The sequence below is a fragment of the Paenibacillus dendritiformis genome (genome assembly GCF_945605565.1).
Taxonomy (GTDB): Bacteria; Bacillota; Bacilli; order Paenibacillales; family Paenibacillaceae; genus Paenibacillus_B; species Paenibacillus_B dendritiformis_A.
On record NZ_OX216966.1, the window covers coordinates 115,344 to 173,014 of the forward strand.

Annotated in this window: 52 protein-coding genes and 1 riboswitch (2 of these 53 cut by a window edge); of the genes, 2 read left to right on the forward strand and 50 right to left on the reverse strand. The window is 54.2% G+C overall.

Going from position 1 to position 57,671, the window contains the following annotated elements; translation table 11 throughout:
* The 18 genes from metK to spoIID form a co-directional block, all read right to left on the reverse strand.
* Positions 1–630, reverse strand: partial view of a methionine adenosyltransferase gene (metK, locus tag NNL35_RS00455; protein WP_040729594.1) — the 5' portion only. 573 nt of this gene lie to the left of the window's left edge; 630 of the gene's 1,203 nt are visible here — the first part of the coding sequence; its start codon is at positions 628–630; its stop codon lies off the left edge, out of view.
* Between the two features lie 160 nt (positions 631–790).
* Entirely contained in the window at positions 791–1,054 is a 264-nt protein-coding gene (locus NNL35_RS00460) for an alpha/beta-type small acid-soluble spore protein (protein ID WP_006674806.1), read from the reverse strand.
* Between the two features lie 131 nt (positions 1,055–1,185).
* Positions 1,186–3,759 (reverse strand): hypothetical protein, encoded by a 2,574-nt coding sequence (locus tag NNL35_RS00465; protein ID WP_006674807.1) that lies wholly within the window; start codon positions 3,757–3,759, stop codon positions 1,186–1,188.
* Between the two features lie 149 nt (positions 3,760–3,908).
* Entirely contained in the window at positions 3,909–6,962 is a 3,054-nt protein-coding gene (locus NNL35_RS00470; RefSeq protein WP_254552826.1) for an S-layer homology domain-containing protein, read from the reverse strand.
* Positions 6,963–7,566: 604 nt separating this feature from the next.
* Positions 7,567–11,196 (reverse strand): S-layer homology domain-containing protein, encoded by a 3,630-nt coding sequence (locus NNL35_RS00475; RefSeq protein WP_006674809.1) that lies wholly within the window; start codon positions 11,194–11,196, stop codon positions 7,567–7,569.
* 198 nt (positions 11,197–11,394) lie between these two features.
* Positions 11,395–12,522 (reverse strand): glycosyltransferase family 4 protein, encoded by a 1,128-nt coding sequence (locus tag NNL35_RS00480; protein WP_040729597.1) that lies wholly within the window; start codon positions 12,520–12,522, stop codon positions 11,395–11,397.
* 114 nt (positions 12,523–12,636) lie between these two features.
* Positions 12,637–13,404, reverse strand: coding sequence for a WecB/TagA/CpsF family glycosyltransferase (locus tag NNL35_RS00485; RefSeq protein ID WP_006674811.1), 768 nt, complete (start codon positions 13,402–13,404; stop codon positions 12,637–12,639).
* A gap of 15 nt (positions 13,405–13,419) precedes the next feature.
* Positions 13,420–14,628, reverse strand: coding sequence for a polysaccharide pyruvyl transferase CsaB (csaB, locus tag NNL35_RS00490; protein ID WP_006674812.1), 1,209 nt, complete (start codon positions 14,626–14,628; stop codon positions 13,420–13,422).
* A complete protein-coding gene (locus NNL35_RS00495) occupies positions 14,604–16,604 on the reverse strand; it encodes a DUF5693 family protein (RefSeq protein ID WP_254552828.1) in 2,001 nt (666 codons plus the stop codon). Before NNL35_RS00495 ends, csaB begins: the two co-directional genes overlap by 25 nt.
* Positions 16,605–16,790: 186 nt before the next feature.
* Positions 16,791–17,222 (reverse strand): 3-hydroxyacyl-ACP dehydratase FabZ, encoded by a 432-nt coding sequence (gene fabZ, locus NNL35_RS00500; RefSeq protein ID WP_006674814.1) that lies wholly within the window; start codon positions 17,220–17,222, stop codon positions 16,791–16,793.
* 284 nt (positions 17,223–17,506) lie between these two features.
* Positions 17,507–18,022 carry a CDP-alcohol phosphatidyltransferase family protein gene (locus NNL35_RS00505; RefSeq protein WP_006674815.1) on the reverse strand — a complete coding sequence of 172 codons (516 nt, stop codon included), beginning with the start codon at positions 18,020–18,022 and terminating at the stop codon, positions 17,507–17,509.
* A gap of 169 nt (positions 18,023–18,191) precedes the next feature.
* Positions 18,192–18,596, reverse strand: a complete 405-nt coding sequence (locus tag NNL35_RS00510) for a DNA-directed RNA polymerase subunit beta (protein WP_006674816.1) — start codon at positions 18,594–18,596, stop codon at positions 18,192–18,194.
* An 18-nt stretch (positions 18,597–18,614) separates the two neighbouring features.
* Positions 18,615–19,442 (reverse strand): flagellar hook-basal body protein, encoded by an 828-nt coding sequence (locus NNL35_RS00515; RefSeq protein WP_006674817.1) that lies wholly within the window; start codon positions 19,440–19,442, stop codon positions 18,615–18,617.
* 21 nt (positions 19,443–19,463) lie between these two features.
* On the reverse strand, positions 19,464–20,330 hold the full coding sequence (locus tag NNL35_RS00520) for a flagellar hook-basal body protein (RefSeq protein ID WP_040729605.1): 867 nt from the start codon (positions 20,328–20,330) through the stop codon (positions 19,464–19,466).
* Positions 20,331–20,375: 45 nt separating this feature from the next.
* The gene (gene mreB, locus NNL35_RS00525; protein ID WP_006674819.1) at positions 20,376–21,383 is read right to left on the reverse strand and encodes a rod shape-determining protein; all 1,008 of its coding nucleotides are present in this window, start codon (positions 21,381–21,383) and stop codon (positions 20,376–20,378) included.
* A gap of 201 nt (positions 21,384–21,584) precedes the next feature.
* Entirely contained in the window at positions 21,585–21,872 is a 288-nt protein-coding gene (gene spoIIID / locus NNL35_RS00530) for a sporulation transcriptional regulator SpoIIID (protein WP_006674820.1), read from the reverse strand.
* Between the two features lie 349 nt (positions 21,873–22,221).
* Complete coding sequence (locus tag NNL35_RS00535) at positions 22,222–23,004, reverse strand: M23 family metallopeptidase (RefSeq protein WP_040729609.1); 783 nt, start codon at positions 23,002–23,004, stop codon at positions 22,222–22,224.
* An 84-nt stretch (positions 23,005–23,088) separates the two neighbouring features.
* Positions 23,089–24,252 carry a stage II sporulation protein D gene (gene spoIID, locus NNL35_RS00540; RefSeq protein ID WP_006674822.1) on the reverse strand — a complete coding sequence of 388 codons (1,164 nt, stop codon included), beginning with the start codon at positions 24,250–24,252 and terminating at the stop codon, positions 23,089–23,091.
* Between the two features lie 140 nt (positions 24,253–24,392).
* Here spoIID and NNL35_RS00545 point away from each other — a divergent pair, with 140 nt between their 5' ends.
* Both NNL35_RS00545 and NNL35_RS00550 read left to right on the forward strand, forming a co-directional pair.
* Positions 24,393–24,650, forward strand: a complete 258-nt coding sequence (locus NNL35_RS00545; protein WP_254552830.1) for a hypothetical protein — start codon at positions 24,393–24,395, stop codon at positions 24,648–24,650.
* A complete protein-coding gene (locus NNL35_RS00550; protein WP_006674823.1) occupies positions 24,647–25,105 on the forward strand; it encodes a hypothetical protein in 459 nt (152 codons plus the stop codon). Before NNL35_RS00545 ends, NNL35_RS00550 begins: the two co-directional genes overlap by 4 nt.
* 905 nt (positions 25,106–26,010) lie before the next feature.
* Here NNL35_RS00550 and murA read toward each other — a convergent pair.
* The 32 genes from murA to NNL35_RS00710 form a co-directional block, all read right to left on the reverse strand.
* Entirely contained in the window at positions 26,011–27,339 is a 1,329-nt protein-coding gene (gene murA, locus NNL35_RS00555; protein WP_006680134.1) for a UDP-N-acetylglucosamine 1-carboxyvinyltransferase, read from the reverse strand.
* Positions 27,340–27,637: 298 nt separating this feature from the next.
* The gene (locus NNL35_RS00560) at positions 27,638–27,898 is read right to left on the reverse strand and encodes a DUF1146 family protein (protein ID WP_006680135.1); all 261 of its coding nucleotides are present in this window, start codon (positions 27,896–27,898) and stop codon (positions 27,638–27,640) included.
* A gap of 124 nt (positions 27,899–28,022) precedes the next feature.
* On the reverse strand, positions 28,023–30,887 hold the full coding sequence (locus NNL35_RS00565) for a S8 family serine peptidase (protein WP_006680136.1): 2,865 nt from the start codon (positions 30,885–30,887) through the stop codon (positions 28,023–28,025).
* 489 nt (positions 30,888–31,376) lie between these two features.
* Positions 31,377–32,921 carry an NADH-quinone oxidoreductase subunit N gene (locus NNL35_RS00570; protein ID WP_006680137.1) on the reverse strand — a complete coding sequence of 515 codons (1,545 nt, stop codon included), beginning with the start codon at positions 32,919–32,921 and terminating at the stop codon, positions 31,377–31,379.
* Positions 32,922–32,925: 4 nt separating this feature from the next.
* A complete protein-coding gene (locus NNL35_RS00575) occupies positions 32,926–34,539 on the reverse strand; it encodes a complex I subunit 4 family protein (RefSeq protein WP_006680138.1) in 1,614 nt (537 codons plus the stop codon).
* The gene (gene nuoL / locus NNL35_RS00580) at positions 34,540–36,435 is read right to left on the reverse strand and encodes an NADH-quinone oxidoreductase subunit L (protein ID WP_006680139.1); all 1,896 of its coding nucleotides are present in this window, start codon (positions 36,433–36,435) and stop codon (positions 34,540–34,542) included. It lies immediately after the preceding gene.
* Between the two features lie 19 nt (positions 36,436–36,454).
* Positions 36,455–36,766, reverse strand: a complete 312-nt coding sequence (nuoK, locus tag NNL35_RS00585; RefSeq protein WP_006680140.1) for an NADH-quinone oxidoreductase subunit NuoK — start codon at positions 36,764–36,766, stop codon at positions 36,455–36,457.
* On the reverse strand, positions 36,767–37,288 hold the full coding sequence (locus NNL35_RS00590; RefSeq protein WP_006680141.1) for an NADH-quinone oxidoreductase subunit J: 522 nt from the start codon (positions 37,286–37,288) through the stop codon (positions 36,767–36,769).
* The gene (nuoI, locus tag NNL35_RS00595; RefSeq protein ID WP_006680142.1) at positions 37,281–37,733 is read right to left on the reverse strand and encodes an NADH-quinone oxidoreductase subunit NuoI; all 453 of its coding nucleotides are present in this window, start codon (positions 37,731–37,733) and stop codon (positions 37,281–37,283) included. Before nuoI ends, NNL35_RS00590 begins: the two co-directional genes overlap by 8 nt.
* A gap of 16 nt (positions 37,734–37,749) precedes the next feature.
* The gene (gene nuoH, locus NNL35_RS00600; RefSeq protein WP_006680143.1) at positions 37,750–38,760 is read right to left on the reverse strand and encodes an NADH-quinone oxidoreductase subunit NuoH; all 1,011 of its coding nucleotides are present in this window, start codon (positions 38,758–38,760) and stop codon (positions 37,750–37,752) included.
* Positions 38,760–39,860 (reverse strand): NADH-quinone oxidoreductase subunit D, encoded by a 1,101-nt coding sequence (locus NNL35_RS00605; RefSeq protein ID WP_006680144.1) that lies wholly within the window; start codon positions 39,858–39,860, stop codon positions 38,760–38,762. Before NNL35_RS00605 ends, nuoH begins: the two co-directional genes overlap by 1 nt.
* Before the next feature lie 6 nt (positions 39,861–39,866).
* Positions 39,867–41,021, reverse strand: coding sequence for an NADH-quinone oxidoreductase subunit C (locus tag NNL35_RS00610; RefSeq protein WP_006680145.1), 1,155 nt, complete (start codon positions 41,019–41,021; stop codon positions 39,867–39,869).
* Complete coding sequence (locus NNL35_RS00615) at positions 41,018–41,536, reverse strand: NuoB/complex I 20 kDa subunit family protein (protein ID WP_006680146.1); 519 nt, start codon at positions 41,534–41,536, stop codon at positions 41,018–41,020. The genes NNL35_RS00610 and NNL35_RS00615 overlap by 4 nt, the downstream gene beginning before the upstream one ends.
* Complete coding sequence (locus tag NNL35_RS00620; protein WP_040734613.1) at positions 41,521–41,895, reverse strand: NADH-quinone oxidoreductase subunit A; 375 nt, start codon at positions 41,893–41,895, stop codon at positions 41,521–41,523. The genes NNL35_RS00615 and NNL35_RS00620 overlap by 16 nt, the downstream gene beginning before the upstream one ends.
* A 460-nt stretch (positions 41,896–42,355) precedes the next feature.
* Positions 42,356–42,778: a F0F1 ATP synthase subunit epsilon gene (locus tag NNL35_RS00625; RefSeq protein ID WP_006680148.1), complete on the reverse strand. Its 423-nt coding sequence runs from the start codon at positions 42,776–42,778 to the stop codon at positions 42,356–42,358.
* Positions 42,779–42,845: 67 nt separating this feature from the next.
* Positions 42,846–44,252 carry a F0F1 ATP synthase subunit beta gene (gene atpD / locus NNL35_RS00630; protein WP_006680149.1) on the reverse strand — a complete coding sequence of 469 codons (1,407 nt, stop codon included), beginning with the start codon at positions 44,250–44,252 and terminating at the stop codon, positions 42,846–42,848.
* A 43-nt stretch (positions 44,253–44,295) separates the two neighbouring features.
* A complete protein-coding gene (gene atpG / locus NNL35_RS00635; protein WP_040734615.1) occupies positions 44,296–45,156 on the reverse strand; it encodes an ATP synthase F1 subunit gamma in 861 nt (286 codons plus the stop codon).
* A 103-nt stretch (positions 45,157–45,259) separates the two neighbouring features.
* A complete protein-coding gene (atpA, locus tag NNL35_RS00640) occupies positions 45,260–46,774 on the reverse strand; it encodes a F0F1 ATP synthase subunit alpha (protein WP_006680151.1) in 1,515 nt (504 codons plus the stop codon).
* A 34-nt stretch (positions 46,775–46,808) separates the two neighbouring features.
* Positions 46,809–47,351, reverse strand: a complete 543-nt coding sequence (locus tag NNL35_RS00645; protein ID WP_006680152.1) for a F0F1 ATP synthase subunit delta — start codon at positions 47,349–47,351, stop codon at positions 46,809–46,811.
* Positions 47,348–47,833: a F0F1 ATP synthase subunit B gene (gene atpF / locus NNL35_RS00650; protein WP_006680153.1), complete on the reverse strand. Its 486-nt coding sequence runs from the start codon at positions 47,831–47,833 to the stop codon at positions 47,348–47,350. The genes NNL35_RS00645 and atpF overlap by 4 nt, the downstream gene beginning before the upstream one ends.
* Before the next feature lie 92 nt (positions 47,834–47,925).
* Positions 47,926–48,138 carry a F0F1 ATP synthase subunit C gene (gene atpE / locus NNL35_RS00655; protein WP_005544835.1) on the reverse strand — a complete coding sequence of 71 codons (213 nt, stop codon included), beginning with the start codon at positions 48,136–48,138 and terminating at the stop codon, positions 47,926–47,928.
* A gap of 98 nt (positions 48,139–48,236) precedes the next feature.
* On the reverse strand, positions 48,237–49,022 hold the full coding sequence (atpB, locus tag NNL35_RS00660) for a F0F1 ATP synthase subunit A (RefSeq protein WP_040734618.1): 786 nt from the start codon (positions 49,020–49,022) through the stop codon (positions 48,237–48,239).
* Between the two features lie 30 nt (positions 49,023–49,052).
* Entirely contained in the window at positions 49,053–49,430 is a 378-nt protein-coding gene (locus NNL35_RS00665; RefSeq protein WP_006680155.1) for an ATP synthase subunit I, read from the reverse strand.
* Complete coding sequence (locus NNL35_RS00670) at positions 49,423–49,656, reverse strand: AtpZ/AtpI family protein (protein ID WP_006680156.1); 234 nt, start codon at positions 49,654–49,656, stop codon at positions 49,423–49,425. The genes NNL35_RS00665 and NNL35_RS00670 overlap by 8 nt, the downstream gene beginning before the upstream one ends.
* Positions 49,657–49,832: 176 nt before the next feature.
* Positions 49,833–50,987 carry a non-hydrolyzing UDP-N-acetylglucosamine 2-epimerase gene (gene wecB, locus NNL35_RS00675; RefSeq protein ID WP_006680157.1) on the reverse strand — a complete coding sequence of 385 codons (1,155 nt, stop codon included), beginning with the start codon at positions 50,985–50,987 and terminating at the stop codon, positions 49,833–49,835.
* An 86-nt stretch (positions 50,988–51,073) separates the two neighbouring features.
* Positions 51,074–51,703 carry a uracil phosphoribosyltransferase gene (upp, locus tag NNL35_RS00680; RefSeq protein WP_006680158.1) on the reverse strand — a complete coding sequence of 210 codons (630 nt, stop codon included), beginning with the start codon at positions 51,701–51,703 and terminating at the stop codon, positions 51,074–51,076.
* Between the two features lie 661 nt (positions 51,704–52,364).
* A complete protein-coding gene (gene glyA / locus NNL35_RS00685; RefSeq protein ID WP_006680159.1) occupies positions 52,365–53,615 on the reverse strand; it encodes a serine hydroxymethyltransferase in 1,251 nt (416 codons plus the stop codon).
* Between the two features lie 72 nt (positions 53,616–53,687).
* Positions 53,688–54,257, reverse strand: coding sequence for a TIGR01440 family protein (locus NNL35_RS00690; RefSeq protein ID WP_006680160.1), 570 nt, complete (start codon positions 54,255–54,257; stop codon positions 53,688–53,690).
* A 23-nt stretch (positions 54,258–54,280) separates the two neighbouring features.
* A complete protein-coding gene (rpiB, locus tag NNL35_RS00695) occupies positions 54,281–54,739 on the reverse strand; it encodes a ribose 5-phosphate isomerase B (protein ID WP_006680161.1) in 459 nt (152 codons plus the stop codon).
* A gap of 258 nt (positions 54,740–54,997) precedes the next feature.
* A riboswitch (ZMP/ZTP riboswitch) is annotated at positions 54,998–55,081 on the reverse strand.
* A 44-nt stretch (positions 55,082–55,125) separates the two neighbouring features.
* The gene (locus tag NNL35_RS00700; RefSeq protein ID WP_006680163.1) at positions 55,126–55,719 is read right to left on the reverse strand and encodes a low molecular weight protein arginine phosphatase; all 594 of its coding nucleotides are present in this window, start codon (positions 55,717–55,719) and stop codon (positions 55,126–55,128) included.
* A 206-nt stretch (positions 55,720–55,925) separates the two neighbouring features.
* The gene (locus tag NNL35_RS00705) at positions 55,926–56,489 is read right to left on the reverse strand and encodes a manganese efflux pump MntP (protein WP_040734620.1); all 564 of its coding nucleotides are present in this window, start codon (positions 56,487–56,489) and stop codon (positions 55,926–55,928) included.
* Between the two features lie 109 nt (positions 56,490–56,598).
* Positions 56,599–57,671, reverse strand: the 3' portion of a protein-coding gene (locus tag NNL35_RS00710; protein ID WP_006680165.1) for an L-threonylcarbamoyladenylate synthase. 100 nt of this gene lie beyond the right edge of the window; only the last 1,073 of its 1,173 coding nucleotides appear in the window; its start codon lies off the right edge, out of view — the gene reads right to left on this strand; it ends in the stop codon at positions 56,599–56,601.

Consider the following 57,671-nt stretch of genomic DNA (forward strand, 5'->3'; position numbering starts at 1 on the left):
CGTCGCTTCTTCCGCATGCTGCGTCGAGACGACAATCGTATCAACACGAACTGGCTTGCCATCCATATATTCAATCGTCACTTGTGTTTTACCATCAGGACGAAGGTAAGGCAGTGTTCCATCTTTGCGTACCTCGGACAGACGACGTGCAATCCGGTGGGACAGTGCAATCGGCAGTGGCATTAATTCCGGTGTCTCATTGGAAGCGAAGCCGAACATCAAGCCTTGGTCTCCCGCTCCGATATTGGCTGTCTCTTGCTGCATTTCGCTTTCGTTACGAGTTTCAATCGCTGCATTCACCCCTTGGGCGATATCAGGGGATTGCTCATTGAGCGAGGTCAACACGGCACACGTATTATAATCGAAGCCATACTTGGCACGTGTATATCCGATTTCCTTAATGGTATTCCGGACAATGGATGGAATATCCACATAGTCAGCCTTGGTGCTGATTTCACCGATTACAAGTACCAATCCCGTCGCAACGGATACTTCGCATGCAACCCGAGCGTTCGGATCATTAGCCAAAAAGGCGTCCAACACCGCATCGGAAATCTGGTCGCATATTTTATCCGGATGTCCTTCGGTTACGGACTCGGATGTAAACAGATGGCGTCCTTTCAATGACATAGGACTCGACCTCCTAACCCTTAATATGGCTCCCTTTTGAGCAGCCTAAACAAAAAACGAACCTTTTCCTTAATGGAAAAGGTTGTTATACCAGCCTTCGAAAAATCATAATACTGCATTTGTCGGGTCCTGTCAATGAATGAACAAAAAGTTCTTCTTCCTATTTTTGCCGCAAGGCATGGGTAACGAGACGCTTCGTAATTTCGCCGCCAACGGAACCTGCATCACGGGAAGTCAGATGCCCCCAATCATCGCGGTGGGCCGCCGGTTGGGCGGGCATGCTGCCCAGTTCAGATGCAAATTCCGTATCCATCCCCAAGTACGCGCCTTGATGAGACACAGGCAAGCCGAATTCAGCAGCTATCTCATACTTCATTTGATAAAGTGCATTTTTACTGTCAGGAACCAGCTTTTTTCTCGCCACGGAATGATTCCTCCTTCAGGTATCGTTGTACCTATTATGCTCATGATGAGCTGAACCACCCGCAGGAAATGTTGTTCTGCTTGCCAAAAACCCCCTCTTATGATGAGGGGGTTAGTAAACGGAACAACCAATTAATCTGCGGTTCGCGCGTTTTTGAGGTTATAGGCGCTACCGTAGCTGGCAAGCATGACTTTCTCGCCCTGGAATGAATCGTAGATGGAAACCTGATACCCTCCGTTTTGAATTCTCTCAAAGAGGGCATCTGAGAAGCTAGCTGTATAACTCAGGTTCTTCCCAACTTTTAATCCGCCGTCTTTATCGATTTCTATTTCCTTCTCAAATTTGCGGTTGCTTGCATCCGTAATCTCCACGATAACCTTGTGGCCGTATTCGCCCATATCGTACTGCTCATCCTTCTTCAACTCATACTTAAAGTCAAATTGCATCGAGGAGTTGTTGATGGTTGCATAAAACTCAGAAATGGTTAACGTGTACGGGAAGAAGTCCAAATTATCGAAGTAGCGTTTAAGGGATGGTTGACCGATTTCCAAATTCATCGCTACCGCGTTAATATAACCGTCAGACTCTTCCTTCGGTGCCGTCAATTTGTTTTCTTTAATGCCTTCGCCCAACACAAGCTGCATATCTTTCGTGTTGACCGAGCTTGGCAATTTCGCCCAAGCGGTCACGATGTTTTTGCCTTCCGGACTGGTTGGACGATCAATCTGCACCATCGTCGCTTGATAATAACGCCCATCGGATGTTCGGTAGTAACCAACCATCTGCGACAGTGTGGCTTGGCGTCCTTCCTTGCTTTTCATTTCTAGATCTGTATATACGATATTATCCGAATTACCCTTGTATACTCTGGATTGACGGGCTAGAATCTCTGCCTTACGGCCTTCGGTTTCTAGCTTGTGATAAGTATTAAATTCCACGACTGGCAACTCTGGCAATTTTCCAATGTTCGTGAATTGAATTAACTGCGCCGTGTCGGTTTCCCCGATTTTTTCAAGCAATCCGATTTGCATCTGCGTAAAATCAAGATACGATGGCAGCTTGGTGACCACGTACACATTTATTTTTTCTTTTGGACCAATAATAAGCGTACCATTGGAGCTGACGATTTGCGTTTTTCCGCTGCTCTCCGCCGCATCGATTTTGAATACTCCTTCCAGTGCAGGCAGTTGAATCGATTTTGACTCTTTATTGCGGATTGTCATTTTAGCAGACACAATTTTCCCATCTGTCCACGGCAGTTGCTGAAGTGTATCAATCGTAATGCCCAAGTTTCCTTTACTATGTTGAACATTATACTCAATACCGGTTTTATTTTGCATCGACAACAGCTCAGGAACATTATAAATCCCTTCTGGGTACTTAAATGTATTTGAAGCTGTTTCCTTTGCGTTATTTTCACCCGCATCCCCAGGACGGTTCATGTGAAGTTTGAGTTGATCCGAACCGTTTTCTGCGGAAATGGATACATTCAATGTAATTGGCCGTTTCTCCAATGGCTTCAACGTCAAGTTTTCCAACGATTTCGTTGGAATCGGAGTGGAGAAGCCTTTCGGGCCATGAAGTTCGAATTCATACTTTGGTAAGGTTACCGGTTTATTCGACATATTCTCGAACATAAATGTTAATGTAATATCGTTCTGGTTATAACTTTGATTTAACCAGCCTGTCGTGATTTTCGTATTCACTTTGGCATCATTAATGGTAATCACTTTATCTTTGTTGGCAGGCACACCTGAATTTGAGTCACTTGCTTTAGGAAGCGCAAACGTCCCAACAGCGAGATTAATTTTCCCTGCCTCACCTTCTTTACCTGAGGCTTGTTCCTGAATGACTTGAAGTTCCAGCTTGTTTACATTTACGCTTTTAGGAATAGCCGTCATCAAGTTTAATGTCTTCTTTTCTCCAGGTTGAAGCTTATAGTCTTTGCTGGTGGCGTCTGGAACTAAAATATAGGTGCTGCCGTTCGTGGTCTTTACTGCATATTTGTATGAAGTATTTTCCAAAGCCTTTACACCGGCATTCACTACATTAACAGCTACGTTCACATAATGGTACTCATCGGAAGGAAAAACATTAACACGATCGACGCTTGTCTTGATTGGAATATCATTCATGCGAATCGTACGCGTTCCTCCAACAACGGTAGAAGTGGTGATTCCGCTTGGAATTTGGAACGAACCAAGACGATTTTCAAAATTAGATTTGCTGAAATCCCATTTAATAATGTCATAATTCAAATCATGGACAGTTAAATGTTTGGCCACTTTGGCAAAATATGTAACGCTCAGCTGAGATTGAGCCGGAATGACCTTCTTATCTTTGTCTTCATCTGTCAAATTACTCGAATAAACGGTTCCGCTTTTGGTGCGGACCTTCGTCCAATAATCAATAAGCGGAATGCTTCGCGCTTCATTGTTCGTATATGTCAATGTATAAGATAAAATGTTGCTTTCATCTTGGCGATACATGTTGACATTGGTTAACTTTACGGAACTTTTGCTTGATAGCTTAATTGAACTCAACTTGTCCAACGTTTTCACAGCGGGGGTCTTGGTCGTCGTTTTCGCTTGACTTTGCTTGTCGGAGGCCTTTTGAGCTGCCTGCACTTCTGGGGACACGGTGGCAAATGTGCCTAGAGCTAAAGACAGCGAAAGTACGGCCGCTAACGTCTTTTTCTTATTCAATCTGCTTCCTCCTATATCGAAAAATTTCCTCTACATAGTATAACGCTAGGAGGAAGTGGAAAGTTTCGCTTTTGATACGATTTACTGGGTTACATTGTTGTAAGTTTTATAAAAAAAGAAAGCCCCGAAGGGCTTTCTTTAGCCTACAATTATTCAGCTGGAGTAAATGTTGTTGGAGCTGTGAAACCCTTCAAAGCAAGGCCTTTATACGTGAAGTATTCAAGAACTTTGTTAGTCTCATCGCTCATGGAAAGAACTACAACATCACCTTTTTCAAGCTTCCCATTGTTTTTCAATGTGAACTTAACTTGCAAGTAGGTGCTGCCATCACGATTGACAGAGTTTGCAGAAACCAAATCTACTGTTTTTTCTGTGTTATTAACTGTTACAGTAAATGGTGCAGTAGCTTGTTGAACAGAATATTTATTATTAAGTTCAATGTCAGCATTTGCACGAACCTCTGCTGTATAAACTGCATCTGTAACAGAAACCGTCATAGAACCGATGTTCACTTCAGGTCTTACTTCAGTGTTAGTGATGTCATACTTACCATCTTGAATGCGTACATCCAAAACATCCGAAGTTCTAGCACCTTCAGCGACATGCAATTTTGCGTCGACAAGGGCAGATGGCAGCATATATCCGGAACCTTCGAATTTCAATGTAAGCAAAGTGCCACCATTGCTCAATTCATAGTTGTTAGGAACATATTTACCTTTGCCGTCAACTGAAACCCAGAAATCATCCAAGTTTACATAGTTAAGTTTGCCGTTGAATTCAACAGTTACTTCCTCACGAGATACTGCTTTAATTGTTCCAAGAGAAATCTTATCGGAGAACTTCTCTTTTGTAGTACCTTTATATTCCAATGTGTAAGGGTTGTTTGGCACATCGCCTTTCACATAGTCCCCATTGGAGTCTTTAACTTGGGATACAGTCAAAGTATTTGTTTCATCTTTACCCTTATTGAAACCAAGCTTACCGCTCTTAGCTGTGATGCGAACAGTATCACCATTTACCATAGCAATTTTATGGTCAGTAATAGCCTGGCCATTGAGGAGATATTTCTCCTTAGCTAATACGCTGCCTTCACCATCTGTTTTCATTGTGCTCTTGAATTGAACATACAGAGATTCTTCCGAACCGCTTTCTGTGAACCAAGCACGAACGATACCAGACTTAGCCGTTTGTTTAGCTGTAAATGTTTGGGACCATGGCGCCATTGTATTTTGCAATGCAGCATTATCGCGAACGCCTGCTACTTCCAAAATGTAGTCTGTTTCATTCGACAATTTTGCGTTCAACTCGATTGTCACTTTGTTATTATCAGAGTTGTAAGATGGTTTTGCATATGGATGTCCATCTGGATCTACACCAGAGAAGTTTTTCAAGACTTTACCGTCTCTGTCTTTCAAAGTGTAGTTTCTGCTGTTTTCTGCAGATTCTTTATCCAGTTTTTTGTTGAATTCGATAACCAATTGATGGTTGTTCAACTTTCCAACTTCTTTTACTTCCAGCTTCACAACTTCAGGACGAGTTGTATCCAGTGTAGGGTTTACTTTGATCTCACGATCAGCTTTGTTGCCACTGTAGTCAGTTACCCCTTTAACATAGATAGTGTTGTCCCCGTTGTACATTTGGTTGGTGAAGGTTACCTTCACTTTGTTATCCTTGTAAGTGATTTTACCTGTGTTACCGGATACGTTATGATATACTTTCTCGATCGATTTAACTGTTTCGTTAAATTCAATCTCCAGCTCTTTCAAATCATTAGTTTTTGCAGACACGATTTCAGGAGCTGTCGTATCTTCGGCGATTGTAAATTCTTTATCAACTGGAATGCTCTTCAGACCAGAGAAGTCAGAAATATTGCTAATATTCACTTTGTGTTCGCCAACAGACAATTCTTTATTCACAATTACTACATTAGGATACATGTAGTCAACATTCCCAGCTACCATTACGCCATCAACTTTGTAGTTGCTGGATGCAACTGCATCGCCGCGTTTTACAGGCTCGGAGAATACAATTTTGAATGCTTTTGTACCCAAACCTACTACTTCTTTAATTTCTGGCGTTTTCACGTCTACTGGAGTGAACTTTTTCGTTTCGTTGAACGTCTTGGAACCGTCTTCGTTACGTACGTTCTTGACTTTCAGCTCTGTTTCTTTTTGGTTTTCCATGACAGAACCGTTTTCTTCAAGCAAGATTGTAACGGAACGTTTGTCGGACGACAAAGTCACGCTCTCAATATTCATGTCTTTTACTTCATAGTTGTTTTTGTTTTCAGCTGTTTTTTGCTCAACAGTGCCGTCAAACGCAACAACTACTTCTTTCAGGTTCTCAGCTGTAACGGACTCGATTTTTTGAGCCGAAGTTACAACATAAGTAACCTTCGTAGTGTACTCTTTGCCTTTGTATTCGAACTTGATTTCAGTTTCTACATTGGCTTTCAGAGCGTCTTCTGCTTTCAGTTCGACTTTAACTACTTCCTTGTCGGACATAGTTACTTCAACATTTCTTGCGTCGATAACTTTAGCGGACTCAACTTTAGGTCCTTTCGAAGCTTCGTCAGCAGCGTAAACTGCTTCTACGAGTTGACCGCGAGTTGCGTTCGCTTTAGGATTTGCATCCTTGGAGAACAGGCCTGCGTCAACTGCAGCTTGGAAGTATTTCTTAGCCCAGTCAGAAGCGTTGTTTTCTGCGTTTTCTGGGATCTCGAAGTTGTATCCAAGAACGAGAACTTTAGCAGCTTCTTGAACGGTGATGTTGTCGTTCGTACCGAACAGTTTCTTAGTCGCGTTTGTGCCTTGCATCAAACCTTCTGCAGTAACTGCTTCGATGTATTTAGCTGCCCAGTGGTTAGGACCGTAGTTTTTGTCCTTGTAGGTGTAGACGCCTTCTACTTCTTTCAAACCGAGAGCTTTAACAATTACTCTCGCGAACTCAGCGCGAGTCGTGTTTTGCTCCAGTTTTGCATCGTCAGTTCCTGGGAATCCGGCAAATATGCCAGCTTCTTTCAATACGTTGAATTTTTCTTGTGTCGTCTTAGCTGCTTCGGCACCGAAAGCTACGTTAGCGAACATGGAGAACGCCATAGCTACGGAAAGCAGCAGCGCCAATCTTTTCTTCATAACCTTTTTGTCTCCTCCTCTAAATTGCTTCGTTTGTTGAGAATCTTGCTTAGAAGATTGATAGCTCATTTCCCTCATTCGCCGATTCACCCCCTTCCCAGAGTAAGAGCGAATTGTATTCAAAAAATAAGTCTGCAACATGGGACATGCCACAGAAACTAGTAAACAAATGAGAATAAATAGAAATGCTCATACTACTCTAGACATTATACAATGACAAACGACTAGCGTAAAGCATATTTTTGAGAAATACAGGGAATACTAATGAATTTATCCCTTTGTTTTTAAACTTCATGTATATAAACGCGCGTTGCTCGAAAAAGTTGCGGCTTCTAAAAAAAAATCTCAAGCTTTTTCGAACGCTTCATGAAGTCTTCAAAAATACTGCTTGTCTGCCATGCATAGAGCATGGCTCTGCCCCACAATCCGCCGAGTACCTGTATGTACGAAGTTATGTAAGCAAGAACCATTCGTTGTCACAAGTGACAGTATAGCGCGAATCATTTCATTCGTCACGGGCTAATGTTTACCAACGAGTGTAAGTTCACCCATGAACAACAATTTCGCACAGCCTCTCACAGAACTGGGGACAATTGCAGATGAAGAAGAGCCGAAGCGCAGTTCGGCTCTTCTCTTCATTACCCGTTGCGGGAACGGGTCAAACATCATCTGCTTATTTCACCTTGCCCAAAATGCGTTCTCCCATGACCGCCGCGTCAGCTCTCGTGAGGTTCGACTTCGGATCAAAGCGGTACGTCGGCTTCTTCTGGCCTTCCTCCGTCTGGTTCGGAATGCCGTTGATAATGCCGGCCTTCGTCACGGCGAGAATAGGGCTTATGCTGTAGTGATCGATCAGATTCGCATCGGTAAATGTCTTCTGCAATTTGGCAATATCCTTATCCGGATCGCCAATCTTCAGGTTCAAAGCCCGTGAAATCATCACAGCTGCTTCTTGACGCGTCAGCTCGCCGTTCGGCATGAACAGACGCGGAGCGAGACCGCGGACGATCCCTTTGCGGGCAGCCGTCTCAATGTAGCGGTAATCCCACAGCAGGTCCGGAACCTCATAGTTGACCACATCATCGAAGGTCAAGTTGTCCGGATCGTAATCCAGCGGAATATTCAGCATCTTAACGAGCATCGTTGCCATTTCGCCGCGCGTAATATTGTCATATACCCCGAACTCATTCAGGTTCTTCGCCTTCATGAAGCCGCGGGACATCATCAGCTCCAGGCTCTTGCGGGCATATTTATGCGAAATAATATCGTCATAGCTGTAGCGGACCGCGAAGACGCCATAGTAACCGAAGCCGTCGAACGGCGCCGTAATGGTCTTTTTCTTCGTATCCAGCTTGCCGCCGAGATTTTCCCAAGACTTGTTCGTGTTGTTCCAACGCCATACGCCGACATTGCGCGCATGCTCGTTCACGATATTCGGATCATACTTAATCGTAATCGTGCCGCGTTGGGTCGGCTCCAGCCACATCCGATCGCCGCGTTCGTAGAACTTCTTCGCCTCATCATAAGGATGCGACGGGCTGACCAGCTTATAATCCTGATTCAGAACGCTGTCTTCTGCGCTGAAATATCCCGCGTCAATCCAATAAAGACTGGAACCGAGTCCGAAATGCGCTTTAGGCAGCAGCACGCTGCGCGCAAATTCATCCGGATCGATCCGCCGGAGTTGGCCGTCCAGGAATTCATCGCTTCCGCCGGTTACCGGCTTGCGCACGCCAACCTGGTTCTCGCGCGTAATCGTCCGCCCGTCATCCGGATCGGCGATGCCGAACAACAGATTCTGCTTGTCGAACAGCTGGATTTCCTTCGGCGTCTGGCCCGGACGCGGATTCATGTCGCGCAGCATCGTGCCTTTCGGCAGCTGCACAACCAGATTGCCGCCGAAGGTGGACAGCTTGCCGTTCTTGCCGATCGTCGTCTTATACTGTGCGCCCGGCAGCGCGGCATCCGCATAGTTGACTTCGAAGGTGCCGTTAATCTTCTGCTTGCCCTGCATAACGGTAAATTTGATCTTATTCAGACCCTTTTTGAGCGTAATCTCGCCCCGGAAAATATCCTGCTCGCCCTTCACCAGCTCCTGCTTGCCGATAAGCACTTTATCCGCGCCTTCCGCACGAATACTTACCATTAAGAAGTTCTGGTTCACGACACTCTCATCCGGCAGCTTTGGAGACAGGATCTCGAACGTATTCTGTTCGCGCGTAATCTCCAGTGTCTGACGGGCTGTCGTAACCCCTTTACGCACTTCGACGGTCACGTTCTTCTTGCCGGATGTCGGGAACTCCAGGCTGTGCAGCAAGAACAAGTGGGACCCTGTCGTCGTATTCTGTTCCTTGAACAGAATCGCCGGATTCGTATTCGGACTGCCGTTAGCGAAGTCGCCCTCGTTCAACGTCGTAATCAGCTTGCCATCAATATACACATTCATCGAGTCCGCGTTCTGGATTTCCATCCATACGTCAGTCGAACGCTCCTTCGTGACATACTCATAATCTTTAATCAGCTTAAATTTCTGCTCCGTATCTTCCTTGTTCGGATTGGTCGGATCCTGAGCCACCGGGACCGGATACATCTTCACAATCGCCGGTACATCCTTCGAAAAGAAGAAAACGGTAATCGTATAGCTGATCGGAACCCCGTTCGCTACCCCGTCGAACGTGATCTTGTTGGGTCCTGGAACCAATTGATCCAGGGAGTGAATGAATTTTCCCGTAGCGTCTACGTTTGTAAGATCCTCTTTTTTGCCATTAAAAGTGATGGTAAGCTTTTTCAATTCATCTTGGTTATGCAGATTGAAATTGATAAGCTGTCCTTGAATATCAGGCAGCCCATTGGCCATATCGAAAGTCTTGCCGTCATGGACGTTCGTCAACTTAATATATGGGCCGGGCGAATAATTCAGCTTAACCTCAAAGACTTCCCCGCCGACCTCGATTTTCAGCGTTTGATCCCCGGCCGGCATCGCATCGATCCGGATCACCGGTTCGCCGTTGACCGTTCTCAAGCTCGAATTGCTTTGGAACTCGGTGCTCCCGACCTGCTTGCCGTTTTGCCAATCGGTAACCGCAATCGACTGACCTGAAAAATTATTCACGTCCAGCTTCAGATAAAGCGGCAGCTCGAAGACGGTGCTGTTCTGCGCGAACGTCGCCTCCGCGCCGAACGATACCGAGCTTCCGCTCTCCTGCGGATTGAACAACTGCTTCACGCCCAGGATCTCAGCCGCATTCGCGTCTCTGACCGTGAAATGATTATAGAAGACATTCGTTTTGCCGTCGAAGGCGACCTTCAAGTTCAATTTATACTTCCCGGTTGAAGACGGAGAAGCTGAAGCCGTTGTCTCATACTCATAAATGATATAAGTCGAGCCTTCTTCCTTCTTCGTCACGTTCGTGATGCCGGTCTCATTGAAAATCTCGGAGCCGTCACTTTCCTTCGTGATGACCACATCAACGGTAGGCGGCGCAGGCGTGTTATTCTGCTGCGACTTCGGCACGATGAACTTTCCTTTAACCGTGCCGCTTACCGGAGAGGACACATAGTGGTTCGCCGTCGCGTCAATTGCGCTGGCGCCGATGAAGGTGTCATAGCCGGTAAGTACGCCATTGAACGAGATAACATGGCGCGTAATCGTATACGTCAGGTTGCCGTTCGTGGCCACGATGACGAGCTCGTTCAAGCCAGGTTGAAGGGCTACCCCGGAGGATACGAACATGCCCGCGCCGCCATTGAACATTTGACGCCCATTGAGCGTCACGGTCGTTGCGTTCGGCGCCTTGAGAGACACGGACGCGGTGTCGCCTTTCACAATCAGCGGTACGCCGGACTCGAGAATTCTGCCATCGGACAGCTTAATATCCGAGATAGCGGGCGCATTGCTGAACTCAACAAAGGCACTCGCCTCTACGGTGTTCCCGTTCGGCCCCAGACCGGTGACCGTTACGATATTCAAGCCGGTCTTGAGCGGAACCGCACGGAAAATAAACGAGTTGCCGGTAATAATCGGCTTCACATCGGTTCCGTATGTCGTGTGCTCAATCTTCCCGTTTACTTCCAAATCAACCCGGTAGCCGATCGAACTCGAGGACACTCCGTTGAAGGTACCCTTCACTTCGATCGTTTCGGTATTGACCTGGGTCGGATGTTCTTTGGCTGTACTCAAATTGTCAAAGTGAAAATATCTGGCACCATCTTGATCTGCCGCCTTGGCGATATCCAGCGGAATCGACATGGATATCAGCGCAATGACAAGCAGCATGTACAATGGTTTAAGCCAAGCACGCATTATATCGCCTCCATATGACTGTATTGATTCCAAACGCTACATACCCCTTTTTATCGGTTCGGCATCGCATATTTTTTAGACAATGTCCAAAATCGAGTTAAATTCTTGACGAAAATAGAGTCCTGATGCCATCTGCAAAAAAGGCACAAAAAAAAACTTGCTCCGCAACCGGAGCAAGCTTGGTTTTATCACATACAATTATTTCGACCGCGAATCCGCATTGGCCTTCACGCGCATACGGTGAATCATATTCAACAGCGGCCGCTTCGTCTTGCTGACGATGCCGATGACCTCGGCGCCGAGCTGAAGCGATACAATCAGAATGCAGATGACGACAAACGTCACCCAGTTCGCATCATGCGAGGCCGCCACCGACTGAATGATGGCCAGTACGCCGAAAAAAGTGGCAATGGCATAGATGACAAGCACCGTCTTGCGGTGGCTGAAGCCCAACTCGCGCAAGCAGTGATGCAAATGCCCCTTGTCAGGCGCAAAAATCGGCTTCTTCTGGACCGCTCTGCGCACAATCGCGAAGAACGTATCCGACAAAGGAACACCAATAATCAAGAGCGGCGTAATAAACGATACGATGGCAATCTGCTTAAAGCCTAACAAGGACAATACCGCCAGGCTGAACCCGAGGAACAGCGATCCGGTATCCCCCATAAATATTTTCGCCGGGTGAAAGTTGAAGAACAAAAACCCGATAATGCTGCCAAGCAGCACGGCGCACAATAAGATAACCATCGGATTGCCCATGAAGACCGCCATGACGAGAATCGTGGCGATGGAAATCGCAGATACCCCAGCGGCCAAGCCGTCCAGCCCGTCAATCAGGTTAATGGCGTTCGTCACGCCCACGATCCAGAAGATCGTCAGCGGAATGGCAATCCAGGATTCAATATTCCAGTATTGGTCGCCGAAAGGCACATTGACGAAGTCGACCGTCAGATCGAAGCCGAACACGACGACGCAAGCGGCGATGATCTGGCCGACCAGCTTCACCTTGGCCGACAATTCAAAGCGGTCATCCAGCGCGCCCGTCAGCACGATAATGGCGCCACCAGAGAGCAACGCCCATATTAAGCTGGAATCGCGGCGTCCGAACAATATATCAGGAACAAATAATGCCAATAAACATAACGTGATAACAAAAGCGGCAAAAATCCCTAAGCCGCCCATACGCGGCATAATGCGGGTGTGCACTTTACGTGCATTGGGCACGTCGACTGCACCGACTTTTATCGCGAACTTCTTCACTAGCGGCGTCAAACCGGTGGCCAGCAGCAAAGCAACCAGCCCACCTACTACATATACGGTTATCATCGGTTGTTCCAACCCCCATTTATGGTACCGGATTGAATTATACTCCGTTCATAAGGGAAACACCAACAGCAGATTATGGAGCATTCTTACGAAATCATAAGCATAGGCTCCATTTCATTGCACTTTTGTCACCTTATCTTTATCGCGCATCACTTTCCAAGCGAACCTCGGCAACGCCAGCATCCGGCCGAAGCGCTTCGGCTCCCGAAGCAGGCGGTACAGCCATTCCAGCCGCAGCCGCTGCATCCATACCGGGGCGCGCTTGCTTCTGCCGGAGATGACATCGAAGCTTCCCCCGACTCCCATCATCAACGGAACCTGCAGCTCATGGCGATGCTTCGCAATCCACGGCTCCTGCGTATCGAGGCCCCTGGCGACGAACAGAATATCCGGGGCAGCCTCGCGAATGGACTGAACGACCGCCTCATCCTCCGCTTCGCCGAAGAAGCCGTCACGCACGCCGACGATCTCTACTAGCGGATATTGCTGGCGCAACCGTTCCGCTGCAGCGTGAACCACGTCGGGCGCCGCGCCGAGGAGAAAGACCTTCCAGCGGCGAACCTCGCCTGCCTTCATCAGCTCATGCAGCAAGTCGAAGCCCGTGACCCGCTCCGCGACTGGTTCGCCTACATAGTTCGCGGCCCACACGATGCCTGTCCCATCCGGAATGATGAGATCGGCCTGCTTCATGACACTCATGAACTTAGCATTCTCCAATGCCTCCATCACCATGATCGGATTGGCTGTAATCAGTTGGATCGAATGCCCGCTTTCGATTACATTCTCCAGATAGGCAACCGTATCCTGCATATTTAGCTTGGAAAAGCGGATTCCATATATTGAAACGGTAGGTATTTTCACCAGACTGTCCATTTGGCCCATCATGCATCACCCACTTTATTTCTTCTCGAGCAGCTTGCGGACGATGTTCTGCGCAGGAGTCATCGCTTCGCGCTTCAACGCTTCAATCGCGTTCCGATGGGCCTCCCGCCAGCTGTCGGCACCATCCAGCAGCTTCACCAATTCATCAGCCGCAGCTTCGCTGTCGAGGCTGTCCGTCGAACCGGCTGCCGTCATGCCAAGCCGGTGGAGGAACTGGTCGATCTTCGGATCGTAGGATATGCCGGCCATCGGAACGTCCTGGGAAGCGGCATAGATAAGCGAATGCAGGCGCATGCCAACGAGCGCACGGCAGCGGCTGACCTCGTACAGCATTGCCTGCGGATGCTCCCGGGCCGGGCACAGGCTCATCACCGAGCCGCCCGCCTCTGCCTCATCCCCTTGGGCGGAATCTGCATCCCCGGTCCAGACCGGAACCTCTTCTCGCAGCAGGTCCATGACATACTGCGACGCTTCCGTATCGGCCTCCCCGTGGAACGGGAGCATGCGCAGATGCACAGGACGCTTGCGAGCCGCCTGCTTCAGCAGCTCCGCAATCGCCCGCATATCCGAACGATCGTCCTTCCAGAAGCGAAGCGATACCCCGACAATCGGGCGGCCAGCCATATCGAAGCCCTGCCCGTCCCCTTCGGCATGTGGTCCGTTCTCCTTCATGGCACCCCGGCCTTGCGGAAGCTCCAGCCCCATGACCGGATCGGGAACGACATCGATGCGTTCCCGGCCCAAGCCCATGCGGGCCAGCAATTCCGCCGACTCCGCATCGCGGACGGAGAGATAGGCCGATTTGTTGAACACGCGGCGGATATAAGGGTAGAAGGCCTGTCTTCCGACCGGCCCCACCCCCTGCGCGTAAATAAAGGTCGGCTTGCGGAACCACTGCGCCAGCTTCAATACCGCCAAATAATAAGGGATCGTCTTCCAGCTTGTCGCATCCTGCAGCAGACTGCCGCCACCGCTGATGAGACCGTCGCATTCGCGAATTGCGCCGAGCAGCTCGCCCGGCTTCATCCGATGAGCGGCTTGCACCCCGTACAGCCTAGAGGTCGTCACCGGATCGCCGGACAGCACGATTGGCTGAATCCGGAGGCCTTCCTCCTGGCCCGCCCGCTCCAGCGCGGTCAGAATCGAGAGCAGCACGGCCTCGTCTCCGCTGTTGCCGAATCCGTAATAGCCGGACAGCGCTATGCTTCGAACTTCGGCCGCCATGCCTCCCAACACCTTTCAATGATATTCCATATCAGCACGAAGATAAGGGCAACCACGATGCCAAGCCCGATGCCCAATACCGTGCGAATGAGCGAAATAATGACCGGGGTATGGATATGGGCGAACGTATCCACCATGGACAGTTGGCCAATCGATCCGATAATGAACAGATAGACGCCGAAGCGATAACGGTAAGCAATGAAGGCGCCCGCAATCAGCAGCGGATGGGCCATCAGGAACTCCTTATTACGCGGACGGACGCCAATCGTATTTTCCAGCAGCGCCCGGAAGGTCGCTTCCCCCGGAAGCAGCGTCCCGGCATTGCCGGTGCGGGACAGGTAGAACAGCCCGACTGCGCCAACGACGCCCAAAGCGAGGACCCACAATACCGTAATCGGAGTGAACAGCCAACGCTTGCCTTCCTTGAACACCGATTCGCCGCGATACAGGAACACATACAGCGCGGTCAACACAATCGGCACGAAATGAAGCAGGCTGACGCCGCGGAACTGCTCCAGCACCAGGCTGTACGTAATATTATTCAACAGCGCAATTACGAACGGAACCGCCATCAGCGACAATACCGTCGTACGAAGGAACAATCCGAGCGCTTTGGCCAACCGGGCTCCCCCTGCGGTAACCGTAGGACTCATATCGACCCGGCGGACAGCCAGCACCATCGCGATCGTCGGCGCGCTGATGGCGACGCCCAGAGCGAGCGCCTGCTCCAGCAGATTCGGCTTCAATACGAACAAGCCTGCGCTGCCGATCAAGCCGATAAGGAAGGCCGGCAGCATCACGTAAGGAACGAAGAACGAGATCATAAGCGCGATCATCGCGACTCCGCCGATGACGACCAGCAGCTTCGCATAGCGCTGCCATGGCGCATCGACGACATGGAACGCTTCCGCCTGCCCTAACGTATATCCATTGGCTTCAATCGAGGCAATGGCATGGCCCGGTTCCTTCAAGCTGTGAAGCATATTATCAATCGAATTGACGATTTCCGCTTTGGTGAAGTCTTTCTTCACCCCGATATTGAAATAAATCATCCGAATATTCCGGTCCTTGGTCGCGAGAGACAAGCGGTCACCCAGCACATCCGGCTCATTGAACGCTTCCTGATCGGTAATGGAGTGCAGGCGGATGGCATTATAGTCCGTCAAATAGGCCAGCCTGTTCATTCCTTTTTGATCCACTTTCAAGCCTTCAATGGCGGCAATCGCGATATCATATTTTTTCAACAAATCGGCAAATGCAGTCAAGCTATTCATTTCCAGATCATCATTGAAGCCCTTGACCGACTCGCCGTCGAAAATAATCGTCTTCACGCCGATATCGTGGTAGCTCTTCAGCAGCGCTTCCACCTGCTCCTGATTGTACGGGAGCGCGTCGGACAGCCGCGGCACGATGTGGAAGCCCTTGGCGAGCAGCTGCTCGACCGCAATCGGATCCTGCGGCAGCGGCTTCATGGACGCGCTCTCTACAGGCGCCTCGATAATGAGGCCGTTCTTCCCGCTCCACAAACGCACATTAATATCAAGACCGAGGAACGTTTTCTCGATCATCGGGGACAACCGCTCCGCATACTCCGGACTCGTGAAGAGCACATATGTATAATTTTCATTGAGAGGCGGCGTCTTCTGATCAAGCAAAGCCGCATCCTGAGAACTATACAGCAGGACGCGGTTGGCATTGCGAAGCTCGGCCAACGAGCTCTCGAACATGGCCATCGATACGACGCCGGCTTCCTTCAACCGATCGAGCTGTTCATTCATATAATTCGCCGGATGAGGCGCGTATGCGGCAACCTCCACCAGGTTACGATAATTCACGACCAATTCTACTTGATTCGACGATTGCTCCGTCTGAACCCGCTGGACAGCAACCGGTATGGCAGCCACCAATCCGACGATGACAAGCAGCCACAGCCACTTTTTCATGCGGCGGTTCCATCTTTCCAACTGTTGAAGCACGAAGTTCCCTCCTTAATCCAATACCGGCACGGATGCTCCATGTCGAATAAGCCCGCCATCACCCGAGAGCATATGACCTCGTTCGACAGGAACAAGACATAATGATTCGATCACGGATCGCTTATCGTATAGAATAACCGAACCATGCCGAATCATTGCATGAATTTTCCGATTCCGTACCTTTCTTTACGTGCGGTCCGCCAGAGCGAACATCAATTCGCCTTCCGCGACAACTTGGTCGCCAACCTTGGCTACGGCTTGCCCTTTGCCGACGCTTCCTTTGAGACGGGTAATCTCGACCGACAGCGTCAGCGTATCCCCAGGCACAACCTGCCCGCGGAACCGGAAATGATCGATGCCGGCGAAGAAGGCCAGCTTTCCTTGGTTCTGCTCCAGCTTCAAAATCGCGACGGCCCCGACCTGAGCCAACGCTTCCACAATCAATACGCCAGGCATGACCGGATAACCCGGAAAATGTCCGGCGAAATGCGGCTCGTTCATCGTGACATTTTTGATGCCTACCGCGCGTTTGCCTTCTTCCAGCTCCACAATCCGATCCACCAGAAGAAATGGATAGCGGTGAGGGATAATTTCTTGAATTTGTTCAATATTCAGCATGTGCGCATGCTCCTTTCGATAAATTCAGGACTCGCATGAATAAAAGCGTTCCTCCTCGTCTACACTAACATCATCCTTCAATGACTGCAGGCGTGAAGGTTAAGATAGAGAGCTTCCCCAGCGGCGAGGCGCTGTGACGGGAGGCTCTTTGTATTCTCATGGCTGTGAACACGCTCTTATCTTCTGCAGGACAAGACCGCTTTTGGCCGATATCCGGCTTCTCTCTAAATGGTTACAGTTTATTCGCTGCCTTTTCTGTCTCGCGAGGCATGGGCTCACCGCCGTTATGCTTCGCTCTTTCGGTTCACGCGGACGACGAGCACCAGATACATGAAGGTCGTGACGAAGGAGAACAGGATGACGCCCCATAAGATGGCATGCGCTTGCGGCCATTGAAAATAGATGAACAAAATGGCGATATAATACAATACCGTCGTCAGCTTGCCCATCCAATTGGCAGGAACCGTCCGCTTGCCCTTAAAATGCATCAACGCCGCTCCCGCAATCATCCCCGCATCGCGCACCAGCATCGCCAGCGCCGCGGCAATCGACAGATCGCCGGCCCATAGCAATGACAGCATGACCGTCAACATCATCAGCTTGTCTGCCAACGGATCAAGCATCATCCCTACCGAAGTCACCATATTATGCTTGCGGGCCAAATACCCGTCCAGGATATCCGTCACTCCCGCCAACAGCCAGATTCCGAACGCGGCGAACCGCTCACCGAAGAAGAACAAAGTCAAAAAGACGGGGATAAGAACAAATCGAACCATGGTCAGCGCATTAGGCAAATTCAAACGTAAGACCCCCAGTTCCCCCCATATTACAGTTCCTCCAACTCATTATACATGCCTGCTATTAAAATGAAAACCGCACAAGCTCAAGCTCAGAACGGGCCCAATCGGCGCCGGATTCCGGCGCTGGAGAGAAAAAGACATAAAAAACCCCGCCAAGGCGGGGCCAAAATCAGGCAAACACCAGTTGAAACAGGTGTCTCCACGTATCAAAATTGAGCGCTTCCGCCACCGTGCCCTTACCTACGACGACGTATCCGGTAATCAACCCTGCAATCAGCGTCAAAACGCACGTCAGCGGAACAATAACCAGACGGACCAACCATTTGACCGAACTGCGCGACTTCTTTTTCGCCGTTCCGTTGGATTGTCCCTCTGTTCTCTCTGTATCATTACGGCGCTGCGGCTTGCGTGCGGTCGTCCGCTCCGCCGCTCCGCTATGCTGAGCCGGCCTCGGTGCATCCGCATTCCTTGGATCCCCCGGAACCGTCTCCTCTCCCCGTCTGCGCGCAATGCGCTGCAGCGAGATATCCTGCTGATCCGGCTCGAAATCCGGCAGCCTCTTCTCGTCACTCATTGCTATTCACCTGCTTCATTACGCACGCAGACTATTGGCCAGCCCCCACATCGCATCACCCGACATCAATGCCCGCGAAGCCAACTGATAGGCCCGCTGCGCCTGAATCAATTCCGCCATCTCGTCCGCCATCGACACGTTCGATTCTTCCAGCATGCCCTGCATCACATAGACGTGAGGCGCATTCGGATCCGAACGATCCCCGGTCAGATTCAAGGTCTCCACGATCGTGTTCCGGTCGGCTCCCTGCGGTAGCACATACAGATTATTCTCCGTCTGCACGAGCAGCTCCGGCTTCAATGGCCGGACAACCTTAATCTGTCCGAGCTCCTCGTCCGGTTCGCCTGTCTTCACGCCGAACACCCGGCCGGCCTCATCGATCTTCATCTCATAGCCTGCCGGAATGCGAATCTCCGTATCGTTCGTGCTCATGACGGGATGACCTTCAGCGGAAGTAAGAATCCGTTCATCCCCATCTATTATATAATGGAAAGAACCTTCGCGCATCCATGCCGTGCCGGTTGGGGTCCCCACTTCGAATAAAGCGTTCCCCTGCAAGGCCACATCGGTGCTGACCCCGGTATGCTGCAGCGAGCCTTGGCTCATGTCGCGGCTCAGCCCGGTCAGCATGGAACCGTAGCCGAGCGTATATCCCATCGGAGTGACCCGCCCAGGCTGACGGAAGTCATCATTATGCTGCTGCACGTTCGTCAGCACGTCGGCGAAGGATGCCGTCTTGCGTTTGTAGCCCTTCGTATTCAAGTTCGCCACATTGTCCGCGATGATGTCCAGCTTCCGCTGAAGGCCATTCATCGAGACTGCAGCCGCTATCATCGTCTGATTCATGTCGTTCCTCCCGCCCTGGCGTTAGACTCGGCCCACTTCATTGACCGTCTTGTCCAGCGTTCTGTCATAGAACTGCACAACCTTCTGATTCGCTTCATAGGCACGGTATGCCGTCATCATATCCACCATCGATTGTGCCGGATCCACGTTGGAACGCTCCACCACGCCTTGGCGAACCTCCACGGCATCGCCTGCGGCCACCGGGGTCCCCTGGGCAGCGCCCTGCTGCAGCCGGAAGCGGCCATTGCCGGCCCGAAGCAGATCATTCGGATTGTCGATGCGGCTAATCAGCAGCTCCCCGCCTGCGATCGGCGTGCGGGTCCGGGTATCGATCAGTTGGCCCTCTCCGTTCACCTGGATGAACTCCAGAGGTTGTCCATTCTCCAGGACGATCGGCGCATTATTGCGGTTCAGCACCAATGAACCATCCGACGTCACCAGTTCATTTTGCTCATTCACATGAAAACGGCCGTCACGGGTATACATGATCTCATCCCCGGCCTGCACCGTAAAAAAAGCTTCCGGCTGGAATACAGGATTGCCGTTCGCATCCTGGCCCTTGCCCGTCGCATCGAAGGTAACGCCCGGCACCTGGATATTAGAGAGCAGCGCGAAGTCGCCCGGCTGCTTCGTCTCCATCAGCTCGCCCTGCATGAAGATCAAGCGGCTCTCTTCAGCGAATACGCCCGTGTTCAACCGGCCGATCGTCTGGCCTTGGGCCGGATCGTTGCCCATCAAGGTCAGCAGCATCTCAGGAAAGGAGCGGCTTACTTCGGTAACCGCCTTATAACCTGGCGTCTGCAGGTTAGCCACGTTATTCGTCACTGTGTCATGCCGGCGCTGCTGGGTAACCATACCCGAAGCAGCAGTGTATAATCCTCTAATCATGGAAGCTCCTCCCGTAACTGTAGACAATATACCTTGTATATCGGATTATACGAACCGTTTCTTAATGACTTTATCCAAATTATCGAGCATCATGCCCGTTCCCTTGACGACGCAATGCATCGGATCTTCCGCGATCAGCACTGGAACCTTCAGCTCCTCGGCCAGCAGCTCATCCAATCCGTCCATCAGGGCGCCTCCCCCGGTCAGAATCACGCCGCGATCGATAATATCCGCCGACAATTCCGGCGGTGTCCGTTCCAATACCGATTTGGCGGCTGCCACAATAGAGGAGATCGGATCCCATAAGGCTTCACGCACTTCGTTCGACGTGATTGTCACCGTATATGGCAGGCCGGATACCATGTCGCGGCCCCGAATATCCATCTCGCGCTCATTGCCGGATCCCGACGGGCGAACCGTACCGATGTTCACCTTAATGTCTTCGGAGGTGCGCTCCCCGATCAGCAGCTTGTACTTCTGCTTGATGTAGCGCATAATCGCGTCGTCGAACTTGTCCCCCGCGACTTTAATAGAAGAGGCGGTCACGACATCCCCCATGGACAACACGGCCACGTCGGTCGTTCCGCCACCGATGTCAACGACCATATTGCCGCTCGGCTGGAATATATCCATACCTGCGCCAATCGCCGCCGCCTTCGGCTCCTCTTCCAAAAATACTTCCTTCGCGCCGCTCCGCTCGGCCGCTTCGCGGATCGCTTTCTGCTCAACCGAGGTAATGTTCGTCGGGGCGCAAATCAGAATCCGTGGATGCGAGTACCATTTGCGGCCGCCGACGCGTGAGATGAAATGCTTCAGCATCGTTTCCGTAATTTCAAAATCGGCAATGACGCCGTCCTTTAAGGGACGGATCGGCACAATATTGCCCGGAGTCCGTCCAACCATTCTTCTCGCTTCTTCCCCAACGGCAAGCACACGCTTGGCATCGCTCTCAATCGCCACGACGGCCGGCTCGTCGAGCACAACCCCCTTTCCCTTGACATGGATCAGAACGTTCGCCGTTCCTAAGTCGATTCCGATATCCTTGCTTAGCATAAGTTCAAGAGCCTCCACATTCATTTTTCAACTGATTTTCGATGAAATCCGACCGATTCCTGCAAAATATTTACTCATCGTTTACCATATCATACTAATAGCGCTGGATTCAATGAAAGAATGAAGGAGGATCTGTCTTATTCGGAACAAGGCCAGGAGGCGATACGATCCGGCGGCGATTCGCATGTTCGGAACTGCCGGCTAGGACTTGCCTGCCGTCATCACTTCACGTTTTTTTGAACTCGATTTCTTGTATTTGATCTTCGTCGCTTCCCCTCCCCGCAGATGGCGCACGGATTTATGGTACTCGAGAATGTGCTTCACCTGGTCCGCCAAATCGGGATTAATTTCGGGCAGCCGTTCGGTCAGATCTTTGTGTACCGTGCTCTTGGATACGCCGAACTCTTTGGCGATAGTGCGAACCGTATGCTTGGTCTCGACGATGCAGCGGCCGATTTTTATGGTCCGTTCTTTGATGTAATCGTGCACGTTCCCGCCTCCCTCTACTCGGTTTAATTGGTACATTATATGAGTAGGTCGCACACTTATGCGTTGTTGAACAGCGTGACAAGCCTGGCTTAACCGATAAATTTGACAAGACGGGGAGAAGAGGCCCGGGAGACGCGGGCGGAACGTAGACGCTTGTCCTGTGCAAAAATGGCGATGCGATGCGGAAAAATTGGAAGCCGAAGGCCGTACGGAAGCGATCTCAGGAAGGCTGTCCACCGAAATAGAACCATCTGAAAAAAATTTAATCCAGGCTGTCCCACTCCATCCACTGGAACGGCAAAAGGCGGAAGCATATTCGCTTCCGCCTTCTTTCGGAGAGTGGAGAAGATTAGTTTTTCGCCAACAGACTGGTCGGATTAACCGGCTTGTTATTGTCGTACACTTCAAAATGCACGTGCACGCCCAATGCCTTCTCCAGCTCGCTGCGCCCGGCCGTTCCAAGCGTGTCGCCCTTCTTGACCGTATCGCCTTTCGCGACTTTGACATCTGCCAGACTCTGATAGACTGTCTTCATGCCCCCGCCGTGATCCACTTCCACGACGAAGCCATTTTTCGGATGCTGCTCTGCCCGGGTGACTTTACCGCTCATGGCAGACAGGACGTCGAACGATTTCTGATCCTTGCGGGCCAGGTCGATTCCTACATTCGGCGTGAAGGTCTGTTCGAACTCTATCAGCGCCGCCGCTTGCTCTTCCTTGCTGGCCGTCTCGTCATAGAAGGACATGACGACGTCTACTTCTTGCGCGTCTTTGACCGGCCAGCCCAACGTCTCGTTGGATGCGACCACTTCGACCGCGTCTTCGTTGACCGTTCCCTCCGCCTGTGTTCCGGAATCTACCACCGTCTGATCGACCTGCGCCGTCTCCGCGTTCGGGTCGAGCGGCCGGTTCATATCCTGGTAGACCCACACTAACGTTAGGATGATTGCTGCTGCGGCCATGTACAAAGCAGGAAAGACCCATCGCTTGGACAACAGCTTTCTCCATGTGGAAGTGTGAACCGCCTGCGCTCCCTGGATTGGTTTGGAAGCTTCCGGCGTGTTCGCTGCATTGTTAGCCGATGAACTGGTTGTGGATTTGTTTTTCGAGTTGTTTTGGTTTTGTTCACTCATTTGTGATCACCTCAGTAACCATTGTTACCGGGGCTATCGCTTTTATACGTGCAAGTTTGCTAATTTTTTAGATTCATAGTTCTCTTACGAGGAAGGCGGCCCGGCTGCAGTTAGTAACTTCGAAGCTTTGTCCAACTTCACCCCTGTATAATAGTAGGTCAATATCCGCTTGGCCGCCGCTCCCTGCTTCGCCATGCCCTGCGCCCCATACTGGCTCATGCCGACGCCGTGGCCATAGCCGTATGTCGTAATGCGCAGCTTGTCACCGTCCCGCTCCCAATCAAACGCGCTCGAACGCAGATTCAACTTCTCACGGATATCCCGGCCGCTGAAGCGCTTCGATCCGAATTGAACCTCCTCCACCCGCTTCCCCGCCGTGCGGGACAGGATGCGCACATCTGCCGCCAGCCCGCCTCCAGCCACTGTGTCCGAGGACGGGCTCCCCGATCCGCCTCCGCCCTGCCGCGAGGCTTGGGCGAGACCCGGTACCGCCGCCGGAGTCAGGCCGAGCTTATCCAGGACTTCGTTCAGCGGCAGCTCCACCGTCTCGGCGTACCGGGGAGACTCGGCCTGATCCCAAGGGCTGGGCACGCTCTTCAAGTAGGGAACGGGATTCTTCCAATAATCCTCGGCATTCTCGGTATAGCCGTTGCTCGTCGAGAAGAAGGCGGCCATAATCGGCTCCCCTTGATAGGTAATCACTTGATCCCGCGTCTCATTGACGGCCTGGTTGAGCTTTACGATCGTATGCTTCGGCCGCTTCGCCAACTCAGCCAGCGGGATATACGCCTGATGGGCGACGGTATCCGTCACGTCAGCCCCCTCGGGGACGCCAGCGGTGTCGCCCGCCCGAAGGCGGCGCACGATATACGTGCGGGCGGCGATCGCCTGCGCCTTCAGCGCCTCGAGCTCGAAGTCGGCCGGCATCTCTGCCGCCAGGACGCCGCGCACGTATTGCTCCAGCGGGACATTCTCTATCTTGCGCGCATTCGCTAGATAGACGCGCACTTCCGTCCCGCCCTCGGGCGTGCCCGTCATGGCCGGCGGCGGGCCGGGACCGGTCTCCGCGGCGGGCGGCCGATCCGCCAGCCGGTCTACCAGCCCGAGCGGCAGCAGCACCGCCAGGACCATCAGGCCCGCCGCCCATAGGATAGCTCGTCCCAGCATGTCGTTCCCCCGGGATGATCGTCTTGCCCCGGAACCGCCCTTCCACCGCTTGGCAGACATTCGTGTCGGCAGCATGGTCATAAATTCTCTCTCCTTATCCTCCCGCTGGATCCCTCTTTCTATGAACCCGGTATAGAGGGAAGGGGGTAATCTACTTCCATCCTATGCTTTTTTGAGAGACGAAAGAACCGGAATCTGACAAGCTCTCTCCGCAGCCTGCCGTGGAACGACATCGGTTACAGGCTATCCGTATCTATAGTATTATCCCTTTCTCGTATTCATTTTTGAATGGCCCCGGTCGATATGATGTACAGCAGCATGCTCAAGAAATCGAAGGTTTCCGCACCAGATTGGAAGGGGAACGCACCACTCGCCACCGCATCTTCTGTCCCGCTTCTTCGTTAATAGCAGCCGACTTTTTGAACAGCCGCTTGCAGGAAAGGAAAAATCATGTGGAGAAGGGGATGGAGATGCAATGAAGGCATCCATTTCATTGGACGGCTTTGAAGGACAGGAAGTGGAAGTGAAGGCCAATGGCTTGGGCAAGCCGCGGCTGTTCATTAACCGGCAGCCGGTGCCGGTCGGCAAAAAGGGCCGGATGACGCTCCGGCGCAATGACGGAACGGAAGCGATCGCGACATGGAAGAACAGCGTCATCGGGGATCTCCCGAAGCTGGTTGTAGACGGGAACGTTATTGAGTTGGCGAAGCCTGCGCCATGGTATGTCAAGCTATGGTGTGTCTTGCCGCTCGTGCTTATCTTCGTCGGCGGAGTGATCGGCGGCGCCCTCGGCGGAATAGGGGCGATAGCCAACTTCGCCGTTTTCCGGACGCAGCTTCCCGCCATGGCCAAATACATGACAACGCTGCTTATGACGATCGCTTGTGCCGCCGGATGGTGGATGCTCGCCATGATGGCAGCCGGCCGACTGTAAGGAATAACAGGAGGAAGCTGCGCATAAACACAGCAAGGGACTGTGCCATATTCATGAATACGGTCGCAGGGGCAAGAGGGGACAACAGAGAATGTGGAGGCGGGAAAGACGGGGGCGGGGGAAGCGGAGGAAGATGGATGGGGGAGCGAAATCCTGCGTTTATCAGGCGGTTGAGAACGTCCAAGGGATTGTGTGGCGCTTCATTTTTTATGTGGCGGATCTCGTCTCTCCGTAGAAAAAATCAATGTAAAACGCTATCGGTCCAATTCTGAGTAGGAAAATGGACAATCTCTACCCCTTCGTGAAAAACAGGGGGGTTCTAACAGCCTGAAAACTGCATGATTTCTCCAGACACGCCTAATCGGTAAGCGAAATCCTGCGTAAATACAGCAATTCGATATGGACGACTTTACCAGAAAGGGAATCCTGCAAAACGGCAGGAATTTCACCCCTTTTCGCTTCGATTTGAAGCAAAAGGGCCTAAAATGATGTAGATTTGCAGCAATTCCTTGGGATGTGGACTCATTGAGCCGAAATTCCTGTAAAATAGCAGCAATTCCCTCCACACGTTCAAGCCCCAGGAGGCAACGATGCCTCTGGAAGGCAATGATGCCCCCAGGATCCGACGCGGTCTCTTGGATCCCGTAAAATCAGGCCGTTAAGAAGCCTATGGCAATTTTTGCAACTTCATTTTTTTATATGGTGGACCTCTGCATTCTCGCAGTTATTTCGGCAAGTCGAGTTGTGAGAAAAAGGGGGCTGTCTCACTGTAGCTAAAAGCTACTTATGGGACAGCCCCTTCATGACGTCTGGTTCCGCCGCATCCGATTCTGTGCCGGGGCGAATCTCAGTCCGTATCGTATATTCAAGCTATTACTGTAAGGAGAGCGAAGCGGACATCCGGCTTACGCCCAGGTCGGCTGAGCGCTGAACAGCGGAATCTCCTGTTCTTCCTTCACTTCCTGCGGTTGCTCCTCGATCGAGACGCGATAGATATCGGCTCCGAGCGCAGACAGCTTCTCCGCGATATTGACATAGCCGCGGTCGATATGCTGCACGCCGCTCACCTCGGTCGTTCCTTCCGCCACCAGACCGGCACAGATTAAGGCCGCGCCTGCGCGCAGGTCTGTCGCGCACACCTTCGCCCCGACGAGCTTGGCGCCTCCCGTGACGACGGCGGTGCGTCCGTCAACTTTAATGTTAGCTGACATCAGGTTGAACTCATCGACATGCATAAAGCGGTTCTCAAATACCGTCTCCGTGACGACGGAGGTGCCTTCCGCCACGAGCAGAAGCGCCATCATCTGCGATTGCATATCCGTAGGGAAGCCCGGATAAGGCAGCGTCTTCACGTCTACGGCCTTGAGCGGCCGATCGGCCCGAACCCGGATTCCGTTCTCGTCCGGTTCGATCTGTACGCCCATCTCTTCCATCTTCGCAATGACTGGACCGAGATGGTCTGCAATGGCTCCTTCAACGTACACATCCCCGCCGGTCATCGCCGCAGCCACCATATAGGTGCCTGCTTCGACCCGATCCGGGATGACCGTATGCTCAGCCCCGTGCAACTGCTCTACACCTTCGATGCGAATGACTCCGGTGCCCGCGCCCCGCACCTTGGCGCCCATCTTGTTCAAATAGTTGGCCAAATCGACGATTTCCGGCTCGCGGGCCGCGTTCTCAATCGTCGTCGTGCCTTCGGCTAGCGTTGCAGCCATCATAATATTTTCAGTCGCGCCGACACTCGCCACATCCAGATAGATCTTGGCGCCCTTCAGTCGGCCGTTCACTTTCGCTTCAATGTAGCCCTGACCCAATCCAATCTCCGCACCCATCGCTTCGAAGCCCTTCAGATGCTGATCGATAGGCCGCGTTCCAATCGCACAGCCACCCGGCAAGGAGATCCGTGCCTGACCCGCGCGGGCCAGCAATGGGCCCATCACGAGGAACGATGCCCGCATCTTGCGCACCAGCTCATACGGAGCTTCATACGAGTGAAGATGCTCTGCGTTTACGCGAATGGTTTCATTGGAATATGTAAGGTTGGCTCCCAGCTTCTCCAACACATGGTGTATCGTCTTGACATCGTCGAGTGGAGGCGCGTCACATATTACACTTACGCCATGCTCTCCCAATAACGAAGCAGCGATGATCGGTAGCACAGAATTCTTTGCGCCGCTTACGCGGACGGTTCCCGTCAATCGTTTGCCTCCGCGGACGATAAATTTGCTCATCATGTTTCCCTCCGCGCCTTTTTTCGCCCCATCCTCACATCACTGTACAAGATGGTAGGTCTCTCTCTTGCCCAACCCTCATCATACCACCGCCTAACGGGGCCGACAAGCGATATTTTTCGACATACCCTTCCACAATTTACTTGGGGCTACTCCCATTGTTGACATCTTTATTCGATGTTATTCGACAAGCACCGAAACCGCAGCCGTCCCCCCACACTCTGCCAACGGCAGCGCGACGGCAGGGACGACTGCCGGCATGCGGTGAATGTTTTTCATTTCCTCTTAACCACAATCGCTACGCTCCAAACAGATAACGTACGGACTGCGTCCAGCCCCAGTAATCGATGAAGAATCCCGCCACTGCGCGCCCGACGATAATCGCCAGGAGCAGGTGCAGCATTTTGCCCTGCGGGCTCTGCGGATGGCGGATGAACAGATCGAGCTTGACATGCTGCAGCGACCACCAGGCGACGCCGATGCACAGCAGCGTGACGAGCATGTTCACCACTCCGCCCCAACCGACAGCTGCCGATATGTTGGACCACGAATTGTCCATAACCGAGCCTCCTTATATAGAGGTTGTTCGAAAAGTCCACTTCTGATCACGAGGTGATTCAGGAAGTAACTCGGCATCGAAGCTTGCACACTCTTGCAAAGCGGACCACACGATATTGCGGCGCTTACCGCAGCGCGACGAGCATCGACACGAACTCCGCCCGCGTCGCCTGCCGATCCGGGGCGAACATGTCCTCGTCCATCCCCTGGATGAGGCCCTGCTCCTTCATGGCGGCCAGCATCGGAGCGGCCCAATGGTTCACGGGCACGTCGCGGAACGGAGCTTCCGCCGGGCGCTCCGGTTGAATGCCGAGCGCCTTCCCCATCATGACGGCCATCTCCGCCCGCTTGACCGGCAACCCCGGACCGAATCGCCGGTTGCCGATTCCGCCGGTGATTCCGGCCTTCGCGACCCGGGAGACATCAGCGTAAGCCCAATGCTTCGCCGGAACGTCCGTGAAGGTTGGAGCTCCTTGAATGCTTCCGCCCAGCTCGAAGGCTTTGGCCAATACGGCCGCCGCTTCGGCCCGGGTAATCTGCCGGCCCGGACGGAACAGCGCCTCGTCATAGCCTGAGATCCACTTGGAACGGACAGCCTCCACAATCGCTTCCTGAGCCCAGTGGCCGCCGATATCGCGGAAGCCTTCAACCAACGGCTCGGTGCTGAAGGATAACCGGTAATATTTCGTATCGAACTTCTTGTCCGTCGTCAGGCGTACATAATACGTTCCCAGCTCCAGGACAGCGCCCGCCGATATCTGCTCCAGCTTGGTCCCGCTTTGCGCGCCGGCGATCTTCTTCTGCTCCTTCGTCAGCACGGTCATGCTGACGTTCCGGTCGGACGGGAGGTTCTTCAGTGCCACCGTGCCATAGACCGGACTCTTGATCGTGAACTGGAACCAGTCCACATCGCTGTCTTTGTCGAACACGCCAACGTATTCGGTGCCTTCGCTCATCGTGACCGCTTCATACATCTTGTCGTTCGGTTCATTCGGATCGGTGTATTGCGTAATATATTCCACATGCAGCTTATACTCGCCCGCGACCGGTTCCGGATGCGCCGTGACGACATTCTGCACTTGAATGTAATATTTCCCCGCGGGAAGATCGGTCAGCACGGCCGATTCCGGCCGTCCCTCCTTCTCTTCGTCAATCCATTGCGTTCGAATATGCGAGCCGCGTATCTCCAGCGCCGGATCGATCCGCACCGTATCTACGCTGACCTTCAGTCGCAGCGTGCCTTTGCGCGGCAGCTGAATCATATACCAGTCGACATCGCCCGTATGGCTGAACGTGCCGACAATATCCTGCGTCCGGGCCGGAATCGTGTAGGCCTGGTACTGCAGGTCATTGGATTCGAACGGATCCTCGTAGATGAAAAACCGGGAAGACAGCTTATAGGACAACGATTCCTTCCCTTCATAGCCTTGATGCTGAAGACGAATCATATTCAGGCCCTGCTTCACCGGAATAAGGGTCTTCTTGCCGCCCGCGTCGCTATATGTCTTGCCTATGCTCTGCTTCCCTACATAGTGCGCCGCCTGAACGGTTCCCTTCCCTTGTATCCGCTCCAGCGAGAGCTGCAGCGTGCCTTCGTAAGGGGCATCGACAGCGAACCATTGGGTCCGCTTATTCGGGGCGAATACGCCGCTGACCGACGTGTCGATAGGGAACACGCGCGAGCTGCCGCGAGTCGTATTCTTACCGAATGCTTGTTCATCGTAAGGAATACGAAGCGCCTCGTCGACGCGCAGCAGGCCGTATCCGCTCTGCCGATCCCAGCCTGGCGACTCGATATTCTGCGCGGTGCGGCGGAGATGCTCCCGAATCTGGTATGGCTTCAGTGCGGGATATTTGCTCCACAGCAGGGCGGCCGCCCCGGCCGCTTGCGGCGCAGACATCGATGTTCCTTCTTCTGCCTTGTAGCCGCCGCCGAGGGCTGTCGTATAGACATGCCACGGCGCGACCAGATCGACCTCCGGCCCCGTGTTCGACCGCGGCTCTACCAACAGATCGGGCGAGCTTCCCCCGACAGCCAGAACAGTCGGATAGGCTGCCGGATATTTGACCTCTACCTTCTCTTGGTACCGCAAGCCGTCATTACCCGTGGCCGCGACGAGAAGCACGCCCTTTTTCTCGGCGTAATTCACGATATCTTCCATATATTTTGAATAACGATACAGTCCCACTGACATGACGACAATTTTGGCTCCGTGATCGACAGCGTACAGTATGCCTGCGCCTAACTTGTCTTCATCTCCGTAGCCTTGGGCATCCAATGCCTTAATCGGCATAATCTTCGCGTTCCACAGCACCCCCGTGGTGCCCTTCCCGTTATTCCCAACCGAGGCTAGCACGCCCGCTACGCTGGTGCCGTGGCCGTTATCATCCTGAGGCAGGCCCGCCTCCAGCAGGTTCGTGCCTTTGACGAGATTAGGCTTCAGATCAGGGTGGTTCAGGTCCACTCCGGTATCCACCAGCGCGATCGTAATGTTCGAGTTGGCCTTGGCCTGCGCCCAGGCCTTATCCGCCCCGATCTGCCGCAAATAGGTCTGCTGGGAATATAGCGGGTCATTGGGCTTGACGGCCGCGTTCAACGTCCGGACCGACTGATTCGGTTGAACATATTCGACATGCTCCGACTGTCTCAGCGTCTCCAGCCATTCCCCGGTGGTCTCCGCCTGCTGCGGCTTGACGATCGAAATATTGACCGCCTGTTGCTCGCTTACGATTTCGCTGTTCGCCAGCAACCGTTCATCTTGGTGTCCAGTTTTCCATTTTACAATCCAGGAGTCGGCTGCCTCTTCATTCGCAATGCTTTCCCATCGCATCTCGCTTAAGGAGACAAGATTGCCGTCCTTCCCCGCCCGGTCGACCGGCTGCAGATTACGAATCTCTGTCTGCAGCGGAGTCAAGGAATTCACCAGGACAAGCAAGGCTAGGGCTGCAACCAACATCGATCCGACGGCTGTTCGCCATCGTGTCTTCATAACTTTCATCCCATTCCAATCATTCAGGTTATGCACGGACGTCGTGCATCATTCAGAGGATGATTAAACCAGACCGTCATCCTGCTGTCAATCGGTAAACCTTGCTTGTTGACAGAGTATTCCTGTCCGTTATGCCATTCGCCATGGAGCCCATTGCTATTGTAAGGGATGCCGAATGACTGCACAAGGCGTCGTAAGATATATAAGATTCGTCACACGAAAAGGACAATCCTTTATTTACAGTCAATATAGTTCCCTGGACCTATCGTCGACAAATTCCGCAATGACGGGCTGGCAAAGTCCGCACTCCGGGCCATCGCAAACCAGCCGCCAGCGCCCATTTTCAAAGGATCTGCGGCATGAAATCCGATGATGACTTCGTATAGTTTTCTCCGGAAAAAAATCGCCCTCAGTTCTCAACCTTCCCGTTAAAAACATAAAAGCCCCTGAACCTGGTGCCCAGGTTCAGGAGCCCAAATGACTCATTTTTTATCTCACCAGCAAATCGGCCCCGATGGAGAATACCCGGCTCAGCGCTTGGATGACCGGGTTCGGGAATGCCCCGAGCCCGACAATCGCGAGCACGCAGACGATGATGACGAGTCCTTGCGTCCATGGTATGCGCACCGCTTCCTCATTGTCCCCGCGCATATACATCTGGCGGATGAAGCCGAAGTAGAAATAGAAGGAGACGACACTCGCGACCATCATGACGATGGCGATCCAGAGTGTGTGCGAGGCAATCGCTCCAAGAATAATGAATAGCTTCCCGAAGAAGCCCGCCGTAACCGGAATGCCGGCCAGCGACAAGACGATCACCGTCATCGCGACGGCCAGCCATGGCGAACGGTAGTAGAGACCCGCATAGCCGCTTAGATGATCATGGCCGGATGACCGCTCGATAACCATATGAACGGCAAAGGCCCCGAAGGTCATCAACAAATAGGCGATAAGATAATAGATGAATTCCGCGAAGTTCGACGCGTGCAGATGCTGACCGAACAAGTTCAGACTGACCGGAACGAGCAGGTAGCCCGCATTCGCGATTCCGGACAGGGCAAGCAGCCGCTTGACGTTGGCCTGGCGAAGCGCCATCGTCGTTCCGACGATCATGGACAAGGCTGCGATGGACAGCAATATCGTCGACAAGTCCGAATAGATGGCCATATCCTGGCCCAGACCGAGATACATGCTGTAGAACATGCGGAACACGACGGCGAGCGTCGCCGCTTTGGACACGACGCCCAGAAAGGCGGATATCGGCGTCGGCGCGCCCTGATACACATCCGGGGCCCAGGCGTGGAACGGAGCCGCCGCGATTTTGAAGCCGAAGCCGACAATCATCAGAATGAAGCTGACATAAATGAGCGGCTCGAACCCGGCGGTGCGATCAGCCAAGGCATGGGCGATTCCATTGAAGGCCGTGCTTCCGCTGATTCCGTACAGGAACGACATTCCGTATAAAATAAAGGCCGAGGCCACGCTTCCGAGCACCGTATACTTGAACGCGCTCTCCGTCGACTTGCTGTCGTTCTTTTTCATCGCCACTAAAATATACGATGTGATGCTGAGCAGCTCCAAGCCGACATAGAGCGTAATCAGGTCGCCGGACGAAGCCATCATCATGCCTCCGATGGCGGCCGGAAGGAGCAAATAATAATACTCTCCCCGATTCGGCAGCTCTTCCTTGCGCAGATTGCCGAGGCTCATCATGATGACGAAGCCGACGCCAATCAGGATGATGGCCTTCACGATTAGGGCGAAGCCGTCGATGCGATAGCTGTGTTCGAGCAGCTGCACCGCCTGCGCGGCCTCTGCCGTCAGCTTCGCCCGCTGATACAGCTTGAGCAGGACAAAGCCAAGCGACACGGCGATGGCGAGCAGCGAGAGCACGCCCATGACGTCGCGATGGATGCGGCGGGGAAGCGCCAGATCAATGAGCGAGATGACAATGGCCGCAATGACTAGCGTAAGCTCAGGCGCCAGCAGTGCGAGATCGGCCAAATGCAGCAGTTGAACATGTGGCGTATCCATGAGCCTACCCCCTCACCTTGAATAGTTCGATAATATGCGCAACGCTGTTGTCTATCGGGGCGGTCACGAAGGACGGGAACAGACCGATAAGGACAATGCATGCGGTCAGCACCATAATCGGGATCGCCTCCGCCAGCCGCGCATCCTTCAATCCCGCGAAGCGGTCATCCATCGGCCCGTACGAGATGGCGAGCACCCCGCGCAGTACGTAGACGGCGCTGAAGATGAGCCCAAGCGCTCCGAGTATCGCGGCCCATGATGCGGTGCCGTACAGTCCGAGGAGCGTCAGCAGCTCCGCGACGAAGCCGGACAGCCCCGGCAGGCCGAGCGATGCCAGACCGGCAAGGAGCAGAATCCCGCATAAGAACGGCATGCTCTTCGCCAGTCCGCCCAGCTCCCCGATGCGCGTCGTGCCCGTTCGCTCGCTGAGACTGCCGACGAGCAGGAAGAACAGGGCCGAGATGAAGCCGTGCGACACCATCTGAACGACTGCGCCCTGTATGCCCAGCTCGTTCATGGCCGCGACGCCGAGCAGCACGAAGCCCATATGACTGATGCTGGAATAAGCCAGCAGCAGGCGCAGCTCCCTCTGCCGGAAAGCCAACACTGCGCCATACAGCACATTGATTACGCCGAGCACGGCCAGCACGGTCGCCCAGGAAGCGGTCTCCTGCGGCAGCAGCGCCGCCCCGAATTGGACGAGCCCGTAAGCCCCCATTTTCAACAAAATACCCGAGTGAAGCATGACGACCGGAGCCGGAGCTTCGGCATGCACCTTCAGCATCCACGTATGGAACGGGAAGAACGGCAGCTTGATGCCGAAGGCGATCAGCAGCAGCACGAACACCGTCGTCTTCATTCCCGCGGTCAGATAAAAGACGCTGTAGTCCGCCTGATTGACGTAGGCCGACGCGCTCCCCAGATTGTCCATAATGACATTCAGATTGCTGCTGTAGATATAGTGGCCGCCATCCGGGAAGTCCGGATGAGTCGTGAAGCCCGCGGTTACCGTCAGAATGACGAAGGCCACGAGCAGCAAGGCCGATCCGAGCCCGTTATAGACGAGGAAGCGGTTCGCCGCCTTCTCCCGGTGCATCAATCCCCATATGCCGATGAGGAAGAAGGTCGGCACCAGCGTCCATTCGAAGAACATGAAGAACAGGAGCAGATCCCGCGCCAGGAAGACGCCGATCATCCCGACCTCGAGCAGGAGGAAGAGGATGTAGTACGTTTTCCACCTTTTTTTGATGCCCAATGAAGCGATGGCCGCCATCGAGGCCACAATCGTCGTCATGACGACGAGCGGCAGCGATAAGCCGTCAATCGCCAAATGATAGTCGATGTTGAACGACCAGGATTGAATGCCGCTGGCGATCTCCAGGTTCAGCGGAAGAGAGATCCAGGCGTATTGCTCGGTTAATGACGCTCCCTTATCGACCAGATCATAGATGCCGTACACCGTAAGCGCCAGGATGAGCGGCAGGAAGGTCGCCGCGATGCCGATGATTTGAATCGCGCGCGTGCGGCCCTTCGGCACGAACAGCAAAATCAGTACGCCCAACAGCGGAGAGAAGGTCAGCAGTGTCAACAAGGGCAGCGATGTAAGCCCGTTTACCATTTACCAGAACCTCCTTCCGAGCGCCAGGATGAACACGATCAGCGCAACGAATCCGAACAGCGACATCAGCCCGTACGTCTGCAGCTGCCCGTTCTGCAGCCGGGTCGACGTCTTGCCGATGCCAACCGCCGCTCCCGAGACGAGCCGGACAATCCCGTCGACAATCCATTTGTCGAACGCCTGCAGTACGCGGCCGAGGCCGGCAAGCGAGCGAACGAAGATCAGCTGATACAGCTCGTCGATATAGTACTTATTCGCCACAAGCCGATAGAACGGATTGGACGATTCCTGCGAAGCGCCGCGGCGGGTTCCGCGCGGCCCGTACCACATATAACCTAACCCGATGCCGAGCACGCCCGCCAGCACCGAGATAATCATGGCGGCGGCATGAACGGAGGAGCCCGGTTCATCCCCGTTCAGCCACGTGCCGAATGCGCCGCTGAATGGAGTATGAACGAATCCGGCGACGGCAGCCAGCACGGCCAGCACGACGAGCGGGAATGTCATGGAAGCCGAAGATTCGCGGACGCTCTCCGCATCCGAATCGGCGGCAGGCGGCCCTGTAAAGACCAGGAAGAACAATCTCGCCATATAGAAGGCGGTAATGAATACGGTGACCGCTCCAACGATGAAGAGCAGCATATTTTGTTCCCAGGCAGCCGCCAGTATAGCGTCCTTGGACCAGAAGCCGGACAGCGGCGGAATGCCGGACAGCGCCAGGGCGCCGATGGCGAAGGTCCAGGCCGTCACCTTCATCCGGTTCCCCACTCCGCCCATGCGGAATATATCCTGTGTATGTATGGCGTGAATGACACTGCCTGCCCCGAGGAACAGCAGCGCCTTGAAGAAGGCATGGGTGAACAGATGAAATATCCCGGCCGTAACCGCCCCGAGTCCGAGCGCCATCATCATATAGCCAAGCTGGCTGACGGTGGAATAGGCCAAGATTCGCTTCATGTCCCGCTGCGCTGCGGCAATCGACGCCGCGAAAATCGCGGTGAAGCCGCCTGCGCCCGCGACGATCATCATCGCCGTCGGCGAGATGGCGAAAATATCAAAGGTCCGGGCGACCAAATATACGCCGGCCGCAACCATCGTCGCCGCGTGGATCAGCGCGGAGATGGGCGTCGGCCCCTCCATCGCGTCCGGCAGCCACGTATGCAGCGGGAACTGGCCGGATTTGCCGACGGCTCCCAAGAAGATCAAGGCCGCAATCCAGGTGCCCAAGCCGGCGGAGATGCCGTACTGAGCCATGGAATCGGCATTGGCGAACACGTTGCCGATCATCGTAAAATCAAGCGCATGGTTCGGCATATGCCAGAACAGGATGAGAATCGCGAGCAGCAGCCCGACATCGCCGATGCGGGTGACGATGAAGGCTTTTTTGGCGGCGGCGCGCGCCGCAGGCCGCTCATACCAGAAGCCGATCAGCAGGAAGGAACAGACCCCGACCAGCTCCCAGAATATATAGAGCTGAATGAGATTCGGCGACAGGACCAGTCCCAGCATGGCGCTCGTGAATAGAGCAATGTACGCATAGAACACCGTCTGCCGCTCGTCGTCCTCCATATAGGCTTTGGAATACACATTGACCAGCGTGCTTACCAGCGTGACAATCACGAGCATCAGCGCATTCAGGTTCGTGATGTCAAATCCGAACTCGAGACGGATGTCGCCGATGCGGAACCATTCGAAGCTGCGGGTGTAGTCGTCAGGCGCACCTGTCATCCGCTCCCACAGGATGAGGACGGAGAGTACGCATGCGGCGAACGAGCTGAAGACGCCGAGCATGACGGCAGCACCTTTCATCTGGCGGCCGAATGCCGTCAGCACGAGGAACGCGAGCAGCGGAATGACCGGGATAATCCATGCATATTGCGACAAGACGGATTCCATTGTCGTATCCTCCTTACGGTTATCTCTTCAATTCGTTATATTCGTCCACGTTGGCCGTGCCGCGGTTCCGATACAACGCGATTAGAATGGCGACGCCGACCGCCGCTTCCGCCGCGGCGACCGCAATCGTGAAGAGCGAGAAGATCTGGCCCTTCAGATTCGGCACGACCCCGTACTTGGAAAAGGCGATCAAGTTCAAATTGGCCGCATTCAGCATCAGCTCGATGGACAGCAGCACGATGACGGCATTGCGCTTCGTCAGCACCCCGTAGAGTCCAATGCAGAACAGGATGGCTGCCAGCGTAAGGTATGAAGCCAGCATGCTCCCCATTTAATCCGCCTCCTTCTTCGCGAGCACGATGGCCCCGATGAATGCGACGGTCAACAGCACCGACAGCAACTCGAACGGGATAACATGCTCTGTGAATATCTGCTTCCCGAGCTGGAGCGCATTGTCCTGGGCCAGGGCGGCCGGCTCAGGCACGGGGAAATCGGTGCCGCGTATCGTAAAGAACAGCACCCCGAACAAGGCCAGACAGCCAAGCGCGGCCAACGTCTCCCTTAGCGGGCGCGATACCTCTTCATCCTGCCGATCATGCCGGGTCATCATGATGCCGAAGATCATCAGAATCGAGATGGCTCCCGTGTAGACCAGCACCTGGACGAAGGCGACGAACTCGGCTTCCAGCATAACGAAGATGCCCGCCAGCCCGAGAAAGGCGAAGGCCAGCGATACGACCATATGAACGACCTTCGTAAAATTAAGCATCAATACCGATCCGGAAATAATGCAGATGGCAAGCACGAAGAAGGCTACCGTTTCTCCCGTCCACTCGATGGAGAAGTTAAACATTTTTTCTGGCGCCTCCTTTAGGCATGGCTGAATTGTTTTCCTGCCGTATATTCTGGTTGTTCTCGTTCAACCATTCCATGTTTTTGAACAGCTCGTCGCGGCTGTACGTCGCCAGCTCGAAATTGTTCGTCATGACAATCGCTTCCGTTGGACATACCTCGGTGCACAAATCGCATAAAATGCAAATTTCAAAGTTGATGTCAAACGTATCGATAACCTTGCCCTTCTTCTCCGGATCCGGATTCGGCTTCCCAGTGAGCGTGATGCAATCCGTCGGACAAATGCGCGCGCACATGTTGCAGACGATGCACTTGTCCGGTTCGAAATATTGAATGCCGCGGAACCGGTCAGGCATTTCCAGAGGCTTATCGGGATACGGATAGGTGACTTTTTTGGAAGTCAGCGCCTTCATCGTGACGCCCAGCCCTTTGAATAATCCTTTCACGTATTTCACCCCTAGCCTATTTGTTGAATAATTCGATATATAGCGCCGTCAGGAAGACATTAAGAAGCGCCAGCGGCAGCAGCACTTTCCATCCGAAGCTCATCAGTTGATCTACGCGAATGCGCGGCATCGTGGCCCGCAGCCAGAAAATGAAGAAAACGCAGAACGAAAATTTGAGCACGAACCACAAAATCCCCGGAACAAAATCAAGGAACGGAAATGGCGGATGCCAGCCCCCGAGGAACAGCACCGTCGTCAGCGCGGAGAGCGCGAACACGTACACATATTCCGCCAGCATGAAAAAGGCAAACCGGAAGCCGCTATACTCCACATGATAGCCGGCGACCAGCTCCGATTCCGCCTCCGGCAAATCGAACGGAGTCCGGTTCAGCTCGGATATCCCCGCAATGAGGAAGACGACGAAGCCGATAATCTGCGGGAACAGATTCCATTCCCAAAAATAATTGCCCTGCCCTTCTACAATGGTACGCAAACTGAGCGATCCATTCAATAGAATAATGCCAACGACGGAAATGACAAGCGGAATCTCGTAGCTGATCATCTGCGCTGCAGAGCGCATTCCGCCCAAAAGTGAATATTTATTGTTGGAGGCCCAGCCGCCGATAATGATGCCGATGGTCGTAATGCTGGAGAGGGCGGCGTAGTAGAGCAAGCCTACATTCAAATCGGCGAAGCCGAGCCGTTCGCTGTACGGTATCGTCGCCAGGACGGCGAACGCGGGCACATAGGCGATGACCGGAGCAAGGATGAACAAGGCCCGATCAGCTTTGCGCGGAATGGTGTCTTCCTTAATAAGCAGCTTGAATATATCCGCGACCGTCTGCAGCAGCCCGAGCGGTCCGACCCGGGACGGGCCATGGCGGAACTGCATCCAGCCGATCACTTTCCGTTCGAAATAGATCGCATACGTGACGAAGCCCAGAACGACCAGCATCATGACAACGGCCCAGCCCAGAAAGATGAAGGTATTCGTCCAGGTGAGCGATTGTTGGATTAGTTCTTGCACTAGCAATCCACCTCCCCGACGACGATATCGACCCCGCCCAATATCGTAATAAGGTTCGTCATCGTCTCTCCGACGAGCAGCTTCGGCAGGATTTGCAGGTTGACGAAGGATGGACGCCGGAACTTCAACCGATAAGGCTCCTGCTTGCCCCGGGATACGATATAGCAGCCGATCTCGCCGCGCGGCGACTCAATCCGCGCATAGATCTCTCCTTCCGGCGGACGGATGACGCGCGGCACCTTGCCCATCGTCTCGCCTTGGCCCGGGAATTGTTCCACCGCCTGCTCCAGAATGCGCAGGCTCTGGCGAAGCTCCTCCATCCGGAGGACGTATCGCGTGTAGCAATCGCCGCCTTTTCCCACCGGGACATCGAATTCGAACCGGTCGTACAGGCTGTACGGCTCATCCTTGCGCAGATCCCACTTCACGCCGGTGCAGCGAAGATTCGCTCCGCTCAATCCATAGGCGATGGCCGTATCGGCATCATAGGTTCCGATTCCTTTGATCCGGGCCAAAAAGATCTCATTGCCGCTTACCAGCTTGTCGTATTCCTTCAACCGCTTGCGCATGTAAGGAATGAAGTCGCGCACCTTGTCAATCCATCCCGGCGGAGCGTCCCACTTGACGCCGCCGACCCGCATATAGTTATAGGTCAGCCTCGCGCCGCACAGCTCGTTAAACAGATCGATGATGATTTCGCGATCGCGGAACGCATACAGGAACGGGCTCATCGCTCCGATGTCCAGCAGGTAGGTGCCCCACCAGACGAGATGGCTGGCCACGCGCTGCAGCTCCATTACGATCAGGCGGAGAAATTCGGCGCGTTCCGGAATTTCCAGCTGCATCATTTTCTCGACGGCATGGACAAGCACATAGTTATTCGTCATCGCGGACACATAGTCCATTCTATCAGTGTAAGGGATAATTTGCGTGTAGTTGAGGTTCTCGGCCAGCTTCTCCGTTCCCCGGTGCAGGTAGCCCATCACGGGGGTGGCTTCCTTGATCACTTCGCCGTCAAGCTTCACGACAATGCGAAAAACGCCATGCGTGCTCGGATGCTGAGGACCGACGTTCAAGAGCAGTTCTTCTGTGCGAATCAAGGGTGATTACACCTCCGAATCCAACGGCTCATAGTCTTTGCGCAGCGGGTGGCCGACCCAATCGTCCGGCATCATGATGCGGCGCAAATCGGGATGTCCGGGAAAGTCGATGCCCAGCAGGTCATACACTTCCCGTTCACACCAATTCGCGGTAGGCCAGATCGGCGTTACCGAAGCAATGGACGGCTGCTCCCGATCGGTCTTGACATGAACGGCCGCCTCGGCCTTCGTGGATAAATTGATGAAATAGTACACAACCTCGAGATGCGTCTCGTGGTCTGCGCCGGCCAGATTCCGCAAGTAATTGCAGGACCATTCCGGATGATGCCGGAGCAGGCTAGCGCAAGCCAACCAGTGCTCGTTCTTCACCGTAATCGTCGGCAAATGCCCGTTCTCTTCGTTGATGACAGCGGCCTCCACCGCATCCTCGGCCACCTCCGCCTTCAGCAGGGCGACCAGCGCATCGAGCACGGGCTGCTTCGGAGAAGGCTCCTTCGGCTTCGGCGGTTCCTCGCTCGCCTTCGCTCGCGGCGCACGTGCCGGCCGCTCGGGCTTATCGCCGGCTGCGGCAGCCGCTGCCCGGGCAGGCCGTTCGCCCGCAGCTCCCGCGGCGTCCGTGGCTCCTTCGGCCGCAGCCTTCGCCTTCGCGGCGCGCCGCTCCTCCGCCGCCTTCAGTCGGGCGGCCTTCTCCTCCTCGCTGAGCGGCGCGCGCTTCGCCTTGTCCGCCGGCGCTGCCGGTTCGGCCGCGTCGGGCTCGGAAGCCGGCTTCGCAGCGGCTTCGGCGCGCTCGCCCGCCTCCACGGCAGGCGGCGCACTTTCAGCGGCCGGGGACGCCGCTTCCTTCGCCGGCTCCGCCTTCAGCGCTTCCGCAGCGCCTTCCGAATCGGATGCAGGCTCTTCCTGCGCCGCAGGCGATTTCTCGACTTTGCCCCTGGTTCCGGCGCTCTCGTTTTGTTCGGTTTCTTTCATCTGTGCATCTGTCTGGGCTTGATCGTTTTTCTCAGCCTTCACAGTCTCTTCCGCTTTCTCAGTTCGCTCTTCCTTCACAGTCTTTTCGCTTTTTTCAGTCTGATCTTCTTGCACAGCCTCCTCGGCCATCCCTGTCTTCTCGGCTTCTAGCGGCGGCTGAACCGCTACCTGATCCTTCTTCTCCTCGCTCACGCATCTGTCACCCGCTTTCCGGTCTTCGCTTCATAGCGGATTTTCGCTTGCAGCTTGTTAATGCCATAAATCAATGCCGCCGGATTCGGCGGGCAACCCGGTATGTAGATATCGACCGGAACAATCTGATCGACGCCTTTGATGACCGCATACGATTTGACATAAGGCCCGCCGGCCGTCGCGCAGGAGCCCATGGCGATCACCCATTTCGGCTCAGGCATCTGATCGTACAGCCGCTTCAACAGCGGCCCCATCTTCTTCGTAACCGTTCCCGAGACGATCATGACATCCGACTGGCGGGGAGAGGTCCGGAAGATGACGCCGAAGCGGTCCAAATCATAGTGCGAAGCACCGGTGCCCATCATCTCGATCGCGCAGCAGGCGAGACCGAACGTCAGCGGCCATAGCGAGTTGCTGCGCGCCCACGCCTTCAATTGCTCCAGCGTGCCGAAAAATACGTTGCGTTCCAGCTCCTGCCGTTCTTCCAACGTGATTGATTCTAAAGAGAATCCCATCGAAACACCTTCTTTTTCCAGGCGTAAATTAGACCAACCAACAGCAATCCGACAAAAATCAGCATCTCCACCAGCGCGAACAGGCCAAGCTGCTTGTAAGCAACCGCCCACGGGTACAAGAAAACGGTTTCCACATCGAAAATGACAAACATAAGCGCAAACAAATAATACCGGATGTTAAACCGAACTTGTCCCACACCAACCGGATCGTTACCGCTTTCATACGTTGTTTGTTTCATGTCTGTCGGCTTCTTCGGCCTGAGCAGCCGGCCCGCTGTCAGAGCGGCCACCGGCAGAAAAATACCGAGTCCGATAAAAATGGCCACGATGACGTAATTGTTGATGTACTCCAAAGACATCCCCTCCGTCGCAGCTATCGTATTACAGACAACCCTATATTGAATTGTTCTAAACCCGCCACAATTATAACAAAACCTACCAACCCCGTCTATGCAATTCCTGGCATAATCTGTATTCCTTCTTGCAGCGCGGCAAATGGATATATATTGCTATATTTTATTCATCGTGACGGTCCAATAGAAGCATTTCAAAGAAGCTTTTGTGACAATATAGACATATTCGATCGAATATAAATCCAGAGAGGTAAAGCCTATTATTACTATCGGCTTAGATAGAATGATGCAAGATTCATCGTTGAGGAAGCGTTGTTGCGGGATGCATGGTCGAATGGCCGCGCCCAATAGAAGCCGGGGCGGCGGCTGTCAACTAACCTGGGGTCAATTCCGGCGGCAGGGCGCTGCGCAAGCCCTCCGGATACAAATCAAGCCGAGACGCAAGAAGCGCCTCGGCTTGAGTCTATTATCGTGACACGTTCCGTTGGGACACTTGGATCCGTGTTACGGCACGTTGGAGTGACAATTCCGCACGGCGGAAATCGACGTGATCCTGTTTGCTCCGTTGAGCCATCGCCAGGCGTTGTTCCGCACGCGCCTTTGCTGCCTTCGCACGCTCGATGTCGATTTCTTCCGGCAGCTCCGCGCTTTCCGCAAGGACAACAACCTTGTCTCTGCGTACTTCCACGAATCCGCCATGAACAGCAAGCCAGTGCTCCTTGCTGCCTGTCTTAATCTTCATCGGCCCAACCTGCAGCGGCGTTACCATCGGGATATGTCCTGCCAAAATGCCGAGTTCACCTTCCACGCCCTTGACGGTAATCATGTTCACTTGATCCTCGAACACTTTATGCTCGGGTGTGACGATTTCCAATAAAAAGGTGCTCAACTGCGGTTCCTCCTTCCGTTCCATCCGGAACTACCCGTTCCGGACAGCCCGTTTCACGTCAAGCCGCTTATAGCGTCTTTGCCTTCTCCACCGCTTCTTCGATGGTGCCGACGAACAGGAATGCCGCTTCCGGAAGGTCGTCGTGCTTGCCGTCGAGAATTTCCTTGAAGCTGCGAACCGTTTCCTTGACCGGCACGTACTTCCCGGGAATGTTCGTGAACTGCTCGGCAACGTGGAACGGCTGGGACAGGAAGCGTTGAATCTTCCGCGCCCGGGCTACCGTCAGCTTGTCATCCTCCGACAGCTCATCCATACCGAGAATGGCGATAATGTCTTGCAGCTCTTTGTAGCGCTGAAGAAGCTTCTTCACGTCTTGTGCCACATCATAGTGCTCCTTGCCGACGATATCCGGCGACAGGGCGCGGGATGACGAAGACAGCGGATCGACCGCCGGGAAAATACCCAATTCGGAAATTTTCCGGTCGAGGTTCGTCGTTGCGTCCAAGTGGGCGAACGTCGTCGCCGGCGCCGGGTCCGTATAGTCATCCGCAGGAACGTAGATCGCCTGAATGGATGTAACGGAGCCTTTTTTGGTCGACGTGATCCGTTCCTGCAATTGTCCCATCTCGGTAGCCAGCGTCGGCTGGTAACCTACCGCGGAAGGCATGCGTCCCAGCAGGGCGGATACTTCGGAGCCCGCTTGCGTGAATCGGAAAATGTTATCGATGAAGAGCAGCACGTCGCGGCCTTCTTCGTCACGGAAATATTCCGCCATCGTCAGACCGGTCAAAGCAACGCGCAGACGCGCTCCAGGCGGTTCGTTCATCTGACCGAACACCATCGCCGTCTTGTTGATAACGCCGGAGTCTCTCATTTCATAGTAGAGGTCGTTCCCTTCCCGGGTACGCTCGCCTACGCCGGCGAAGACGGAAATCCCGCCGTGCTCCTGCGCGATGTTGTTGATAAGCTCCTGAATGGTAACGGTTTTCCCAACGCCCGCACCGCCGAAGAGGCCAATCTTTCCGCCTTTGACGTACGGAGCAAGCAAGTCGATGACCTTAATCCCGGTCTCCAGAATCTCCGCTTGCGTCGTCAGCTCGTCGAAGCTAGGAGCCGGCTTATGAATCGGGCTGGACAGCTCGCGGCTGACGTCGCCCGCATTGTCAATCGTATTGCCCAGCACGTTGAAGACACGGCCCAATGTCGCCGCGCCTACCGGTACGGTAATCGGATGCCCCATATCGGTTGCTTCCATGCCGCGCACCAGACCATCTGTCGAAGACATCGCGACGCAGCGCACTACGTCATCGCCCAGATGGACGGATGCTTCCAATGTCAAGTCGATGTCAGGCGCGCCAGGAGTCGTCGATTTCTGTTCAATCTTGATCGCGTTCAATATCTCCGGAAGTTGACCGCGTTCGAACTCAATGTCGATAACCGGACCGGTTACGCTAATCACGCGTCCTTTGTTCATCTCGTTCCCTCCTACTGAAAACTTGCGCTATCCTGTTACCCGTTTAAGCTTGAGCGTTCGCTCCAGCTACAATTTCAGAAATTTCCTGCGTGATCGCCGCTTGGCGCGCACGGTTATAAGACAATGTCAGCGAGTTGATCATCTTCGTCGCGTTCTTCGTCGCGCTGCCCATAGCAGTCATCTGCGCGCCGAATTCGCTTGCTTTCGCATCCAGCAGCGCGCTGTAAATGAGCGTCTCCGCATATTTCGGCAGCAGATCATGCAGTACCGCCTCCGGCGAAGGTTCATACTCATAACTGGTCGTCTCTCCGATCAAAGCATCATCATCCAATGGAAGAAGGCGCTTCTCGACCGGTACCTGCGTGATCGCGTTGACGAATTCGTTGTAGAACAGGTTGAGTTCGTCGTACTGCTCTTCTTCAAAATATTTCACGGCTTTATAAGCTATCGTTTTAATATTCGCGAAGGTTGGAGAATCAGGCAGCTCCGTCACGACCTCCACCATCGGCATTTCCCGTCTGCGGAAGTAATCGCGGCCTTTGCGCCCGATGACGAACAATGCATATTCATCCGCCGAACGGTGACGCTCGTTAATGACCTGCATCACTTTGCGGAGCACGTTGGCATTATAGCCGCCCTTCAATCCGCCGTCGGAAGTGATGACCAGATATCCCGTCTTCTTCACCGGACGCTTCGCGAGCATTGGATGCTGAATGCCTTGCGTGCCTGCGGCGATGCTGGAGACGACTTCCTTCAGCTTATCCGCATAAGGACGGGCCGCTTCCGCCTTCTCCTGTGCGCGGCGAAGCTTCGCTGCCCCCACCATTTCCATTGCCTTCGTGATCTGCCTTGTACTCTGTATGCTCTTGATCTGACGTCGTATTTCGAGAATCCCTTTAGCCACTTACCTTCACCTGCCTTTCACACTTTGCGGGAGGCAAAGCGGAATTCATCCCTGTGCAGGCCGGGCCGCCATTGGCTTCCCGGCTTGCCTGTTCACTCTATAATCAGCTCGACACGGCGAAGCTCTTCTTGAACTTGGTAATCGCCTGCACCAGTGCCTCTTCGTTTTCTTTGCTCAAATCTTTCGTATCCCGGATCGATTGATAGATTTCATCGTTGTTCGATTGCAGGTACATATGAAGCTCCTGCTCGAAGCGAAGAACGTCCTTGACCGGAATATCATCGACATGGCCTCTCGTCACCGTATAAATGCTGACGACCTGCTTTTCGACCGGAAGCGGCTCGTTGACGCCCTGCTTCAGGATTTCCATCAGTCGGGCGCCGCGATCCAGGCGGGCCAGCGTCGATTTGTCCAGATCGGAACCGAACTGGGAGAATGCCTGCAGCTCGCGGTATTGGGCCAGATCCAGCTTCAGTGTGCCGGCGACCTTCTTCATCGCCTTGATCTGAGCCGCTCCCCCTACGCGGGATACGGAAATACCGACGTTAACCGCCGGACGTTGGCCGGCAAAGAACAGATCGGACTCAAGGAAGATCTGTCCATCCGTAATCGAGATGACGTTCGTCGGAATGTACGCCGATACGTCATTCGCCTGCGTCTCGATGAACGGCAAGGCCGTCAAGGAGCCGCCGCCATTCTCGTCGCTGAGCTTCGCTGCGCGCTCCAGCAAGCGGGAATGGAGATAGAAGACGTCGCCCGGATATGCCTCGCGGCCCGGAGGACGGCGAAGGAGCAAGGAGAGCTCGCGGTATGCCGCCGCTTGCTTGGACAGGTCGTCGTATACGACCAGCACATGCTCGCCTTTGTACATGAAATACTCGCCCATCGCGCAGCCTGCGTACGGTGCCAAGAAGAGAAGCGGCGCCGGTTCGGATGCCGATGCCGTAACGACAATCGTATAGTCCAATGCGCCGTGGCGGCGCAGTGTTTCCACGACTTGAGCTACGGTCGATTGCTTTTGGCCGATAGCGACGTAAATACATTTTACGCCGTTGCCTTTTTGGTTAATAATTGTATCGATAGCGATGGTCGTCTTACCGGTCTGACGGTCGCCGATGATCAGCTCCCGCTGTCCGCGGCCGATTGGAACCATCGAGTCAATCGCTTTAATTCCGGTTTGCATCGGCTCATGAACCGATTTACGGTCAATGACGCCCGGAGCATTCGATTCCACCGGACGGAATTCCGTCGTCGCGATTTCTCCCTTGCCGTCGACCGGCTGTCCGAGCGAATTCACGACGCGGCCAAGCAGCGCTTCGCCGACCGGCACTTCCATAATGCGTCCCGTACGCTTGACTTGATCCCCTTCGCGAATATCGGTATAAGGACCAAGAATAACGATACCAACGTTGCCTGCCTCCAGGTTGAGAGCCATGCCTACGACGCCGTTGGAGAACTCCAGAAGCTCCCCGGCCATGCAGTTCTCCAAACCGTGAACGCGGGCGATTCCGTCACCGACATTAATAACCGTGCCGACTTCGGCCACTTCGATCTCAGCCTTGTAATTCTCGATTTGACTTTTAATCAGTGTGCTGATTTCTTCAGGTCTGATGCTCAATTCGCTTCACCCCATTCTTCCGTGCTTATATCGTTTAACGTACTTGTGTTTTCAACGTTTTTTGAATACGTTCCAGCTGGCCGGACAAGCTTCCGTCATACAAGACGTCGCCGATGCGCACCTTCATGCCGCCGATGATCGAAGCATCGACCTCATTCTGAACGCGGATCGTCTTGTTGAGCATCTGTCCGAACTGGGCGGCAACCTCTTGCTTCCCGGCCTCGTCCAGCGGAAAGGCAGTAGTCACGTAGGCATCAGTCACGCCGGTCGCTTCGCCGACGATGCGGACGAAGTGATTCTCCAGCTCGGGAAGGATGCGGATGCGCCCCCGTTCCGTCAGGAGCAGCAGCGTATTCAGGACAATCTCGGATACTTCGCCTTCGAACGCCTGCCGAAGAATGGCCTGCTTCACGCTGACATCAATATTCGGCGCGGAGAACAGGACGAACAGTTCCGAAGTCGAGTTCATGACTTCCACGACAGCCTTCAATTGTTGTTCGGTCTCGGCAACGGCTTTGCGCTCGGATGCCAGGTCGAACAGCGCTTTGGCATAACGTTTCGCTATATCTTTGCTCATTGTTTGCCCCCTACCTCTTTCAGGTACTGGTCAACCAATTGGTCTTGATCCTTCTCGTCCACCTGCTTCTGAAGAAGCTTCGAGGCGATGGCGACAGACATGCCGCTGACCTCATTGCGCAGGGCAGCCACAGCCTTGTTCTTCTCGCTCTCGATATCGCGGGCTGCTTCTTCCTTCAAGCGTGCTGTCTCGGCCTTCGCTTGACCGATGATATCGTCGGCCTGTCTAACGCTGGTCTGCTTCGCCTGCTCGATAATGTCATAAGCTTCTTTGCGGGCAGAATCGAGAGCCTGCTTCTGCTCTTCGATATAAGTCTGAGCTTGCGTCCGGCTGTTGGCTGCTTCATCGAGCTGCTGCTTGACCAGCTCGCGGCGTTTCTCCATGACGCTGAACAAAGGCCCGAATGCATACTTTTGAAGCAAAAAATATAGGATGAGGAAAGCGATGATCGCCCATACGAAATTTTCCCACACGAATTTCACTACAGTCACTCCTTTCCGTTAACATGACGCGCAAGTACAAAACGAAGGCGCGGATGGCATCGGCCTTCCCCGCCAGACCGTTTGTCTATTCATTAAGAGAACATTGCCAGGAATGCGATAACTGTAGCTGCGAGCGGAATAACCTCGACGATACCGACACCGATAAACATGGTCGTTTGCAACATGTTGCGGGCTTCCGGCTGGCGGGCAATCGACTCCACCGTACGGCTTACGATCATACCGTTACCAAGACCTGCGCCCAATGCGCCCAAACCTACTGCAATTGCTGCTGCTAACATACCCATTAGAAAAGTCCTCCTCAAATTCATGTATTTGTGAATTGCTTGTGTGTATATGTCTCACCCGAAATAGCTCATCAAAATGATGGATTCGGCAGAGTTTGTTAATGTTCTTCATGCACGGACGCTTGCCCGATGTACACCATCGTTAGCATCGTGAAGATAAAGGCTTGCAACGCGCCGATAAAGATACTGAATCCTTGCCACGCCGCGAGGAACGGAAGACCGAAGATGCCTGCTCCGATAAGCGTCGATATCAGAATCTCCCCCGCGAAGATGTTCGCGTACAACCGGATGCCAAGCGCGATCGGCTTCGCCAGATTCTCCACAATGTTCAATGGAAGGAAAATCGGGAACGGCTCGAGATAATGCTTCAAGTAATGCTTGCGATTTTTCTTCAGGCCCAGGAAATTCACAATAACGAAGACCATGAACGCCAGACCGAAGGTTACGGAAACATCCGCTGTAGGCGACTTATACCATAGCAGGTGGACGTGCTCCGGTTTGCCTTTGGCAGCGAGATCGTCGAAGACCTGTTGGCTCGTCGTAATGATCTCCTTGCCGAAGATCGTCTCCGGATGGTGTGCCTCCGTGATGACCGCGAACGGCAATCCCAGCAGGTTGGATACAAAAATAAACAAGATAAGCGTCATCCCTAAGGAGATGTATGCCTTGCCTTTCTTGAAATCCATCGCGCTGCCGATAATCCCCTGTACGAATTCGACAACCCATTCCATGAAGTTCTGCATTTTGGAAGGATTCTCGACCGACAGATTGCGGACGGCCAATCGAGCAATGATGAATACGACGACTACACTGATGAGAAGCGTGAGTATGATGGATAAATCCAACTGTAGCCCGCCAACCTCAATAATCGGTGATGAGTGCATAAATGTGTTCACCCCTTTCCAATAAGCTGCTTATTCACCTTTTCTCCATTCCATAATGACGCTGACGATAATGGTCACGACTTGCATGAATATCAGTCCCACAATAGTCGACACAAGCGACACCTGTTCGAACTTCATGCCGATCATCACGGCCAAGAGAACGATACACATTCTCGTAACGAGTCCAAGACTGAACCTTTGCCTTGTCTGACTGGCGGCAAGTTCGGCCAACTGTCTCACCTTCATCGACAAATAGCGCGCATTAATGAGACCGGCGACGGTTCCTAGCGTCAAGCCGGCTGCATAAGGGCGGTGCTCCGGTGAAAAAGCCCATACGAGAAGGAACATCGACATCAGGATGAATGCCACCCTGGTCACGGCATGGACAATCGAAGTCATATCATTCATCTTGTTCCCCCATGAACTTCCTTACAAAATAAATAATGTTCATGATGCCGAGACACATCCCGGCGATCATGCCGACGGCCAGCCACAGCTTGGGCCCGTCCAACACTTGCGCCAGCCATTTCCCCGCAAAGTATCCGATGACGATGTACACGGCGAGCGTGACACCGGCTCCACCGATGCTGAGAGCGATGAACCAAGCGCTGTCATTGCGTTTCGAAGTCTTCATAGGCTAATAATTCCCATTCATTTTACTGAACAATACGAGATTTTGTCAATTCGTTAAAACCTTGTATTTATAAGGATGAAAACGTTGTATTTTGTCTCTCGATGTCGTAAAAATCCGCGTAAACCGTACAGTATCACTGTATGCTGGTACGTTAGGGTATAGAAGATGCTCCGAATTCAAATTGTGAACTTTGTGTGAAAAGATTCCGGACGCTCCGCTTGCCGCCCGAAACTGTGAAGAATCGCACTGACAATACGCCGGGACGCCTTCCCGTCTCCGTATGGATTCGCCGCTTGGCTCATCCGGGAATACAGCTCCTGATCGGTCAACAATTGTTTGGTTCGGCTATACACCTTCTCTTCGTCCGTGCCGACAAGCTCCAGCGTGCCCGCTTCAATGCCTTCCGGACGCTCGGTTGTGCCCCGAAGCACAAGTACGGGTACGCCAAAGGACGGCGCCTCTTCTTGCATGCCGCCGGAATCCGTAAGGATAAGATGCGTGTGCGGATAGATGTTGTGAAAATCAGCGACATCGAGCGGCTCGATAAGCTTGATCCGCGGGTGATCGCCCAGCATCTCATGCGCCGGAACACGAACAGCCGGGCTTGGATGCACCGGATAGACAATCGCGATATCCTCGAATTCATCGGCGATGCGCCGCACGGCACGGAAAATATTGCGATGCGGCTCCCCTTGCGATTCCCGGCGGTGAGCCGTCATCAGCACAAGGCGCTTGCCCTGTGCCCATTCCAGCACCTCATGGGTGTAATCGGAACGTACTGTATATTGAAACACATCTGTTATTGTGTTGCCTGTGACATATATCGATGATTCTTTCTTATTCTCCTGCTTCAGGTTGTTCGCGGACCATTCTGTCGGGGCAAAATGCAGGTCCGCCAACACCCCGGTCAGCTGCCGGTTCATCTCTTCCGGATACGGCGACAGCTTGTTCCACGTGCGCAATCCCGCCTCGACGTGACCGACCGGAATCTGCTGCATGAACGCCGCATAACTGGCCAGGAAGGTCGTCAGCGTATCGCCGTGTACAAGCACGATGTCCGGCTTCGCCTCCTTCAGCACCGGCTCCAGCCCTTGCAGCACCCTGATCGTAATATCGTTCAGCGACTGCTGGGCCTGCATAATGTCCAGATCGTAATCCGGCCGAATGTTGAATACGTCCAGCACTTGATCAAGCATTTGACGGTGCTGGGCCGTCACGCAGACGATCGATTCGATCTGGTCCGGATGCTTTTGCAATTCCAGAATAAGAGGCGCCATCTTGATCGCCTCCGGGCGGACACCGAACACCGTCATCACTTTCAGTTTCGACATCTCGTTCTCCTCCGCTATTTCCATATTATCGGCATGCTATAACCATATTATCGGCAGTTTATGCCACATTCATTTAGCGATATGCCTTATTTCGTACCGAAAAGCCGGTCGCCCGCATCGCCCAATCCCGGCACAATGTAGCCGTGGTCGTCCAGACGCTCGTCCAGCGCGGCCAAATAAATATCGACGTCAGGATGCGCATCCTGAACCGCCTTGACCCCTTCCGGCGCCGCAATGAGACACATCAGCTTAATCTGGGTGCATTCGCGCTTCTTCAGCACATCAATAGCAGCAATCGCCGATCCGCCGGTCGCCAGCATCGGATCGATGACGATAAGCGCCCGCTCACGCACATCGGTCGGCAGCTTCGTGTAGTATTCAACAGGCTTCAACGTCTCTGGATCGCGGAATAGACCGACATGTCCGATTTTGGCCCCCGGAATCAGCTTCACTACCCCTTCCACCATGCCCAGGCCGGCCCGCAGAATTGGAATCAAGCCAAGCATACGGCCGGAAATGACCTTGCATTCCGTCTCCGCCACCGGCGTCTCCACAGTGGAAGTCTGCAGTGGAAGTTCGCGCGTAATCTCATACGCCATTAGTGTTGCGACCTCGTCTACCAATTCGCGGAAATCTTTCGTGTTCGTGCGCTTGTCACGAATCAGTGTCAATTTGTGTTGAATCAAAGGATGATCGCAAATGATCAATTTGCCCATATAACATGTCCCTCCGCTTTTTACTCATGTTGCTTGCTAGAAAATGTCCAGCGATTCTTATTCATCGTCAAACAGGCCTATTATAACATTCCCGCCTTGTATCTGCACGTTTTCAAGATCACTTTATGACTCCCATTTATCGCCTGGCCGATCGTGACAAATCGGCTCTATCCCTATTAGTGACATCCCGCCCTCTGGTTATACCTGGATCAAAAATAAAGTTTGTGCCCTTTTTACATTTTCTCCGTCCCGCGCACGTCCTTTACGTCACCCTCCCATCTAATCAGCTTTATCGCCTCCACAGTCCATTACGCCACTCTCCCATTTAGTCAGATTATCGGCACTATCATCCTTTTCGTAACTATCCCATCTCGTCAGGTGCGGTCATGTATGGTCATCGCCCACGTCCCGTTGCGAGTAAGCAATGTCTGCCGAGCGAATTCTTTATCGCTCCCGGTCTCAATCAGCCGAGAGTGCGGCTCGGGACGTTGCTGCTCTGTGGAGGCGAAGAAAGTACAAACTACAAATGCAAACGGGTGAAAAATTGAACTCTGAGCTATGGGGATATTGCATATAAGAGGCCCGCTGCATCTCCTTACATAAAAAATCCGGTCCTCCCCTGAGCTGCCGCCCCGGGGAAAGCCGGATTACATATGTCCAATTAATATTTTAGCGATTGATACAGCGGGTATTGCGCCGTCAGCTCCTGCACCATCCGGCGCGCTGTCGCCAGCGTTTCTTCGTCGGCCGGGTTTTTCAGCGTCATGGCAATCACCTTGCCGATCGTGCGCATCGCTTCGACATCCATACCGCGTGAAGTTGCAGCCGGCGTGCCGATGCGGATGCCGCTCGTAATGAACGGACTCGTCGGATCGAACGGAATCGCGTTTTTATTCACAGTAATGCCTACCGAATCCAGCACCTTCTCCGCATCCTTGCCCGTAATGTTGACGTTGCGCGTATCAATCAGCATCAGATGATTATCGGTGCCGCCGGATACGATGTTCAGCCCTTCTTCGACCAGGGTAGCCGCCAGCGCTTGCGCGTTCTCGATGACCTGTGCCGCATATTGCTTGAAGGATGGCTGCAGCGCTTCGCCCAGCGCGACTGCCTTGGAAGCAATCACATGCATGAGCGGACCGCCCTGCGTGCCCGGGAAGACGGCTTTGTCAATCGCCTGTGCCCAGGCCGAACGGCACAGAATCATTCCGCCGCGCGGACCGCGAAGCGTCTTGTGCGTCGTCGTCGTCACGAAATGCGCATGCGGCACTGGGCTTGGATGCAGACCCGCGGCCACCAGACCGGCGATATGCGCCATATCGACCATGAACAGCGCGCCTACGTCATTGGCGATGGACCCGAGCGCTTCGAAGTCGATGATGCGAGGGTAGGCGCTGGCGCCGGCAACGATCATTTTCGGACGATGCTTGAACGCAGCCTTGCGCACCTTGTCATAATCGATGAGGAATGTCTCTTCCTCTACGCCATAGGCCACGAAGTTATACAGCAAGCCCGAAGCATTGACCGGGCTGCCGTGCGTCAAGTGGCCGCCATGCGCCAGATTCATGCCAAGGACCGTGTCTCCCGGCTTCAGGGCCGCCAGATAGACCGCCATGTTCGCTTGCGCACCGGAATGCGGCTGCACATTCGCATGCTCGGCCCCGAACAGCTCTTTCGCCCGGTTGCGCGCAATGTCCTCGACGATGTCGACATGCTCGCAGCCTCCGTAGTAGCGCTTGCCTGGATAGCCTTCCGCATATTTATTCGTCAGGACGGTCCCCATCGCTTCCATGACCGCTTCGCTTACGATATTTTCCGAGGCGATAAGCTCGATATTGTTCCGCTGACGCTGCAGCTCCAAATCCATCGCTTTCAGCACTTCCGGATCCGATTGTCGTAAATGTTCTATCATTGGCCAAGCCCTCCCATTTCATCCTTAATCATAATTAGAAATCAACCTTGCGAAAACAGGCCGCGAACGGCGTCAATCGCATGAAGTTCCGCTATCGTCCGGTAAACGGTAGACCGCCCGCTCGCCGCCGATCAGCTTCGGCCGCGTCGACGCCATCGTTACCCTGGCGCTGCCGATGGAACGGAGCTCCGTTCGCAGCGGAACGGCCACGCGGCGCAAATGCATGCCGATCAGCGTCTCGCCGATGTCGATGCCGGCATGCGCCTCGATGGACTCGGCCAGACATGCGTCCGGCAGCATGCGGTACGCCTGTGCCGCCATCGAACCGCCCGCATGCGGGACAGGCACCGCGGCGACCTCCTCCAGCCGGAATTGCTCCAGCGTGCGGCGCTCCACGACCAGCGCGCGGTTCAGGTGCTCGCAGCATTGAAAAGCGAGCTGCAGGCCGAACTCGGTCCGCAGCACATTCAGCCCGTCGAACAGCATCCGGGCAACGTCAAGCGTGCCGGCCGTGCCGATCCGCGCGCCGGCTACTTCGCTTGTGCTGCAGCCGATGACGATCAGTTGGCCCGGGGCAAGCTTCGCTGCAGCCGCCAGTTCCCGGGCGGCCTGCTCGGCCTGCCGCTCATAAGAAGAATTCATGTCGTATCCTCCTCACTGATGCGCTACGGTGCCGGGTTGTACTTGCGCTCGGCTTCCTCCACCTTGCGGATGCGGCCTGCATGGCGCTCCCCTTGACTGAATTCCGTGCCGAGCCAGACGCGGACGATCTCTTCCGCCAGGCCAGGGCCGATGACCCGTTCTCCCATGGCGAGCACGTTCGAATCATTATGCTCCCGCGTCGCCTTCGCGGAGAACAAATCATGCACGAGCGCGCAGCGAACGCCAGGCACCTTGTTCGCGGCGATGGACATGCCAATCCCGGTCCCGCAGATCAGAATTCCGCGATCGGCTTCGCCGGCGGCCACCTTCTCGGCGACAGGCACGGCATAATCCGGATAGTCGACCGAATCAGTGCAATGGCAGCCGAGATCCTCTACCTCATGCCCCAGTTCTCGAATTACCGCGATAATACCGTCCTTCAGCTTCACACCTGCGTGATCCGCTCCAATTGCAATTTTCATGTACGTTCCCTCCATCCCATCATTCCCTGGGCGAGGCCGCAGCCCCCTCCAGGAAACAATATGCTGTCTGTCCATTATAACCAATTTTCGAACAGTTGGCCCGCATCTTCGACATGATTTTGCCGAAAGCTTGCTTCTCAATGCCAGCACCGGAACAAGGGGCTGCATCCCTCCCGTAAATGCCTTTAAGTGCGTGTTCAAGAACTGAGTCCTCAAAAAAAAGAAAAAAGAGCATAGCATGGCCTTAACCATGCATTGCTCTTTCGCCCAGGCGACCGGCCGTATATCACTCGATGCTCCACCGTGGTTCTCCCACTTCCGTCGCCAGTTACACCGAGTGCCACTCATCTATTTCCGATAATAATGGATGCGCCGCGGAAATGCAATCACTTTGTGTCAGGCGGGGCCAGCTTGTCCACCACGACGAGCAGCGCCTCCCGAATCTGCAGCGCGGTCATCCGGTATTCCTCCAGCGAACCGCCGAACGGATCCGCGACATCCGGATTCGGGCAGAGCCGATCCAATTCGGCCAGTTCCGCCAGCTCCTCCGGCGTCGGCTCCTGTCCCAGCGCCTGCTTCAGCTGCAGCTCGGCGGCCAGCTCCTGCAGCCGATCGCGCTCCCCGGAACCGCCTTCTCCCGGCTCCGCATATTCCCTCAGCGTATAAGTCTTGTCGGCCGCTGCGGGGAACCGCTGCAGCACATGGCGCTTATGGCCGACGGTCAGCGTCAAGATAAGATCGGCCCAGACCACCTCCGCTTCGCTCAGCGCCGTCGAAGCAAACGTCTCGTATCCCTCAACATGATGCTCCTTCAACACGGCAGCGGCATGATCCGACATCGGCGTTCCATCCCATGCCGATACGCCCGCCGACTTGACCTCCAGCTCCAGCCCCCGTTCGGCGGCCAGTTGGCGGAGCATCGCTTCCGCCATCGGACTGCGGCAGGTATTGCCTGTACATACGAATAATATCCGGTTCATAGGCCGTCACTCCTTTGGATGGTGTATGATTCTATTTTCGGTAGGGCGGCACGGGTGCGAGCGCACCGGCTCCCTGATTATCGATAACTCCGGCCGCTGCATCATCGGCGGATGTTGTCACCTTCGTCGTCATGATCACTCCCCCAAGGAGAGGATCCCTTTATCCCTATCGTACCCGAATGCCTCCCGGATTCACAGTTCAACCGTTACGGCAGCAAAAAGAGAATGCCGAAGGTGAGCAGAATCGCTCCTCCGATCGCTTCCCCGTACTCGCCGATGGTGGCCCCGACCCGCTGGCCGAGCACCAATCCCATGACGGACATCGCTCCTCCGGCCAGTCCAAAGGCAACGATGGTCACCATAAGGCTGGTTTGGAACATGCCCAGCGATACGCCGACGGAGAATGAATCGACGCTTACGCTCAATCCGAACAACAGCGTCCCCCAGATCGACATCTCATAGAGAGAGCCCGAGGACCCTCTCCGGAAAGAACTGAACATCATATGTCCGCCCAGCATGATGAGCAGCCCGCCAGCGGCCATCACCGCTACATGTCCAAGGATGGAGCTGATATAATGCCCCGTCAAGACGCCAAGCAGCGGCATCACGACATGGAGCAGCGCGATAACTCCGCTGATGCGGAATATCTCCGCCGAGCGCATCCCTCTCATGCCCAGGCCCAGACAAAGTGAAAAGGCGTCAAAACCGAGTGCCACGGCCATGACGACTATCGTGATCCACTGACCTGCCGGTACTGCCGTCTCCCACATCGCGTTCTCCCCTTGTCCATCGTCTGAGATCAGCGTATGCGGACAAGGAGGCAATGATGACAAGTCCTTCAAGGCGGGAAACGTGGCGGCCAGCGGCTATCCCGCTTGTTCAGCAGCGGATAACGCGGTGCCCGGCGGCCTTTAGCAGCCGGTTCATGACTGCCAATCCGATCCCTTCGGTGGAGCAGGCTTCCGCCATAATGAAGCCGACCCCTTCCTCGTCGAAGCGGCGCAGCCCTTCATACAGCCGGTGCGCGGCCTCCTCCGGCGCGGACACGCTGCCCAGCGGCACGACGACATCCGCCCGATACGCGGCCGTATGCTCGGTGAAGGCGAGCACGCCGGTGCGCTCTCCGCGCTGCCGGGCGGCGTCGAGCTCCGCCTGGATGCGGCGGGCCGCGGCTTCCGGCGAGGCGCTCTGCACGATCGCGAGCGTGCCTTGCGGCGCATAATGGGCATATTTCATGCCCGGGGAGCGCGGCGCCGCTAACGTCTCGCCGGCTTCCTGCGCCGCGGGCGCCGCGAGCGCTCCGTCCGGATCGACAGCCGGGTCGATCGTGACGTTGGCGGCCATCTCGCGCAGCATGGCGATCGTCACGCCGCCGGGGCGCAGCACATGAATACGGTCGCCGTGCAGCTCCACGACGGTCGATTCGACGCCGACGCCGGTCGGTCCGCCATCGACGATGCCGCCGATGCGGCCGTCCAGATCCTCGGCGACATGCTCGGCCCGCGTCGGGCTCGGGCGGCCGGAACGGTTCGCGCTCGGCGCAGCTACCGGGCAAGCGGCGGCGCGGATCAAGGCCAGCGCCGTATCATGCGCCGGCATGCGGACGCCGACCGTGTCGAGGCCGGCCGTCACCCGCGGCGAGACGGCTCCGGGGCGCACCGGCAGCACGATCGTAAGCGGGCCGGGCCAGAAGCGGTCCATCAGGCGCCGCGCCGTCCCGCCGAACGGCTCGACCAGCTCATCCAGCATCGCCATATCGGCGATATGCACGATGAGCGGATTGTCGGACGGGCGCCCCTTGGCGGCGAAGATGCGTTCGACGGCACGCGTATCGCGCGCGTCTGCGCCGAGGCCGTAGACCGTTTCGGTCGGGAACGCGACCGTGCCGCCTGCGGCTAGCAGAGCAGCCGCCTCTATAATGGCCGGCTGTCCCTCTAGCGGCTGCTCCGCGT

Coding starts and splice junctions, on each gene's coding strand:
- NNL35_RS00470 (WP_254552826.1), bottom strand. CDS start 6,962: ATGAGCTATCAATCTTCTAAGCAAGATTCTCAACAAACGAAGCAATTT.
- NNL35_RS00475 (WP_006674809.1), bottom strand. CDS start 11,196: ATGCGTGCTTGGCTTAAACCATTGTACATGCTGCTTGTCATTGCGCTG.
- NNL35_RS00480 (WP_040729597.1), bottom strand. CDS start 12,522: ATGATAACCGTATATGTAGTAGGTGGGCTGGTTGCTTTGCTGCTGGCC.
- NNL35_RS00485 (WP_006674811.1), bottom strand. CDS start 13,404: ATGGGCCAAATGGACAGTCTGGTGAAAATACCTACCGTTTCAATATAT.
- csaB (WP_006674812.1), bottom strand. CDS start 14,628: ATGGCGGCCGAAGTTCGAAGCATAGCGCTGTCCGGCTATTACGGATTC.
- fabZ (WP_006674814.1), bottom strand. CDS start 17,222: ATGCTGAATATTGAACAAATTCAAGAAATTATCCCTCACCGCTATCCA.
- NNL35_RS00510 (WP_006674816.1), bottom strand. CDS start 18,596: ATGAGTGACGAGAAGAGGCTGCCGGATTTCGAGCCGGATCAGCAGGAT.
- NNL35_RS00515 (WP_006674817.1), bottom strand. CDS start 19,442: ATGAATCAGACGATGATAGCGGCTGCAGTCTCGATGAATGGCCTTCAG.
- NNL35_RS00520 (WP_040729605.1), bottom strand. CDS start 20,330: ATGATTAGAGGATTATACACTGCTGCTTCGGGTATGGTTACCCAGCAG.
- mreB (WP_006674819.1), bottom strand. CDS start 21,383: ATGCTAAGCAAGGATATCGGAATCGACTTAGGAACGGCGAACGTTCTG.
- NNL35_RS00535 (WP_040729609.1), bottom strand. CDS start 23,004: ATGAGTGAACAAAACCAAAACAACTCGAAAAACAAATCCACAACCAGT.
- spoIID (WP_006674822.1), bottom strand. CDS start 24,252: ATGACCATGCTGCCGACACGAATGTCTGCCAAGCGGTGGAAGGGCGGT.
- NNL35_RS00550 (WP_006674823.1), top strand. CDS start 24,647: ATGAAGGCATCCATTTCATTGGACGGCTTTGAAGGACAGGAAGTGGAA.
- murA (WP_006680134.1), bottom strand. CDS start 27,339: ATGAGCAAATTTATCGTCCGCGGAGGCAAACGATTGACGGGAACCGTC.
- NNL35_RS00560 (WP_006680135.1), bottom strand. CDS start 27,898: ATGGACAATTCGTGGTCCAACATATCGGCAGCTGTCGGTTGGGGCGGA.
- NNL35_RS00565 (WP_006680136.1), bottom strand. CDS start 30,887: ATGAAGACACGATGGCGAACAGCCGTCGGATCGATGTTGGTTGCAGCC.
- NNL35_RS00570 (WP_006680137.1), bottom strand. CDS start 32,921: ATGGATACGCCACATGTTCAACTGCTGCATTTGGCCGATCTCGCACTG.
- NNL35_RS00575 (WP_006680138.1), bottom strand. CDS start 34,539: ATGGTAAACGGGCTTACATCGCTGCCCTTGTTGACACTGCTGACCTTC.
- nuoL (WP_006680139.1), bottom strand. CDS start 36,435: ATGGAATCCGTCTTGTCGCAATATGCATGGATTATCCCGGTCATTCCG.
- nuoK (WP_006680140.1), bottom strand. CDS start 36,766: ATGGGGAGCATGCTGGCTTCATACCTTACGCTGGCAGCCATCCTGTTC.
- NNL35_RS00590 (WP_006680141.1), bottom strand. CDS start 37,288: ATGTTTAACTTCTCCATCGAGTGGACGGGAGAAACGGTAGCCTTCTTC.
- NNL35_RS00615 (WP_006680146.1), bottom strand. CDS start 41,536: ATGGGATTCTCTTTAGAATCAATCACGTTGGAAGAACGGCAGGAGCTG.
- NNL35_RS00620 (WP_040734613.1), bottom strand. CDS start 41,895: ATGTCTTTGGAGTACATCAACAATTACGTCATCGTGGCCATTTTTATC.
- atpD (WP_006680149.1), bottom strand. CDS start 44,252: ATGAACAAAGGACGCGTGATTAGCGTAACCGGTCCGGTTATCGACATT.
- NNL35_RS00645 (WP_006680152.1), bottom strand. CDS start 47,351: ATGAGCAAAGATATAGCGAAACGTTATGCCAAAGCGCTGTTCGACCTG.
- atpE (WP_005544835.1), bottom strand. CDS start 48,138: ATGGGTATGTTAGCAGCAGCAATTGCAGTAGGTTTGGGCGCATTGGGC.
- atpB (WP_040734618.1), bottom strand. CDS start 49,022: ATGCACTCATCACCGATTATTGAGGTTGGCGGGCTACAGTTGGATTTA.
- NNL35_RS00665 (WP_006680155.1), bottom strand. CDS start 49,430: ATGAATGATATGACTTCGATTGTCCATGCCGTGACCAGGGTGGCATTC.
- NNL35_RS00670 (WP_006680156.1), bottom strand. CDS start 49,656: ATGAAGACTTCGAAACGCAATGACAGCGCTTGGTTCATCGCTCTCAGC.
- wecB (WP_006680157.1), bottom strand. CDS start 50,987: ATGTCGAAACTGAAAGTGATGACGGTGTTCGGTGTCCGCCCGGAGGCG.
- upp (WP_006680158.1), bottom strand. CDS start 51,703: ATGGGCAAATTGATCATTTGCGATCATCCTTTGATTCAACACAAATTG.
- glyA (WP_006680159.1), bottom strand. CDS start 53,615: ATGATAGAACATTTACGACAATCGGATCCGGAAGTGCTGAAAGCGATG.
- NNL35_RS00690 (WP_006680160.1), bottom strand. CDS start 54,257: ATGAATTCTTCTTATGAGCGGCAGGCCGAGCAGGCCGCCCGGGAACTG.
- rpiB (WP_006680161.1), bottom strand. CDS start 54,739: ATGAAAATTGCAATTGGAGCGGATCACGCAGGTGTGAAGCTGAAGGAC.
- NNL35_RS00700 (WP_006680163.1), bottom strand. CDS start 55,719: ATGAACCGGATATTATTCGTATGTACAGGCAATACCTGCCGCAGTCCG.
- NNL35_RS00705 (WP_040734620.1), bottom strand. CDS start 56,489: ATGTGGGAGACGGCAGTACCGGCAGGTCAGTGGATCACGATAGTCGTC.